The organism is Mesorhizobium sp. M6A.T.Cr.TU.014.01.1.1, assembly GCF_004022765.1.
Taxonomy (GTDB): domain Bacteria; phylum Pseudomonadota; class Alphaproteobacteria; order Rhizobiales; family Rhizobiaceae; genus Mesorhizobium; species Mesorhizobium mediterraneum.
This window is the reverse complement of sequence record NZ_RZPG01000037.1, coordinates 1-57671: the sequence shown is the minus strand read 5'-3', so window position 1 is coordinate 57671 and position 57671 is coordinate 1. Positions and strand designations below refer to the sequence as shown.

Annotated in this window: 44 protein-coding genes, 9 pseudogenes and 1 riboswitch (1 of these 54 running past the window's edge); of the genes and pseudogenes, 31 read left to right on the top strand and 22 right to left on the bottom strand. The window is 60.4% G+C overall.

What is annotated here, in order from left to right; all coding sequences use genetic code 11:
* The coding region annotated (locus EN885_RS30110) for a glutamate synthase subunit beta (protein WP_164897944.1) crosses the window boundary (this coding region is incomplete at its 5' end): on the top strand, window positions 1–1083 show 1083 of its 1409 nt. The annotated region extends 326 nt beyond the left edge of the window.
* A gap of 68 nt (window positions 1084–1151) precedes the next feature.
* Here the strand turns inward: EN885_RS30110 and EN885_RS34430 are convergent.
* From EN885_RS34430 to EN885_RS34900, 3 genes and pseudogenes are all read right to left on the bottom strand, one after another.
* Window positions 1152–1346, bottom strand: a pseudogene (locus EN885_RS34430) (DUF459 domain-containing protein); the annotation flags it as partial.
* A 289-nt stretch (window positions 1347–1635) separates the two neighbouring features.
* On the bottom strand, window positions 1636–1866 hold the full coding sequence (locus EN885_RS30100; RefSeq protein WP_128243896.1) for a hypothetical protein: 231 nt from the start codon (window positions 1864–1866) through the stop codon (window positions 1636–1638).
* Window positions 1867–2407: 541 nt separating this feature from the next.
* Window positions 2408–3163, bottom strand: coding sequence for an RHE_PE00001 family protein (locus EN885_RS34900; protein WP_348627374.1), 756 nt, complete (start codon window positions 3161–3163; stop codon window positions 2408–2410).
* Here EN885_RS34900 and EN885_RS34895 point away from each other — a divergent pair.
* From EN885_RS34895 to EN885_RS30080, 4 genes and pseudogenes are all read left to right on the top strand, one after another.
* Window positions 3141–3746, top strand: a complete 606-nt coding sequence (locus EN885_RS34895; protein WP_348631656.1) for a hypothetical protein — start codon at window positions 3141–3143, stop codon at window positions 3744–3746. The two genes, EN885_RS34900 and EN885_RS34895, sit on opposite strands and share 23 nt — an antisense overlap.
* A gap of 56 nt (window positions 3747–3802) precedes the next feature.
* A pseudogene (locus EN885_RS34425) lies at window positions 3803–4042 on the top strand (transposase); the annotation flags it as partial.
* Between the two features lie 80 nt (window positions 4043–4122).
* Window positions 4123–4824: pseudogene (locus EN885_RS30085) on the top strand (IS6 family transposase).
* A gap of 25 nt (window positions 4825–4849) precedes the next feature.
* Complete coding sequence (locus EN885_RS30080; protein ID WP_126104958.1) at window positions 4850–5056, top strand: hypothetical protein; 207 nt, start codon at window positions 4850–4852, stop codon at window positions 5054–5056.
* Window positions 5057–5081: 25 nt separating this feature from the next.
* Here EN885_RS30080 and EN885_RS30075 read toward each other — a convergent pair whose 3' ends face one another.
* The 3 genes from EN885_RS30075 to EN885_RS30060 form a co-directional block, all read right to left on the bottom strand.
* Window positions 5082–7112 (bottom strand): class I tRNA ligase family protein, encoded by a 2031-nt coding sequence (locus EN885_RS30075; RefSeq protein WP_164547115.1) that lies wholly within the window; start codon window positions 7110–7112, stop codon window positions 5082–5084.
* A complete protein-coding gene (locus tag EN885_RS30070; protein WP_127203781.1) occupies window positions 7076–8434 on the bottom strand; it encodes a SidA/IucD/PvdA family monooxygenase in 1359 nt (452 codons plus the stop codon). The genes EN885_RS30075 and EN885_RS30070 overlap by 37 nt, the downstream gene beginning before the upstream one ends.
* A gap of 1179 nt (window positions 8435–9613) precedes the next feature.
* Window positions 9614–10849, bottom strand: a complete 1236-nt coding sequence (locus EN885_RS30060) for an MFS transporter (RefSeq protein WP_126104954.1) — start codon at window positions 10847–10849, stop codon at window positions 9614–9616.
* Between the two features lie 393 nt (window positions 10850–11242).
* Here EN885_RS30060 and EN885_RS30055 point away from each other — a divergent pair.
* A pseudogene (locus EN885_RS30055) lies at window positions 11243–11473 on the top strand (IS21 family transposase); the annotation flags it as partial.
* 161 nt (window positions 11474–11634) lie between these two features.
* Here the strand turns inward: EN885_RS30055 and EN885_RS34420 are convergent.
* Together EN885_RS34420 and EN885_RS34415 are read right to left on the bottom strand one after the other, a co-directional pair.
* Window positions 11635–11910, bottom strand: coding sequence for a hypothetical protein (locus EN885_RS34420; RefSeq protein WP_348631655.1), 276 nt, complete (start codon window positions 11908–11910; stop codon window positions 11635–11637).
* A 123-nt stretch (window positions 11911–12033) separates the two neighbouring features.
* Complete coding sequence (locus EN885_RS34415) at window positions 12034–12417, bottom strand: hypothetical protein (RefSeq protein ID WP_245493170.1); 384 nt, start codon at window positions 12415–12417, stop codon at window positions 12034–12036.
* A 610-nt stretch (window positions 12418–13027) separates the two neighbouring features.
* Here EN885_RS34415 and EN885_RS30045 point away from each other — a divergent pair.
* Window positions 13028–13224, top strand: a pseudogene (locus EN885_RS30045) (insulinase family protein); the annotation flags it as partial.
* 57 nt (window positions 13225–13281) lie between these two features.
* Window positions 13282–14340 (top strand): class I SAM-dependent methyltransferase, encoded by a 1059-nt coding sequence (locus tag EN885_RS30040; protein WP_095487025.1) that lies wholly within the window; start codon window positions 13282–13284, stop codon window positions 14338–14340.
* Between the two features lie 441 nt (window positions 14341–14781).
* Here EN885_RS30040 and EN885_RS30035 read toward each other — a convergent pair whose 3' ends face one another.
* The 11 genes and pseudogenes from EN885_RS30035 to EN885_RS29985 all read right to left on the bottom strand — a co-directional run bounded on the left by EN885_RS30035 (window position 14782) and on the right by EN885_RS29985 (window position 26665).
* A complete protein-coding gene (locus EN885_RS30035; RefSeq protein ID WP_126104953.1) occupies window positions 14782–16212 on the bottom strand; it encodes an FAD/NAD(P)-binding protein in 1431 nt (476 codons plus the stop codon).
* Complete coding sequence (gene ssuD, locus EN885_RS30030; RefSeq protein ID WP_127294303.1) at window positions 16209–17384, bottom strand: FMNH2-dependent alkanesulfonate monooxygenase; 1176 nt, start codon at window positions 17382–17384, stop codon at window positions 16209–16211. The genes EN885_RS30035 and ssuD overlap by 4 nt, the downstream gene beginning before the upstream one ends.
* A 30-nt stretch (window positions 17385–17414) precedes the next feature.
* Entirely contained in the window at window positions 17415–18662 is a 1248-nt protein-coding gene (locus EN885_RS30025) for an SfnB family sulfur acquisition oxidoreductase (RefSeq protein WP_095487019.1), read from the bottom strand.
* Entirely contained in the window at window positions 18659–19450 is a 792-nt protein-coding gene (locus EN885_RS30020; protein WP_127203777.1) for an ABC transporter ATP-binding protein, read from the bottom strand. Before EN885_RS30020 ends, EN885_RS30025 begins: the two co-directional genes overlap by 4 nt.
* 65 nt (window positions 19451–19515) lie before the next feature.
* A complete protein-coding gene (locus tag EN885_RS30015) occupies window positions 19516–20847 on the bottom strand; it encodes an ABC transporter substrate-binding protein (protein ID WP_127203776.1) in 1332 nt (443 codons plus the stop codon).
* 49 nt (window positions 20848–20896) lie between these two features.
* The gene (locus EN885_RS30010) at window positions 20897–21946 is read right to left on the bottom strand and encodes a branched-chain amino acid ABC transporter permease (RefSeq protein WP_128243895.1); all 1050 of its coding nucleotides are present in this window, start codon (window positions 21944–21946) and stop codon (window positions 20897–20899) included.
* A 3-nt stretch (window positions 21947–21949) separates the two neighbouring features.
* Window positions 21950–22846: a branched-chain amino acid ABC transporter permease gene (locus tag EN885_RS30005; protein WP_095487011.1), complete on the bottom strand. Its 897-nt coding sequence runs from the start codon at window positions 22844–22846 to the stop codon at window positions 21950–21952.
* Window positions 22846–23748, bottom strand: coding sequence for an ABC transporter ATP-binding protein (locus EN885_RS30000; protein ID WP_127203775.1), 903 nt, complete (start codon window positions 23746–23748; stop codon window positions 22846–22848). The genes EN885_RS30005 and EN885_RS30000 overlap by 1 nt, the downstream gene beginning before the upstream one ends.
* A gap of 55 nt (window positions 23749–23803) precedes the next feature.
* Window positions 23804–24904 (bottom strand): dimethylsulfone monooxygenase SfnG, encoded by a 1101-nt coding sequence (sfnG, locus tag EN885_RS29995; RefSeq protein ID WP_095487007.1) that lies wholly within the window; start codon window positions 24902–24904, stop codon window positions 23804–23806.
* A 25-nt stretch (window positions 24905–24929) separates the two neighbouring features.
* The gene (gene msuE, locus EN885_RS29990) at window positions 24930–25499 is read right to left on the bottom strand and encodes an FMN reductase (RefSeq protein ID WP_095487005.1); all 570 of its coding nucleotides are present in this window, start codon (window positions 25497–25499) and stop codon (window positions 24930–24932) included.
* A 561-nt stretch (window positions 25500–26060) separates the two neighbouring features.
* A pseudogene (locus EN885_RS29985) lies at window positions 26061–26665 on the bottom strand (SMC-Scp complex subunit ScpB).
* A 3056-nt stretch (window positions 26666–29721) separates the two neighbouring features.
* Here EN885_RS29985 and EN885_RS29970 point away from each other — a divergent pair.
* The 11 genes and pseudogenes from EN885_RS29970 to EN885_RS29920 all read left to right on the top strand — a co-directional run bounded on the left by EN885_RS29970 (window position 29722) and on the right by EN885_RS29920 (window position 41753).
* Window positions 29722–29922, top strand: coding sequence for a hypothetical protein (locus EN885_RS29970; RefSeq protein WP_245493169.1), 201 nt, complete (start codon window positions 29722–29724; stop codon window positions 29920–29922).
* 190 nt (window positions 29923–30112) lie between these two features.
* Entirely contained in the window at window positions 30113–30322 is a 210-nt protein-coding gene (locus tag EN885_RS29965; protein ID WP_128243894.1) for a hypothetical protein, read from the top strand.
* A 290-nt stretch (window positions 30323–30612) separates the two neighbouring features.
* A pseudogene (locus EN885_RS29960) lies at window positions 30613–30870 on the top strand (aspartate 1-decarboxylase); the annotation flags it as partial.
* Window positions 30871–30987: 117 nt separating this feature from the next.
* Window positions 30988–31104, top strand: a riboswitch (TPP riboswitch).
* Window positions 31105–31207: 103 nt separating this feature from the next.
* On the top strand, window positions 31208–33043 hold the full coding sequence (gene thiC / locus EN885_RS29955) for a phosphomethylpyrimidine synthase ThiC (RefSeq protein WP_128335243.1): 1836 nt from the start codon (window positions 31208–31210) through the stop codon (window positions 33041–33043).
* A complete protein-coding gene (gene thiO / locus EN885_RS29950; RefSeq protein WP_128243892.1) occupies window positions 33040–34041 on the top strand; it encodes a glycine oxidase ThiO in 1002 nt (333 codons plus the stop codon). Before thiC ends, thiO begins: the two co-directional genes overlap by 4 nt.
* Entirely contained in the window at window positions 34010–34207 is a 198-nt protein-coding gene (thiS, locus tag EN885_RS29945; RefSeq protein ID WP_126104944.1) for a sulfur carrier protein ThiS, read from the top strand. The genes thiO and thiS overlap by 32 nt, the downstream gene beginning before the upstream one ends.
* A gap of 1 nt (window position 34208) precedes the next feature.
* Window positions 34209–34982: a thiazole synthase gene (locus EN885_RS29940; RefSeq protein ID WP_128243891.1), complete on the top strand. Its 774-nt coding sequence runs from the start codon at window positions 34209–34211 to the stop codon at window positions 34980–34982.
* A complete protein-coding gene (locus EN885_RS29935; RefSeq protein ID WP_128243890.1) occupies window positions 34979–35584 on the top strand; it encodes a thiamine phosphate synthase in 606 nt (201 codons plus the stop codon). Before EN885_RS29940 ends, EN885_RS29935 begins: the two co-directional genes overlap by 4 nt.
* Window positions 35575–36390, top strand: a complete 816-nt coding sequence (locus EN885_RS29930; RefSeq protein WP_128243898.1) for a hydroxymethylpyrimidine/phosphomethylpyrimidine kinase — start codon at window positions 35575–35577, stop codon at window positions 36388–36390. Before EN885_RS29935 ends, EN885_RS29930 begins: the two co-directional genes overlap by 10 nt.
* 539 nt (window positions 36391–36929) lie before the next feature.
* A complete protein-coding gene (locus EN885_RS29925) occupies window positions 36930–40952 on the top strand; it encodes a hypothetical protein (RefSeq protein ID WP_128243889.1) in 4023 nt (1340 codons plus the stop codon).
* 477 nt (window positions 40953–41429) lie between these two features.
* A complete protein-coding gene (locus EN885_RS29920; protein ID WP_128243888.1) occupies window positions 41430–41753 on the top strand; it encodes an XRE family transcriptional regulator in 324 nt (107 codons plus the stop codon).
* A 23-nt stretch (window positions 41754–41776) separates the two neighbouring features.
* On the opposite strand, the gene EN885_RS29915 is transcribed toward EN885_RS29920, so the two are convergent.
* Window positions 41777–42163, bottom strand: coding sequence for a type II toxin-antitoxin system RelE/ParE family toxin (locus EN885_RS29915; protein WP_128243887.1), 387 nt, complete (start codon window positions 42161–42163; stop codon window positions 41777–41779).
* 146 nt (window positions 42164–42309) lie between these two features.
* Between EN885_RS29915 and EN885_RS33720 the strand changes: the two genes are divergently transcribed.
* The 9 genes from EN885_RS33720 to EN885_RS29870 all read left to right on the top strand — a co-directional run bounded on the left by EN885_RS33720 (window position 42310) and on the right by EN885_RS29870 (window position 50939).
* Window positions 42310–42579 (top strand): hypothetical protein, encoded by a 270-nt coding sequence (locus EN885_RS33720; protein WP_164897943.1) that lies wholly within the window; start codon window positions 42310–42312, stop codon window positions 42577–42579.
* A 165-nt stretch (window positions 42580–42744) separates the two neighbouring features.
* Window positions 42745–43083 (top strand): hypothetical protein, encoded by a 339-nt coding sequence (locus EN885_RS29905; RefSeq protein ID WP_128243886.1) that lies wholly within the window; start codon window positions 42745–42747, stop codon window positions 43081–43083.
* A 182-nt stretch (window positions 43084–43265) separates the two neighbouring features.
* Window positions 43266–44030 carry a sigma-70 family RNA polymerase sigma factor gene (locus EN885_RS29900; RefSeq protein WP_128243885.1) on the top strand — a complete coding sequence of 255 codons (765 nt, stop codon included), beginning with the start codon at window positions 43266–43268 and terminating at the stop codon, window positions 44028–44030.
* Window positions 44031–44034: 4 nt separating this feature from the next.
* Window positions 44035–44634 (top strand): hypothetical protein, encoded by a 600-nt coding sequence (locus EN885_RS29895; protein ID WP_128243884.1) that lies wholly within the window; start codon window positions 44035–44037, stop codon window positions 44632–44634.
* Window positions 44635–47976, top strand: a complete 3342-nt coding sequence (locus tag EN885_RS29890) for an ATP-dependent helicase (RefSeq protein WP_128243883.1) — start codon at window positions 44635–44637, stop codon at window positions 47974–47976.
* A 160-nt stretch (window positions 47977–48136) separates the two neighbouring features.
* Window positions 48137–48607 carry a hypothetical protein gene (locus tag EN885_RS29885; RefSeq protein WP_128243882.1) on the top strand — a complete coding sequence of 157 codons (471 nt, stop codon included), beginning with the start codon at window positions 48137–48139 and terminating at the stop codon, window positions 48605–48607.
* Window positions 48607–49083, top strand: coding sequence for a hypothetical protein (locus tag EN885_RS29880; RefSeq protein WP_128243881.1), 477 nt, complete (start codon window positions 48607–48609; stop codon window positions 49081–49083). The genes EN885_RS29885 and EN885_RS29880 overlap by 1 nt, the downstream gene beginning before the upstream one ends.
* Window positions 49084–49210: 127 nt before the next feature.
* Entirely contained in the window at window positions 49211–49555 is a 345-nt protein-coding gene (locus EN885_RS29875; RefSeq protein WP_128243880.1) for a hypothetical protein, read from the top strand.
* On the top strand, window positions 49548–50939 hold the full coding sequence (locus EN885_RS29870; protein WP_128243879.1) for a thiamine biosynthesis protein ThiF: 1392 nt from the start codon (window positions 49548–49550) through the stop codon (window positions 50937–50939). Before EN885_RS29875 ends, EN885_RS29870 begins: the two co-directional genes overlap by 8 nt.
* Before the next feature lie 525 nt (window positions 50940–51464).
* Here EN885_RS29870 and EN885_RS33715 read toward each other — a convergent pair.
* On the bottom strand, window positions 51465–51788 hold the full coding sequence (locus EN885_RS33715) for a hypothetical protein (protein WP_164897942.1): 324 nt from the start codon (window positions 51786–51788) through the stop codon (window positions 51465–51467).
* Window positions 51789–51971: 183 nt separating this feature from the next.
* Here EN885_RS33715 and EN885_RS29865 point away from each other — a divergent pair, with 183 nt between their 5' ends.
* The 3 genes and pseudogenes from EN885_RS29865 to EN885_RS34410 form a co-directional block, all read left to right on the top strand.
* Window positions 51972–53945 (top strand): PD-(D/E)XK nuclease family protein, encoded by a 1974-nt coding sequence (locus EN885_RS29865; protein WP_164897941.1) that lies wholly within the window; start codon window positions 51972–51974, stop codon window positions 53943–53945.
* Window positions 53942–57253: a UvrD-helicase domain-containing protein gene (locus EN885_RS29860; RefSeq protein ID WP_128243877.1), complete on the top strand. Its 3312-nt coding sequence runs from the start codon at window positions 53942–53944 to the stop codon at window positions 57251–57253. Before EN885_RS29865 ends, EN885_RS29860 begins: the two co-directional genes overlap by 4 nt.
* Before the next feature lie 108 nt (window positions 57254–57361).
* A pseudogene (locus tag EN885_RS34410) lies at window positions 57362–57505 on the top strand (transposase); the annotation flags it as partial.
* A gap of 48 nt (window positions 57506–57553) precedes the next feature.
* Here EN885_RS34410 and EN885_RS29850 read toward each other — a convergent pair.
* Window positions 57554–57671, bottom strand: a pseudogene (locus EN885_RS29850) (IS630 family transposase); the annotation flags it as partial.

Genomic DNA, 57671 nt, shown 5'->3' with positions numbered 1-57671 from the left:
ATCGCCGACAAGGCCTATGAAACCGGTCATATCCGGCCCTATCCGCCGGAAAAAAAGACCGGCAAGCGCGTCGCAATCATCGGCTCGGGGCCGGCCGGCATGGCGGCCGCCCAGCAGCTTGGTCGCGCCGGCCACGACGTCCACGTCTATGAGCGCGAGAGCCGGCCGGGCGGGCTGATGCGCTACGGCATCCCCGACTTCAAGATCGAGAAGCACTATATCGACCGGCGCATCGAGCAGATGCAGGGCGAGGGCGTGAGCTTCCATTGCGGCGTCAATGTCGGCGTCGACAAACCGGTGGCGGAGCTGCTCGCCGAATACGATGCGGTGCTCTATTGCGGCGGTTCCGAAACGCCGCGCCCGGCCAACATTCCCGGCGACGATCTCGACGGCGTGCATGACGCGATGCCCTATCTGGTGCAGCAGAACAAGCGCGTCGGCGGCGAGCCGATCCAGTCGGTGGCGTGGCCCTCCCAGCCGATCGTCGCCGGCGGCCAGCATGTCGTCGTCGTCGGCGGCGGCGACACCGCATCCGACTGCGTCGGCACCGCTTTCCGCCAGGGCGCCGTGCGCGTCACCCAGCTCGACATCCGGCCGCAGCCGCCGGAAAAGGAAGACAAGCTTTCGGTCTGGCCCTACTGGGCGACGAAGATGCGCACCTCATCCTCGCAGGACGAAGGCGCCGAGCGCGAGTTCCAGGTGGCGACGCTCGAATTCATCGGCGAAGACGGCCAGCTGAGCGGCGTCAAATGCTGCGAGGTCGATGAAAAGCGCAAACCGATCGCCGGCACGGAATTCGTCATCCGCGCGGATCTCGCCTTCATCGCCATCGGCTTTGCCGGGCCGGCCGCTCGAGGGCCGGTGTCGGAACTCGACGGGCAGATGACGATCGCCATCGACAGCCGCCGCTCGAACAACGTCGAGGCTAATGACCGCGACTACAAGACCAGCGTCGAAAAGCTCTATGCGGCGGGCGATGTGCGCCGCGGTCAATCGCTGGTCGTCTGGGCGATCCGCGAGGGCCGGCAGGCGGCGCGTTCGATCGACGAGGCGCTGATGGGATCGAGCGTGCTGCCGCGCTGAGTCTGTCTCGAGACCCTACTTGTGCGGCATCTGAAGGCGCTTTCCGCCCTTCCGCTGCCCCGGGCAGCTTACGGACTGATCGCCGTGGTCGTTTCGGTTGTGGCCGCGGCCGCAGGCTGCCGCCTTGGCGGCCAAGAAAAATCGTCGGCGCGGCCGGGCGAAGCAGCGGGCGCCTTGCCCTCGACGACGAATTTTTCACCGGGCCCGTCCGGCTTGGCCGGCGCTGCGGCACCGAGGAGTTCCGAACCGCCGTCGAGTGCCGGTGATTTCGAGTCGGCGTCGGTAGCCGGGGCGGCGGCCTCAGTCTTTTCGTTCGAGGGTGGACTACGCTACTGGCCCAGTACCGGCAAGCATCGAAGGACCTTTACAATCATAAAGGTACGTCACCGGTCTCGCGGCTCACCTATGACGATCTAGACGCGCATTCGAGTGAAGTCTTCTTCAACGCGATCCACAATCCGACTGGCATTTTCGTAAAGGCCTCCTCGGTGCGGGCGGCATCAGGGAGGGTTTTCTCATGACGAGGACTTCTTACGGAAATGGGGGGGCTACTCAAACACATTCAGTGATCAGCGCGGGGGCGGCGTCAGCTATTTCACCGCCGATCTTGGATACAATTTCTTGAACGCGCCGCGCTACCGCATCGGTGCTTTTGTTGGCAACAATTTCCGGCACGAGAGCTACGACGCTTTCGGTTGCACGCAGCAGGCGACCAACTGGAGGACCTGTGTGCCAACCGTCCCGACCTACGTCAACCTCATCAGCCAGGACAACGATTGGCATTCGCTGCGCTCGGCTTGGCCGGGCAGACGCAACTCACCGCGCGACTCAGCCTTTCTGGTGACGTGGCGTTCCTCTTCACGCGGCTCGACGGCAAAGATCAGCACCACATGCGCCCCAAGATCAAGCTAATTCCCGAAGAGCGATGGGCATGGCGTCCAGCTCGAGGCGGTGTTGAACTACAAGGTCACGGATTTGTTCAACATCGGCGTCGGCGCCCGCTACTGGGCCGTGGCGAATAACGGCACCGCTCATTTTCGAAGAGGCAATGGGCGGTCGTGGTTCCCCGCAGGCCGACGATTGGAAGGCAAAGCGCTACGGCGTGTTCGTGCAGGCTAGCATCAAGTTCAACTGAGAGAGCAAGAACCGGGGAGAGCGGCGATGCCACTCCAGCTCATTACGATCATTGGATCAACAGAAGGAAGTTTTCCGAAGAGTTCTGCAGGCGTGCGCAAAGTCGCCAGACAAAGTTCTCTCGGTCCATAGTGTACGTGCCGTCACGCCCGTTCTCGACATGGTTGAATGATACGTCCCGCGCGATCGATCAAAGTCGTTCTTCATTGGTTTTCCGGAAATCGCGGGAGCACAGCGTGCTGTGACCCTCGGCTGCTGGTTTTCTGTCAACGCGCAGATGAGGGAGAATGAGCGTACAGCAAAAATCATCAGTGCTGTCGCTTTCGCCAAAGCCCGCCGCAGCTAAAGGGCCCCACGCCCGGTAGCGCCCCCTGCCGGTCACCTCGCGGATGCCGAGTTCGGCGACCAGCCCGAGCGCAGCGCGCTGGCTGATTTTCAGCTCGGCCGCGACCAGACCTGCCGACACCAGCGGCCGCGCCAGCACCAGCTCGATCAGCGCCGGCAGGCTCGAGTTTTTGCGCCGGTTCCTGAGCCGGCGCTCCATCTGGCTTTTGGCCAGCGCCAGTCGGTCGATCTCCTTGAGCCCGGTCGCGGCGGCTTCGGCGAAGGCATGGAGGACGGCCAGCAGCCGGGTGGTCCGGTCGCGGGCGCGCCGCCGGTCGCGCGAAATGATGCGCAGCCCGGCATTAAGGCAAAACAGATGCGAGCCGACCTTGCCGGTTTGGCGCAGCAGCGCCGCGACGAGCAGATTTCCGAGCCAATGCTGGTGCTGCAGCGGCTCGATTGTCTGCCATGCGTCCCAGGCGATCGCCGCTGCCAGCGCGGCCGGCATGTTTTCGCCGCGCAGCCGGTCGACGATGGCGAGCCAGTCGGCCAGCCGCTGGTCCTCGTCCCAGTCGAGGTCGCGGATCAGCGGCCTGAGATTGTCCGGCAAGACCTGGCGCACTTTCCCCCTGCCCTGCCGTGTCGACCTCCGGGCCGTCTGCCGCGCGCGGCGCCAAATTCTCGCCGGCCAGCAGTCGGCTGGAGCGGGCCAGCACAGCATCGATCTCGGCCAGCTCTTCGCTCAGCGCGTCCTCCTGGTCAGTGTCTTCAGCAAGGTTTTCGCCGGCATCGTCGTCCGCACTGACGGCGGCCGTCGCGGCATCGAGTCCGGAGCCAACTCGGCCGGCGCTCGCCCCGTTGCCGCCCTGCCCTTCGCGGCCACGCAGCGCCAAAAGGCCGGGCGACAGCGCCCAGTCTCGTTTTTGTGTGAAAATGCGGCGGCGGGCGCGCAGCACGGCGTGCGCCCGGGTGAGCTCGTGGGTCGGAGTGCGGATGTCCATGTGGGCGTCGTGCAGCAGGAGGTCTTCGGCATGGACGAGCTCGCCGTCGAGCCACAGCGCGGCGGCGGCGTCGGCAAAGTTTCGCGTTCGAGCCAGCCTTCGCGGACCGGGCTTTTGGCCACGCGCTCGTCGAGGCGGGCGAGGAGGTCTTCGGCTGTCGCTTTTACTTCCCGATTTCAACAGGGAAAGTCAGGTGTTGTTTAGGTTTAGGCGCCACGACAGCCTCGATTTTTCGCTAACGATTTCACTGACTGCTCGATTTGCCACACCGATTGCACAACCGGAAAGCCGCACCCGGCACGTCGCATTCCGACGAAGCATGGTCGGCGGCACGTCGACTCGCTCGCGAGCTCGACAGGATTCTCGACGGTTCGGGGCCAAGACGCGCGGCAATCAACCGGGCCGCGGCCGAGCTGCGCCTCTCGACCCGCCAAGTCTACAATCTGCTGGCGCGCTACCGTAACGATCGGACCGTGACGTCGCTGCTGCCCCAGTTGGATGGCAGCCGCCAGGTTGTGTTGCAAAGCTTTGGTAACTGGTCGCGTGGGAGAACCCTGCATCAATTTTCGCGAGGTTCGAGATGTTCAAAGGCCATCAGTTCGACCAGTCCGTCATCTTGTTATGCGTGCGCTGGTATCTGGCCTACAATCTGAGCCTGCGCGACTGGAAAGAAATGATGGCCGAACGCGGCATTCGGCGTCGATCATTCGACGATCCATCGCTGGGTCATTCATTTCGCGCCGCGGTTGCTGGAGCGCTTCAACCGCCGCAAGCGTGCCATCACCGGCAAAATGGCATGTCGACGAAAGCTACGTCAAGGTTCGCGGTGAGTGGATGTATCTCTACCGCGCCATCGACAGTGTCGGCGACTCGGTCGAATTCTGGTTCAGCGAGCACCGCGACCTGCTGGCTGCCAAGCGCTTCTTCAGGAAAGCCCTGGAGCGCCATAACCGGCCCGATCGCATCGTCATCGACGGCAGCCAGACCAATCATGAAGCCATCACTTCCTGCGATGCGGCAAATCGGTTGCAGGATCGTTCCCGGCGCTTGCTGAACCCGATCACGATCAGGAAAAGTCGATACTTGACAACAGGATCTCGAGCAGGACCACCGGCACATCAAGCGCCGTGTGCGGCCGATGCTGGGTTTCAAGTCGCCGGCCACCGCCAGCATCACCCTGTCGGGGATCGAAATGCTTCACCTGATGCTCAAGCGACAGGCGAGGTACGCGTTCAACCCAAATCCCTTCCTGGCCGAGCAGTTCGCCATACTGGCGGCATGACAGCGGCCTGTCCCGACCAACCTTCATGACACAGAAAAAAACGTTGCAACACAACCAACTCTTGTCGTCGTTTAGCCGCGCTTTTGAAAAGCCATCAACACTTCAGACTTCGCCCGAGCCGGACGACATCGGCGTCGTTTCGGTGACAAGGCTGATCAAAGACGACGTCCACGATGCACTTCCTGGCTTGCCCGCATCCTCCGGGCTGATTCTCGAAAAGTGGCTGCGGTGAACGCCCGAAGTCTTTGATCGGTTATTCAACGGCCTCCGGCGTCATGGCTTGCAGACAGACGGACTGGCTCGGCCATCCAGTCGCGGTCGAACCAGCTGAGCTTGGGAACCCCTAGCCCCAGACTCCTTGCGATGGAGATGGCGAAATCAGGTACGACCGGGTATGTCGCGACACAGAGTCCGACGAGCGCGAAGGTCACCGCGCGGGCCGCAGTCCGGGCAAGCGCCTCCTTCACCTTCGGCGCAGCCGGAACTTGCAGCACTGAACATGAATAGTGGTCAATTGCGTCGACGAACGCCTCGATTGCGCGTGTCAGCTGACGTACGTCCGGGTAATCCGCTTCGAATCGCGCCCGCACTTCCGCGTTGAAGCGTCTGCAGTCCGCGAGGAACGCAATGTCGGTGGCTGACCACTGGCCAGGACACGGGAGCTCGTCTGTCGCGACCCGCCCGATGACCTCGTTAGCCTTCGCGACCGATCTCGACAGCCGTCCGTCCCAGAAGTCCCGTTTCCAGCTCTCGTAGGCACCCATGGAGAAGTCCTCGACAGAACCGTCCGGACGACACCGACACAAGTAGAAGCGAAGCGGCTCGGCAGTTTCTTCCGCAGCGATGTCGTTCACCCAGATTGCGTGTTTTCGTGATGTTGAGAACTTCTTCCCCTCAAGCGTGAGCATCTGGTTGACGAAAATCCGTCGGGGGAGCATCTCATGGAGATCAAGCGCCGAAAGTACCCCGGGAATAACCAACAGACGTCCGAAGGCGTTGTCCGCCCCGAAGAGAATGTCCAGCTCCGGCATCTCGTCCCGTGGGATTTGGTACCAGAAGGCGGGGCATCCGCTCTTTTCTCTTATCGTTTCTAAGGCGAGCAAGTGCCGAGGCACGTGTTCCATGGTGATGGTAAACCGCTGGCATTCAAATCCTGGGATTGGAATCCGAATTCCCTCCCGGTTTGGGTTTGAGATGCAGACCGCCGGAAGCCCCCGGGACAGCCAGGACTCGATATAGAGCTTGGCGTAAATGGGCAGGAAGTTCCGCGAGGCGAAGGATTCGAGTGCGTCATGCAATGGAGCGAGGTTCAGGAAAAGGCGCTTCAGGGGACGACGTTCCAGCGAGCGCCCGTCGAGATCGACCGGATCCTGGAGTTCGGCATCGAGGACCAGCGCGCCGCAATCCTCGCATTCGTGACCGGAGGAATAGCCGCCGCAATATGGACATTTGCCGTGGACGAAGGCGTCCACCTTGAAGCGCCCACTTTGGACGTCATACGGGACCAAATGCTCTCTTTCAGCGATCAGGCCCTTGCTGCAAAGTCGCTTGAAGACCTCGAGAACGACCGCCTTGCCGCGGCGGTCAGGCTTTGTCCCAAGGAAAATATCCGAAACTGCATTGAGCCGATGCAGAGCCTCCTGGAAAGAAGCCGTGTTTTTCTCGGCCAGCTGGTAGTATTCCAGTCCAGCAGCGTCGGCCGCAATTGCAATGTGCTCAAGGTGACCGTGCGTGCCCTGCAGCACGAAAACCTGTCGGCCGCCGGTTTCGGCAATTCGGCGCAACACATCCGCGTAGAGGAACGGTCCTGAGGCATGACCTATATGCATGTTCCCATTCGGGGTAAGCATTGCGGGCACCAGCAGCAGCGGTCTGCTCTTTCCTATCGCTTCGGTCGTGGAAGTCGCCTCTTCGAAGGCTGCGCGGCTGTGCCACCACACTGTCTGCATGACTGCACCGCTGTCCAAAGCCTCAATCCTGTGCCTGCTCAGCGGGTCCATCCTAATGCTCTCTCCGCCAAGCAGCAGGAACGTCTTTTCGTCTAGATGAATTCGAACGCCGCCAGAGATCACCGTCCAAAATTCGACTTCCGTATGGTTGTGACGGCAAGTGGTCGCGCCTGGACTGAGCTTCAGTAGTCGGATGGAAACGTCGCCCCCTTCCGGGAAGGGATCATGCATGACGATGCCCCCTTCGATCGAGATGGGGACCGCGCGTGTTTCATTTTTGAGATCTATTACTTGCGAACACATCATTTCGTTTCCTCTCTCGAATTTCGGGTTGGCCATGCCGCTGGCAAGGTCTCGGGGCGACCTTGAGCAGGTTGAAGCACGTGCCCGTCTTCCAGCGCCCTCGCCACCACCGCAGCCCGTTCGGCCAGACCGCCGAGTGTGTGCTCCGTTGGGCCCCGAAGGCCAAAAGAGTGGTTCACCAAGAAAACGCGAGGTTTCGGACCGGTGAGACACGATTCTGGCATCTGATCGAGTCCCACTTCGAAGGACTCGTCGACAACGACGTCGGCATCTTCCATTCGCGGTTGCAGCAGTTGGAAGAATGATAGATGGCGACGGTTTGAAAAGCCCGTCGCGCATACCAGGAGTTCAATTTCAAGCCTCGTCGAGTCCGGCCTGCCTCCGATTCCGCGAAGGTCAAGACGAAGACCATTCTCGAGACGCTTTGCCGCCGTGATTTCAGTATACGGGAACAGCCTGAGCCTGTCGCGCCCGCACGCCTGGTCCTCGAATCGAAGATCGTAGATGCTTTTGAGGACGTCCTTGGTGACGGTGGAGAAGTTCGTGTTCCTCGTGTCGGAAAGAAACCTCTTGCGATCTTCGAATGGCAACTCCGCGAACTTCAGTGAGTGTGGATAAGTGTAGAAATCATTTACGAACGGGTTGTCATCCGTCTGTTCGAAGAGGTGGCGCCGACCAACGACGATAACTTCCGACACTTCCCGGTGTTGGAGCAGGAATCTGACTATCTCGCCGGCGCTTTGCCCGGACCCGACGACCGCAACGCGAGCATTAGCGTTGATCATTCCCTCGTTCGCATGGGATAGGAAGAAGTTTGAATGCACCACGCGGCCGGAGTCGACGGCCAGTTCTTCGGGGATGTATGGCTCATGCCCAAGGCTGACGACCACGTCGTCTGCCTCGATTTCTGAAACATCTCCGCTCGAGACATCCCTGGTCATGACGACAAGGGTTTGGGTTCCCGACGGCTTCTCGTGCAACCTGACCGCCACCGCCTCCTTGCCGAAAGAAATCTTGTTCGCAAAGAACCGGCTTACCCAGACCAGATAGTCGGAAAACAGCTTCCTTGAAGGATACAGATTGTTCGTATGAATGAAGTGATAGAGAAGCTCCTTCTCACGCAGGAACGAGAAAAAAGTGAATGGGCTTGCCGGATTCCTCAGGAACGCCAGGTCCTTGAACAACGATACTTGGAGCATCGAATCCTCGAAAGCGATGCCCGGGTGCCATTCTGCGCTGTCGCGGCGCTCAAGGACTTCCAGCGAATCCAGAACTGAGGATCCCCGCTCCTTGAGGCAGGTCAGCAGTGCCAGGTTTGCTGGTCCGCTCCCCACGAGTAGTGTCTTTCGTCTTTGCATGCCCGGCTCCCAAAATCGTGCTTGTTTCCAACAGCCCGGTCGCGCGCTCGGCTAAGACAGCGATCCGGCTTCTCCTCAGTTGCTCGAGGGCCATCGCGGCGACATCGGCGAGCGCGGCTTTGCCGGGGTGTATGGGACCCCGCAACTGTTGACGCGTGACGCATTCCACGGCTGCGGCCACCGGAACTGCGGTGGCGATAGCCATGCTTGAGATGCCTCGCTCCTGAAGCTCGGAGCGCAGGATGCACGTCCAGCGGCCAACCCGCCCTTGGCGATCCTCAATTGCGATGTTAAGGACGACCTGGTCGCCATCGTCATTTGGGCTCTGGCGACTTAAAAGCGCCTCCGTGACCTCCTTAACCTGCAGGCGCGCGCTCCCGATTTCGATCTCCTCATCGGACAGCAGCCCGAGGCGATGCAACATCCGAACGCCATCCGCAAAGCCAGGCCACCGCACAGTCAATTGTCGAAGCGTTGGAATGCTAGGATGAGCGCCTTCAGCCGTCGACGAAACCATTGCATCATCGTATGCTTCGAGAAGGCCGACGCCATCCACGAACAGCTGAGATACGCTTTCGAATCGATTTCGCGTTACGGCTTGGCCATCGATTCGAGCCAACGCGAGCCTCTGCTCTATGGGCAGCCGACGCCCAAAAGCAAGAGCATAGTTCAGCGGAGGTTCCGGAATTATGGGAATCCCTCCGCAATGAGTTACTATGCTCTCTATGTCCTTTATTTCAGCCGCAACCAGCGAGACTAAAGATTCAACCAGTCCTGGTTCGAGACCCGCTCCCAAGACTACGGGCGGACCGTTAGGCGGTACCCGGAGAATGTCAGGATCCCCAGGGCTCGGCCTGCCCACGCAAATAATAGGGGTGTGTAGACCTGCCTCGTGCGTTTGGTGCAAAAGCTTGCCGACCAAAACTCGGGAATCTCTCCAAGACGTAGCCATGATCAGCGATCGGGCTTGAACCGAGAGAGCGGATGGACCCAACGACACGTCGAAGCGGACGTTTTCGAGATTGCCCAGAAGCCGTTGCGCCACGGCAAGCGCAGAATGGCTCCTGTCAATCAGGACAACGAACGAGTCCGGCTGGTCCGCAAGTTGCAGCGCCACTGCCCGACCGACCGGCCCGGCTCCGATGACGACGTGTGATCTCCCGTGCATAGTGCCCTGCTTCAGCCTTTTCTGCCAACTACGGTCGGGGTCGGCTTGCGCCGGATCGTGCGATAGCCAAGGAGAGCGATAGCCGTTTGCAGTAGAGCCAAGCCGGCAATCAACAGCGTCAGCGTGTCGTATCCCAGCTGGACTGAGACGAGCCCGGCGGCGAAGGGGAAGAAATACAGGCCAAGAAAATAGGAAAGGCTGAAGATGATCTGCACCAAAGTCCGGGACTGCGGCGCAGTCACGCGGACGGCTTCTGCCTGCATCAGGGGATAGGATAGCCCATAAGTTATGCCGGTCGCCAGCGATGCCATTGCGTAAACGACGGGGTGGCCCGGGGAGTAGTGAAAAACGAGAAGCGAAACGACCATCCCGCCCAGGAGTAGCGGCAACGTGCGGTCGGCCGCACTGCGGGTTACGCGCGGACCAATTGCAAATCTGGAGCCGACTACTCCTATGGCCCAAAAGCCAAAGAATATTTCGTACGGAAGACCTGAATTGTTAGCAAATAGAGCCTGGAAGTTTATCAAAGTAGTGTAAATGCTTCCCGACAACAGTACAAGAACAAAAAACAGAGCAGATTTGCTGAAGAGGAGACCGAAAAGGTCGCGCGCAATCGAGGCGTTATTCGGAATATCGGCTTCGCGGATGTTCGCCGCACGTTGCGCTGCCCACGATGACAACGCTGACCCTGCCGTCGCCGCGAGCATTGCCAGAATGAACATATCCAGCGTGCCCAAGCCGGCGTACCGGGCAAGGAGGCTGCTCAGCAGCGGTCCGCAGGTTAACCCTAAGGTGGAGAATGCAGAGTAGGCCATGAAGCTCGATGGCCGGTCTGCATCGCTTGAGAGGGCGGAAATGCATATCGAGCCCATAGTGAAGTGCAGCGCCCATCCGCTTGATTGCAGCATGTAGCTGAGGAAGTAGGGGAATGTCGCGCGCACCCCCGACAATTCGTTCAAGAGTATGGTCGCGCAGGCTGCTGCATAGAGAAGCCCGCCGATGGGTGCGAGCCTCCGCACACTAAACTGGCGTGTCAGCGTAGGACTGATCAAAACTATGAATATAGCGACCGCCATGCCTGCTGCTGAGATCGAACCAAAAAAGATCTCGTCGCGATCAACCGACAACAGGTAGACTGGAAACAGCGCAAAAACGCCCATCGCGAAGGAAATCAGAGATCGTTCAGCAATGAACATGCGCCTGTACCACAAACGGCGATTAATGATCGAGATGCTGCGAGCGTTCATTTTGTTAGGCCGTGAAATTGTACTTTGCGTCGGGCAGGATGAAGATAAATTATGTATTCAAATATGATTCGCGTTTTTGGTGCGACCATTGTCATGGTCGAAGGAATACGTTTCCTTAGATCGAGAGCCTGAAGCATTGCGGTCCTTCGCCTGTTCATCGTGGCTACCCGTGACACGAGTTATGGCCGGCAGCTGTTGCCCGCCCGGCAACGAAGGCTCTCAAGAGTCATGCCAGTTTGCTTGATTGAGCTGAAGAAGGAACTTTGTGATTGCTTTTCAGTTGATTAGCCCGAGGCAAAGCAAGAGATCGACTGAAAATGGCCATATCGCAAACTCGACAAACCCGACAAAAGATGTCGGATGGCGTTGTTGAAACTGCTCCGCTCTGACCTCGCCGAGGCGACCTGGAGCCAGACCCTGCCGGACTGGATTGGCTCGCATGTGCGCATGTTCCGCTTCTTTGGCGGCGTCCCGCGCCTGATTGTTCCCGACAACCTGAAGTCCGGTGTGAACCGCGCAAGCTTTTACGATCCGGAGATCAACCGCAGCTTCGGCATGATGGCTTCCCACTACGGTGTCGGCGTTCTGCCGGCGCGACCGAAGCGACCGAAGGATAAGGAGCAGGCATCACGATGCACCTTGTTGGAGTTGTTGAGCGACAATTAATCTGGGCGGACGACCACCCCTTGAGCGCCACCTGCTTGGAGGTGGCCCACTGGATGAACAGCCAGGCCGCGCCCTTCTTTTCGGAAGCCGCGTTCATGGCGAGAGCTCAGATCCAGATGTTAGAATCGAAGCTCGTGGCGTTCGGTGCGTGCAGCGGCGGAGCGAAGGCGATCTTCGCCAGATGCCGGCTTCCCCGCAACATCGTTCCAGAAGCCGAACATATTTGAGTCGATCGCCATCGGGGTGCGGCCGGCCATTTCCGGCGGAGACGTCGGAACCGCGATGTTATACTTCTCCAAGGTATCCTTGCGGTAGAACAGCTGGATGTTCTCAAATGCATGCGGGATTGCCCAGATCTGGCCGCCCTCCCCCGTTGCGATCTGACCGGCTTCCATCTTCCAGGTAAGCGCCGCACGCAGGCTCGGGAAGAAGTCGTTGTAGTCGTATCCAGCATCGGTAAGCTTCGGATCGCTCAGGTATTTGTCCAGCGGCTCCAGGGCGCCACTCGGAGCGAGGTCCTACGCGGGCTGAATGCCAGTGCCGAACACATCCCATGCTGGCGACTTCGTCGTCAGTTGGATCGTCATCTTGTTCCAGTAAGAATCGTCTGGGTAGAGTTCCGGCGTGACCTTGATGCCGGTCAGCTTCTCGAACTCCGGAAGTTGCGCAGCGAGAGCATCCGCATAGGGGTGGATGTCGTAGGCCCAAGTTATGCTGGTCCCTTCGAATTGACGCCAGTTCACGGTATCGGCAGCGGCCGAATTAGTGAGCGATGCCGAGACGGCAAAAAACGCCAAGTCAAAAGCATGCTGTTTGCGTAGCGACGCGCACCTGTAACGAGTACGGCGAATGAGCGACCCATGTAATCCTCCCTGGGGCATTTTGCCAATTTTTGGGTCCACTCCTCCATCCCGAGTTCGCCCATAGCCACAATAAGCGGTTTCCAACGACCTCGCTCTGAATGCACCAGGCCAACTGGGTAAAAACGGGTAACCGGCACTTAAAGGCGTTGTAGTATCGCCACCAGAAATACTGCTCCGTGGTGCTGGCCTTTGCCTGGGGGCGCAACACGGCAACTACCCGCTCAAAACGGTTGGTCCTCTACCTCTTATTCACCGTCGCTTTCCTCGCGGCCTAACCCGGCCGGAATATCCGTTGCCAGAAAAAGGCCTCGCGGCCGGTTCGAGGCGCATCCCTCCTCCGAAGCAGCACGCTCAAGTATCGTCACAAGCCCCGAGCGCTTCGCGTTCGGCGATGTCCAAATTCCGACAATGTCGGATACAGTCAGATCTACTGGATTGCGTTTGAATGGTTTTCTCATTTGGCACAGTACATGCGGGTCATCCGCAAAACACGTGACCGACCAACAAGAATTCGCATGATCACCTTACCACAACATACAGCCGCCGCGGAACAATCACTTGGCCCCTGATCGCCCGCCCCGGCACCACAACCGGAGTCATCGATGTTCTGACAGGCTGCCCAAGGATACCTGCTGCAACAGGGCTTGCCCTGGTGACGACCACTCCGGCTCCGCCGGTTACCGACGAGGGCAAAGTGACGGATTTCCTGCTTTTCAACGGCATGGAGGTGGCTGTCATTCCCGACCACCGCGCCGGTCGTCACCCATATGGTCTGGTGCAGGATCGGCAGCGCGGATGAGCCGCCGGGGATATCTGCATGTCTTCGAGCATCTGATGCTCAAGGCGCCTCATGACGAGCACGGCTCCGTCGCCTGGAGAGATTGAACCCAAAGGGAGATTCAGATGTCTGAAGCGAATCAGGAAAAGTTGGACGCATTCTTGGGGAAAATGGTCGGCGATCTCGGTGCGATCGCAACGGGCGCGGGAGTCCTGCTGGGGGACAGACTCGGCCTGTTCAAGGCATTGCGCGAAGGCGGCAAGATGACGGCCGCCGAACTTTCGACACGCACCGGCACCCAGGAACGCCTCGTAAGGGAATGGCTTTCCGGGCAGGCGGCGGCGGGCTACGTCGACTACGACGAAGCGAGCGACAAATTCTATCTCAACGCCGAGCAAGAGCTGGTGTTCGCCGATGAAGACAGCCCGGCCTTCATGGCAGGCGCATTCGAGTTCCTGTCCGCGCTGTGGCTCGATGAAGAAAAGGTGAGGCAGGCATTCCAGTCCGGCAATGGCGTCGGGTGGCACGATCATAGCGCGTGTCTGTTTCGCGGTACGGAGCGGTTCTTCCGTCCAGGCTACAATGCCAATCTGATCGACTCCTGGCTGCCGGCCTTGGAGGGCGTCGTCGAGAAGCTCGAACGCGGCGTGGACGTCGCGGATGTTGGATGCGGTCATGGTGCCTCGACCGTGCTCATGGCACAGGCCTTCCCCAATTCGCGCTTCGTCGGCTTCGACTATCATGCCCCTTCGATTGAGCGCGCCCGCAAGGCGGCCGAGGTAGCCGGCGTCGGCGTCAACACGCGGTTCGACGTCGCGGCCGCCAAGAGCTATCCCGGAACCTACGACCTCGTCACATTCTTCGATTGCCTTCACGACATGGGCGACCCGACGGGCGCCGCCACCCATGTCCACGGATCGCTCAAGCCGGATGGCACGTGGATGATCGTCGAGCCGTTCGCGCATGATCATCTGGCGGCGAACCTCAATCCCGTCGGACGCGTTTACTATGCCGCTTCCACGTTCGTGTGCACGCCCGCGTCCGTGTCGCAGGAAGTCGGGCTCGCGCTTGGAGCCCAGGCCGGTGAGGCGAGGCTGCGCAAGGTGGTGACCGGCGGCGGCTTCAAGCGATTGCGTCGCGCCGCGGAGACACCGTTCAACATGGTGCTGGAGGCCCGCCCTTAGCGTGGCCGTCGCCAGAAATTGCAGCTCATCGCATTTGATGAAGATCACCGCCAAAAATCCGGACGCATCGGGCTTTTCAAGGCGTCTGGGTTCACGCAGAGGTCGCTGCCGAGCCGCCTTCTCTAAACCACTGAAGTCGATGTCCGGCGGCAGATTCTTTCCCTCTCTGCGGCCACAAGGCGAGCAGCCTCGCTGTAGGCGTCTTCCCGCCCAGTGCTTTCTCGACCCGCCGCGGTGGGCTGATCGTCTCGGATCGTCATCAAAGCGGTGGACGCCGGTGCGAAGTCTGGGCATGGAGATCGGCACCTCCGAGGTCGAGCGGATCTGCTAAAAGCGCCAGGAGCGGCACGCGACCAGTGGCCTATTTACGACACGATGGGCTTCCACCTTCGCAATACGCTCGGTGAGTGTCATTTGGATAGCCTCATCGTGTTTGCAGCTTCACGACGCCTTACGACGCAACGCCGTTTGGTATCCAAGCCATTGGTGGATTTCAGCGGCTATACGCTCGGCATGCGCGGTGACTTCGGGAATTCCCATCAATTCGCCAACGCTGCCGCGCGCCAGCGGCCCGCTGACGAAAATGCTGTCGGTCGGTCGGCCGGAAGTGCTGAGCGCACGGCCTTGGCTGTCGGTCGCCAGGCCAAGGCCAATCGGGTCTAGCCGGACCAGTCCCATTCGCCCGAGATCGGCAATTGCTGTGTTGGTCCGGAAAATATCGGCATGCGCCGGCCCGGTCGTGACGACCACCCTGTCGAACGTCTCGGTTGTCTGAGTGGGTTGGCGCCTTGGCCGCATCGTGACGCGAATGCGCCCGTCGACCTGCTCGGCGCCGACGATCGATGCGGCGCGATAGGCGAGCATGCCTTCGGCAACGCGGCGATCGAGCACGTCCGCGACCTGTGGCGCGATGCGGAAGCGATGCACATCCCACAGCGTGCGCAAATGGCGCACGAGGCGGCGTTGCTCGTCGAGCGGCAGGGCCTGCCAGATGATTTGTCCCTGACGTCGGACGGCATCGAGCACCGGGTGCCAGTCTTCGCCCCGACGCTTGGCATCTAGGATCGTGGCCCGGATGCGTCTGAGCATCACTGTTGCGCTGCGTGAAGGCAGACTGATGAAATCACCAATCGGGTCGACCGGGAGCACCGCGTGGCTGCGCGAACGATAACCATGACGTGACAGCGCGACGATGCGGCTACGATGCCCATTGCGGTCCAGCGTGGCAATGATGTCCGCCGACGTCAGTCCAGTGCCGACTACGAGCACATGGTCGTCGCGGCCGATCGCTTGCAGTCCTCCGAGATCATAGGGATTGGCCAACAGCCGGGCTGCAGCAGCCACGGACCGCAGGGCCGATGGCAAGGCGGGTGGCGGATGCGTCGCCGCAATCACTAGGGCGTCGGCTGCGAGCGTCCTTCCATCAGCGAGAATCAGGATGTAGCCCTGGCCACTGAGCTCGACTGACGCGACGGCGGACCTGACATGACGGATCACTTTGCCGAAGAGAAAGGGTTGGAGATAAGATTCCACGTAGCGCCCGAAAACGCGTCGCTGTGGGTAGAGTGCTCCATTTGCGGCAATAGCCTCGGCATCGTCGAGAATCGCGCCGGTCTGCTCCAGCCAATCGGCAAAGTGGCTGTCCTGGCCGGAGATCAGCGTCATTCTCGACGCCGGCACGTTGATGCGGTGTGAAGGATCGGCCGTCGAGTAGGCCAGACCATAGCCGAGCCCGTCTCTGGGCTCGACGACCACGATATCGGCAGCACCGGCGGGCAGCAGCCGCGCAAGATGAAACGCGGTCGCCGCACCGGAAAAGCCGCCACCGATGATGGCTACGACCGGTCCCCTGCCCAAGTCTCTGGCGCTCAAGACTGACTCGCGCGCGGTGCCGAAGGCCGATGGTCGCCGGCCACCGTTTCGCCGAACGGTCCCATGTTGACGGTCGTCGGGCGGGTCGAGATTTCATGATCGAGCGGCAACAACGGCAACACCAGTTCGCCGAACCGATAGGCCTCCTCCAGATGCGGATAGCCGGACAGGATAAAGCTATCGATGCCAATGCGCCGGTATTCGTCGATCCGTTCCGCAACTGTCGCCGCATCGCCGACCAGGGCGGTGCCGGCGCCGCCGCGCACCAGGCCAACGCCAGCCCACAGGTTCGGACTGATTTCGAGCTTGTCGCGGCGGCCGCCATGAAGCCGGCTCATGCGCGACTGGCCGACGGAATCCATGCGCGCGAAAACCTTCTGCGCCTCGGTTATCGTGTTGTCGTCCAGGCGGCTGATCAGGCGGTCGGCATCGGCCCAGGCCTCATCATTGGTCTCGCGGACGATGACATGCAGCCTGATGCCGAAAGTCACCTGGCGCCCGGCTTTCTCGGCAAGACCGCGCACATGGGCAATCTTTGCCGCGACGTCCGCCGGCGGTTCGCCCCAGGTCAGATATTTGTCGATCTGTTCGGCGGCGACCGCGTTACCGGCATCGGACGAGCCGCCGAAATAGAGCGGCGGATGTGGCGTCTGCACGGGCGGAAACAGTAGGCGACCGTCCTCGATACGGAAGTGCTTGCCTGCGAACGCTACGGTCTCGCCGCGAAGCACCGCCTTGTAGATGTCGAGGAATTCCCGCGTCACCTCATAGCGCTCGTCATGGCTGAGGAAGATGCCGTCGCCCTTGTTCTCGACCGGATCCCCGCCGGTGACGACGTTGATGAGCAGGCGTCCGCCGGAAATGCGGTCGAGCGTCGAGGTCATGCGCGCGGCTAGCGTCGGCGATTGCAGGCCCGGCCGGACGGCGACAAGGAAGCGAAGCCGCTGCGTCAGCGGTGCCAGCGCCGACGCCACGACCCAGCTATCTTCGCAACTGCGTCCTGTCGGCAGCAGCGCGCCATAGTAGCCGATGGCATCGGCGGCTTTCGCGACTTGGGTGAGATAGGGCAAGTCGACCGCCCTTCCCCCCTCTGAGGTGCCGAGATAGCGGCTGTCGCCATGAGTCGGCAGAAACCACAGGACCTTGATCCTGTCGGGAGTGGCAATGCTCATGAATGGTCCTCTGTGATTTGGAGGCGCTCACTAGCTCCAGGCATGGAGTGGCGGATTTACGTCGTTGAGGTAGTAGTTGCCGAGGATCGCGTATTTCCAGCGCACCGGATCGTGCAGCGTGTGGGTGCGGGCGTTGCGCCAGTGCCGGTCGAGATTGTGCTCGGCCAGCGTCGAGCGTGTGCCGGCGAGCTCGAACAGCTTGTTCGTGGCAATGATGGCGATCTCTGTGGTGAGAATCTTGGATTCGGCAACCGCGATCTGCGCTTCCGCGACGGTCTTCTCGTTCGGGTCGGCCACGGCGCGATCGACCGCAAGCCCGGCCCTTTCCAGAACCGCCTCTGCCGCGTTGGTCCGCAGGCGAAGGTCGCCAATCGCCTGGATCGTATAAGGATCCTGCCAGGCATGATCGACGCCGCTGTCGATCCAGGCGCGCGACTTGGTGCGCACGAAGCCGACAGTCTCGTCGATCGCCGCCTTGGCGATGCCGAGATCGACCGCGGCCTGGATGATCTGGAAGATGGCGCCGTCGGCCGTCGGCCTGTCGTAGCCCTTATAGCCGGGGACGAGATGCGTTTTGGGCACCTTGACATTGTCGAGCAGGACCGTGCCGGACAAAGTCGTCTTCTGTCCGAAGCTCGACCAGTCGTCGATGACCGTCAGCCCGGGCGCGCCGCGATCGGCGATGGCATACCAGGCACGCCCCTCGTCATCGAGGGCCACGATCGGCACCAGATGGGCAAGCAGAGCACCGCTCGAATAGAATTTCTGGCCGTTGACCACGACATGGTCGCCGGCGTCGACGAACTTTGTCTCGAAGTCGGCCGCGCGCTTGGAGCCGAACTCGGAGAACGCGTTGCCGAAGCGCGTGCCGGACAGCACCTCAGCGAAAAGCAGCTTCTTCTGCGCCTCGTCGGAGACGGTGCGGATAGCGGCGACGACGCCAAGATGGTTCTGCGGAATCTGGCCGAGCGACGGATCGGCCGCCGAGATGATGGTGATCACCTTCGACAGGGTCACATAGGAGAGCTCCGGCCCGCCATAGGCTTTCGGCACGTTGATCGACCACAGGCCGCTCTGCGAAAACGCATCGAGCTCTTCCTTCGGCCAGATGCGTTCACGATCCCGCTTGGAGGCATCCCTGGCGAATTCGGCGGCGAGTTTTTCGGCGACAGCGATTGCCTCGGCATCGGCCTTGATCACATGCGCCTTGGCAGAGGGTCGTTCGACCGGCGGGACGGCACTGCGGCTATCCGACGCCTGCCTGGATTGGATGGTCATGCTGCTGTCTCCTTGGGAAAATGTTGCGGTGGAAGCGGCGCGCCGCCGAGGTAGTAGGTTTTGATATCGGTGCGCTGGCGCAAGTCGGCAGCCGATCCTTCCAGCACGCTGACGCCGTTCTCGAGCACGGTGGCGCGGTCGGCGTATTTCAGCGCGACCGCCGAATTCTGTTCGGCAACGAGGATCGAAAGGCCTTCGTCGCGGTTGAGCCATTTCAGGGCGCTGAAGATCTCGTCGACGATCAGCGGTGCCAGCCCCATCGACGGCTCGTCCAGAACAAAGAGTTTCGGCCGCGACATCAGACCCCGGCCGATAGCCGTCATCTGCTGCTCGCCCCCGGAAGTGAGGCCGGACCGGGTTCGCCGCTTCTCGGCGAGCCTTGGGAAAAGTGAATAGACACGATCGAGGTCGGCCTTGACGCCAGTGCGAGAGGACGAGCGTCCGAGCGCGCCGGTGAAGAGGTTCTCTTCGACCGTCAGCGAGCGGAAGCAATGCCGGCCCTCGAGGACTTGGACAAGGCCGCTGCGGACTAGGTGCGAGGGGCTTGCCCTTGAAACATCCCCGCCACCGAAGGTGATCCGACCGGCGGTAATGGCGCCGCGCTCAGCCTGAAGGAGATTGGATACGGCGCGCAGCAGTGTCGTCTTGCCGGCACCGTTGGAGCCGAGCAGCGCGACGATCTCGCCCCTGCCAACCAACAAGTCGACGCCGTGTAGGGCGGCGATGGCGCCGTTGTAGACAGCTTCCACGCTGCTAACTGACAGTATCGGGTATTCCGGGATGGACATCGATGACTCCGCTCGGGAAGGTGGATGGCGCGGCCGGCCAGATTTGTCGGCCGCGCATACCAAATTCAGTTGCTGACCACCGCGTCGGCGTCCTCGGCCGTGCGGATCTTGATGCCCTTTTCCTTGGCATAGGCCTCGGACGACTTCTCGATGATCGGACGCAGCAGCTTCCAGTCGGGAGCGATCCAGTCGGAGACGACATTCCACTTCTTGCCGTCCCATTGCTGGAAGGTCACGTAGCCGTCACCCTCGTGATTGTCCCAGGAGACGTTGATCGAGTGGAACAGGTCCTTGGCGCCGAGTGCCTCGACGCGCGCCGGATCGAGCTTGAGATGCTCGAAGCCCCAACGCACTTCGTCGCCGGTCAGCGTGCGGTTGCCGAACTTCGCCTGTGCGATGCGGACCGCCTCGACATTAAGGATGCCATTGACGATGCCGAGATTATGGTAGACCGAGCCGATGCGGCTCTTGTCCTCGAGATTGCCCTTGCCGGCGCCGTAGACGGTTTTGACGATCTCCTGGACCACCGGATACTGCTCGCCCGAGGCCTGGGTGGTGATGGCGGTGTAGCCCTTAGCGGCATCGCCGGCGGGGATGACGTCTTCCTCGGAGTTGGACCAGACGTTTCCGACGATATGGTCGGCCGGGAAGCCGGTCTTCTGGGCGGTTTTCAGGGCAACGGGGTTCATCACCCCCCAGCCGCGCAGCACCACGTAATCCGGATGCTCGCGCCGGATCGTCAGCCATTGCGCCTGCTGCTCGTTGCCGGGATGCGGCACCTCGATCTGCGACAGCTCGAAGCCGTATTTCTGCGAAAGCAATTCATAGATCGGGATCGTCTCCTTGCCGTAGGGCGAGCCGTGATAGAGCACCACGATCTTCTTGCCTTTGAGCTTGTCGAGGCCGCCTTTCTTGGAGGCGATGTAGTTCACGATGCCGGAGGTCTCGCTGTAGGGATTGAGCAGCAGCGGGAAGACGTAAGGGAACACGCGCCCATCTGTCGTGTCGGTGCGGCCATGGTTGATGGTTATCAGTGGAACCTTGTCATCGGTGATGCGGTCGATCATGGCGTATGCGATGCCTACGGAAAGCGGGTTCCAGGCGGCGATGCCGGGATTGCTCTTCAATCGTTCGTAGACCTCGACGCCCTTCTCGACCTCATACTGCGTCTCGCCTTCGCTCCAGGTCAGCTTGACGCCGTTGACGCCTCCGTCTCGGATGTTGATCAGGTTGAGATAGTCGATGAAGCCGCCGAAGAAGCCGGTGCCGCCGGCGGCATAGGGGCCGACGCGGTAGCTCTGCAGAGGAAAATACTGTTCGTCGGCGTGAACCGCCGTCGCGCCGAAGACGAAGGCCGTGGCGATCGCCGCCTTTCGTAGGTGACTGAAGAAGGTCATGGGTTGCATCTCCTGAGGTTGTGGTCCGTGAGAGGATGTCGAGCGGCGCTCAGCTGGACCTCGAGCCGATCCGTCGTTTCAGGCGGTCGAAGAGGGCCGACAGCCCGTTCGGTTCCGCGATGAGGAAGATGATGATGAGCGCGCCAAGCACGATGCGCTGGCTCATGTCGAGCACACCTGAATCGAACAGGCCGCCGAACACGAAGGCGCCGAGCCGGGACAGAAAGAGCGGGAAGACGACGATGAACGCCGCGCCCAGAAAGGCGCCGCGTATCGAAGCCAGCCCGCCGATGATGATGATGAACAGGATCTGGAACGAGCGGTCGAGGTTGAACCCGGCCGGCTCGACGGTGCGCAGATAGGTGAAGGCCCACAGCACGCCGGCAACGCCGATGATGAAGGACGACAGCGCGAAGGCGAGCAGCTTGGTCTTGAGCACCGGAACGCCGATGACCCGTGCCGCGGTCTCGTTGTCGCGCACGGCGATGAAGTTGCGGCCGGTGGCGCTGTTGACCAGCCTCGACACGAGCACTGTGATCAGGATCACCGTCGTCACCGAAAGCAAATAGCGGCCGGTCGCGCTGTCGAGCGAAAGACCGGCGACGGCCAGGTGCGGCGCCGAGACCACCCCGGACGGGTTGTCGTTGGAGAACCAGCCGAACTTGGTTAGCGCCCATTGCACGAAGAACTGGGCGGCGAGCGTCGAGACGGCGAGGTAGAAGCCGCGCAGCCTGAGACTGGGCAGGCCGAACACGACGCCGAAGCCGGCGGCGGAAATTCCGGCCAGGATCATGGTCACCGCCAGCGGCAGGCCTTCGACCCTAAGGTTGAAATTGTAGGCGCCGAACGCGCCCACCGCCATGAAGGCGGAAGAGCCAAGCGAGAGCTGGCCGCAATAGCCGGTCAGCAAATTGAGGCCGACCGCCGCCAGGCTGAGCGCCAGGAATGGCAGCAGGATCGCCTCGACCAGATAGCCCGAAGCATAGGCAGGGACCACGCCGTAGGCGACGACGAACAGGGCGGTCGGCAATGCCAGCTTCTGAACGAGTTTCGCCCACTCGACTGGAAGCCTTGCGGTGTCGAGAGCTTGCACGGCCATGGTTCAGACCCTTTCGACGGTTTTCTGGCCAAACAGGCCGGAGGGGCGCACCAAAAGCACCACCAGCGCCAGCGCATAGGCGAACCAGCCCTCGATGCCGCCGCCGACGAACGGGCCGAGATAGACCTCGGCCAGCTTCTCGCTGGCGCCGATGATGAGGCCGCCAACGATGGCGCCGAGGATGGAATCGAAGCCGCCAAGCACCAGCACCGGCAGCGCCTTCAGCACGATCAGCGACAGCGAGAACTGGACGCCGAGACGCGCGCCCCACAACAGCCCGGCGACCAGCGCGACGAAGCCGGCCGCCGTCCACACGGTGCCCCAGATGCGAGGCAGCCGCAGCCCGACGGCGAGGGCCGCGAACTGATCGTCGGCGACGGCGCGAAACGCAAGGCCGATCCGCGTCCAATAGAAGAAGGCGCTGAGGCCTGCGACCATGGCGGCGGCGATCGCCGCCGCCAGCAGGTCGAAGGACGAGATCAGTACGCCGCCGACCTCGAAGGGGGTGTCGTCGATGCCGAGGTCGAGCCCGTGCACCTGCGTGCCCCAGATAAGCTGGGCGGCACCTTCGATGATGTAGGAGAGGCCCAGCGTCGCCATGAACAGCGTCATCGGCGAGCGGTTGACCAGCGGCCTGAGCACGGTCCGCTCGATGGTGAAGCCGAGCGCGACCATGACCGCGAAGGTGATGAGCAGCGAAAGCGCGAAAGGGACGCGGCGTTCGACCAGGCTGACGAAAGTGAGTGCTGCAAACAGCACCATCGAGCCTTGCGCGAAGTTCAGCACGCCCGAGGTCTTGTAGATCAGCACGAATCCGATGGCGACGAGCGAGTACATGACGCCCGACAGCAGGCCTCCGACCAGCACCTCGATGACGAAGAGGAAATCATAGTAGCTCATCAGATGCCCTCGCCGTCTTCGCCCTCGGCGGTGCCGAGATAGGCCCGGATCACCGCAGGATCGGCGCGCACCTCGGCCGGCGTGCCGTCGGCGATCTTGCGGCCGTAGTCGAGCACGGCGACGCGGTCGGAGAGGCCCATGACAACGCCGATGTCGTGCTCGATCAGGATGATGGTGACGCCGTGCCGGTCGCGCGCGGCGCGCACGAAGCCGGCCATCTCGGCCTTCTCGGTCGCCGTCATGCCGGCCATCGGCTCGTCGAGCAGCAGCAGCTTCGGCTCGGCGACCAGCGCGCGCGCCAGCTCGACCCGCTTCTGCAGGCCGTAAGGCAAGGTGGCGACGAGGCGGTCGGCGACGCTTTCGAGATGCAGGAAGGCGACTATCTGATCGGTCTTTTCGGCGATCATGGCATCCTCGCGCCGGGCGCGTGGCAGGCCTGCAATGTGTTCGACAAAACTGGCGTGCCTGGTGTGGACGCGGCCGGACGCGATGTTGTCACGCACCGAAAGCCCGCCGAACAGCGCCAGGTTTTGGAAGGTTCGTGCAACGCCCAGTCGCGCCAGACGGTTCGCCGGCACCCGGGCAAATGGCTGTCCGTCGATCGTGATCGTGCCGTGGTCGGCGTGGTAGAGGCCGCTGATGATGTTGATCAGCGAGGATTTGCCGGCGCCGTTGGGGCCGATCACCGCGCGGATCTCGCCGCTCTTGACCTCAAGGTCGACATCGCTCAATGCCGTGACGCCGCCAAAGGAAATACCGATCCCATTCAGCGTCAGGATCGCATCAGCCTTTGCCGACAGGCGCGCCCGGCGCGTGTCCTCCACGGGGCCAACACCAGCAAGAATGCGGGAAATTTCGGGCGCGCGCTCGTATGCGGCGGCTCCCAGCGAAGCACCAATCATGAAACGTCCCTGTTTTTGAAGGAGAGCTGGCGGCGGCCCGAAGGCCGCGCCTGACCTATTCCGCGGCGACAAGCTCCCTGTCGCGAGCTGCTTCCAGTTCGCGCACCAATGGGATGACGCGCTTGCCGAAGAACTCGACCTCTTCCTGGAAATGCAGGAAGCCGAGCAGGATCAGGTCGGCGCCGGCATCCTTGAGCTTCAGGATGCGTTCGGCGATCTGTTCAGGCGTGCCGATGAGATTGCTGCGGAAGCCGTCATTGTATTGCACGAGATCCTCGAAGGAGGATTTCGCCCAATTGCCTTCGCCTTCCGGCGAGGCCTTGCCGGCATTCTTGACCTGATCGGCAAAGCCCTGCACCGCCTCCGGATTCGCCTTGGCGATGATCTCGTCGAGCACGGCGCGCGCTTCCTGCTCGCTCTCGCGGGCGATGGCGAAAGCGTTGACGCCGATCCTAACCTTGTGGCCGTTGGCTTTCGCCTTGGTGCGGATGTCGTCGACCTGCTTCCGGATCTCCTCCGGGGTATTGCCGTTGGTGAAATACCAATCGGAGACACGAGACGCCATGTCGCGAGCGGCTCGCGACGAGCCGCCTTGGAATATCTCGGGCAAGGGCTCGATCGGCTTCGGCTTCATGGAATAGTTGGTGAAGCGGTAGAAATCGCCCTTCAGCGTGAAACTGTCTTCCGTCCAGATGCCGCGCAACGCTCGGATAAATTCCTCCGACCGGCGATAGCGCTCGTCATGATCGAGCCAGAGTTCGCCAATCGCGGCGAACTCGCCTCGGAACCAGCCGCTGACGACATTGACGGAGACGCGGCCATTGGTCAGGTGGTTGATGGTAGCGATCTGCTTGGCCGCCAGCGCAGGGTTCCACGGGCCGGGCAGGATCGCTGCGATAACCTTCAGCGTTGTGGTCGCGGCAAGCAAGGCATGGCTGAACGAGACTGATTCGTGCTGGTTGTCGGCCCCATAGCCGGCCGTGAAACGGATCTGGCTCAGCGCATAGTCGAACCCGTTGGCCTCGGCAATCTGGGCGAGCTTGCGGTTGTAGTCGATATCCCAACCTGTCCGCTGCTCAATGTTGGAGATCACCAGGCCGCCGGAAACATTCGGGACCCAGTAGGCGAATTTGATGGCGTCGGAATGCGAACTCATGTCGTCGTTTCCCCTGTTGATTGGCTCAGCCGACGCGGGTGGCGACGGCAGCATTTGCGTGACTGGAGTTGAGCAAGGAGACCGCGTCGGTGGCAGCCCTTGCAATGCGCTCGATGATGGCTGCGCCGACGATTTCGCCATCGACGAAATCGTCGGGCGCGCCGTAGACGCCCGTAGGGACGGTGACAGCGCCAAAAAAGCCGAACAATGGCCGGAGCTGATGTTCGAGGACCAGGCCATGGTATGGGCTCCCGCCGGTCGCGGCGAGAAGCACGGTCTTGCCCGTCAACGCGCGATAATCGACCAGGTCGAACAGGTGCTTGAGGGCGCCAGTGTAGGAAGCCCTATAGACAGGCGTTCCGACCACGAGCAAATCGGCCTTCTCGACACGCTGGATAATCGCTTCTCCAGATGCGCCAAGTGCGCCGCGGGATAGTCCGGCGAAAAGTGAGGGTGCCGCCTCCGTGATCTCGATCAGACCGGTGTCTGCAGGCACGCGCAACGCGACCGCCTTGACCAGCGCATTGACCACCGCCGTGGTACGGGACGGGTTGCTTACGCCGCCCGATATTCCGAGAACCGATAATCGTGCCAAGTCATCAATCTCCCACACTTTGCATGCGCGCTAGGCCGCACCAAACCAGATCAAACGATATTCTATTAAATCTGTAGAGCTAAGGTACTTTGTTCCGATGTTTTGACGTCAATGGGAAAAACGGCGCTGTTACCCACATGGCAAAGGGGTGGAATCTTTAACGATCGGCTAAAACCCACAGTTACGACAATCAAGCTGCCGGTACCCATCGCGGTCCGTCTCTCATAAATAACTGCAGATATCGTGGAGCTTGAGACTTTAATCGCAGATCCAAAGTGACGCCGCAGAGGCAGCTCGACCGCAGATGAGACCAAAGAAGTGACTTCGCGCCAAGCCAGAGAGCACCTGAGCACAGTAATAACTGACTGACGTACACGTCTCCTTCGCCTACCGTTTTCCAAGGACGCCAAGCTCGCAACTTGAGGCGCTTGCTACCGAAGGGTGTCGCTTCATTGTTTGATTAGACCCGCTTCTCTTTATGCGTACCGAAGATCCCGACGTTCGGCGGAGATTTGAACAGCATCACGCGCCGGCGGTCGGCTGCTGCGCGGCAGCGAGCAGCTAATCCTCGATCTCGACGTCGGCGTTGTAGTGATGGGAGGAAAAGCCGGGCACTATGGCGCCCTCCAGCAGCTTCCCCTTCGACAGAAGTCCAGCATCCTCGAGCGCCTCGAAATCCGGCAGGTCGCGCAGCGTGTCGAGCCCGAACTCCACCAGGAACTCTTTTGTCGTCACGTCGGTGTAGGGCGCGCCTGGGGTCGGGCTGCGTGGACCGGAGGCGATGAGCTTCGCACCACGCAGATGGCCGACCAGGTCGCGGCTGATCTCCTTGCCGAAGAATGGCGATAGCTCTCCACGGGTGATCGGTTGGAAATAGGCGATGCACATCAACACCAGCACGTCCGACTGGGTCAGGTCTACACCACGCACGCTGTCTCCTACGGCCTTGCCAAATGCACTGCGGATGGCGTCGGCATAGGCCGGGGCGGGTCAGGTGTTTCCAGCCGCCGGCGACGGAGACCAAATCATAGGGGCCGGCCGCGCAACTCTTCGCGGATATCGTCGATTAGCAGATCGATGCTGCAGTTCTTGCCGACGATCCGCGCCAGCGTCGCACGGCCAACGGGCTCGCTGGCTGCAAAGATCGTCGCCTCGACGCGCTGCATCCTTTCGCGCCACCGCGCCTCCGGCGGCAGATGATCCAGCTCCCGATCAAACAGCTGGTCAGCTGATCGACGGTCGTAACCCGACCAAACCCACCACTAACGTGTATGCAGCGTCCTGCGCACATATTTTACTTACGCGTAGTGGCGCGGCGTCGGAGGCCGACTGCTAGGAAGCGGTCGAGCATTGCATTCACCTGGTCAGCCACTTCGATGGTGTTGAAATGGCCAGCTAACAACGTCTTGGCCAGGATGAGCTGCGAACAACGAGCCTTTAGCCAGTCGAGATCCCGGGTAGCGTTCACTAACGGCACAGTATCAATCGGTCCTGAGTCTCGGCAAAATAGGAACCGACTGATGCTGAAACACGATGGTCTGTAAGAGGCACCAAGTGGGGATAAATGTCGACTTGGCCCGGTGCAGAAGCATCGGCGGAATGACGTGGATGCGTAAAGCCAGTCGGCAAGATGCCGACGCGGCCGAAGGTGAACTTGAAGGATCTAAATGTCTGAGCAGGATCGGACCGCCAGTATCAAAGCGGCGATCAGACAACGCGCCTATTTGCCACCATAGCCTCCAATTCGTCAACGAGACCGGAGGCGGCCATTTCATCTTTCATGGCACCGCCCAAGCGTCGGGCCGCATCCCGGGCGCGACCAAAACAAGGGCACGAATTGCGACTCTGGCAATGGCCTGTCTACCTGCAACCCCCGACTTCGGCGCCTTGCGACCGGTAATCAGGAGAATCGAAAAAACAGCCAATACGGCAAACAGGGCGGACGACCGCCCATGGGTTAGTTCCATCAGAAACCCGACTAGTCCTCCTTCGCCGGGGTCGGGACCGAGATGGGCGGCACACATCCCGAAGACAGCCAGGCCCCGAGCGAGGTCGATGCCGACCAGCCGATCTACCACCGACCCATGGCTCGCGCCGGCCATCGGGGAGTTCTCGGCTGGCGGTGCCTGTGCTATGCTGGGCTCCTTCCTTGGTTATGTCGATCGCGGGGTCCGCGACAGGAGAGCCGGTCGGCTGCTGCCGTCGTCTCACCCTCAAGGGTGCAAATCTCGTTCCAATCTGACGGATCGAGCCGGCGACAGAAGTTTATGCTTGCTGTTCAGCTCTTTAGCCGACGGCAAACAACACATCGGCTTACCAAGCCTGTGGCGCGGACCTGACAAACCCCACACAGCGTGTCGCGGGGCCGCCATCTTGAGGCAATGGCGGTGAACCGGCGAGATGCCAATCAGCGTGAGCGTACCTGGTATGTGGCCTGCATACGGGTGCGAGATATTCTGATTGTCCCACACACCCTCAGGCGTCAAAAGACTCCTGGTTCAGCTCTATCGATCTGCGTCAGTATGAAATTCCCGAGCTGGAGCTTCGTCCTTTGCGCGTCGGGAAACGCAGCCGCTGGCCTCCCGGCCGAACGAGCAGTCTTCCGACATGTTTGCCGCCGAACAGCGGTGCATTGAGGAAAGTGCCCCACCGGTCGTCTGGCGCCGGCCCAGTTGGCACGACGCTGATCGGCTGGGCGACCCTCTCGATGGGGTCGTGACCTCAGAGAGCCACGTTGAGCATCCGGAGGTGGTCGGTGCCGGAGCGCGTCGGGGCGTCATCCTTCAGAAGCTGATGGAGGAGCTTGTCACGGGCGAGCTCGCGGGAGAGACTGGACGCAAGCGCGTCCCGCGCGCGCGAACTGCTCGATCAACTGATCTCAGACGACGACGATTCTCGGCCAGATTCCAAAGAGAGGCCGCGGCGGCGCTTCGCGGGCTCGCGTTACCACAGATCGCAGAACTGTGATCTCGCCTTGTGCCCGAGATCGCAATCTGAGCTCGCGACGAAGCATATCGCCGGACGGGCCGATGCCTTCGCGATCATCAAAGGACGGGTCGACGCCGCGATCAATTGGAAATCGGACGTGAATCCCACGCCTACGTCCGCGAGGCGCATGTGCAGCAATTGCGCGATTACCTTTCTGCGACGGGCGCCGAACGCGGAGCGAGCGGCGAGGTCACCTGGATCCAACGGCGGACGCATTGGGCGCTCGCGATCAATAGTATCCTCAGGATCGATTGCAGCGCTTCCGAAGTGAGTACCGCCAATTAAAAGTCGGTTGCCTTTTTCCACCGCCGCCTCACACATCGTGTTGGAGCTGAAGAGCTACCTGCAAATCCTCGCAGCGGGCGCGGCCACATCCCTGATTTTACAAATTAACACGTCTTGATTTTTAGAAAATGCCACGTGCGATGATGGCGCCGCCAAAAAACAATGTCACGCGAGATGATCATGCCTGAGGTAAATGGTCCGCCAAAGTTTGGAACGGTATACCGGTTGAATGATGGATACACCAGGCCGGATAAGGGCTTCGGGTTCCGGACGACGAAACTAATCGACGGATACGCGCTGCGCTTGAGGGAAGCTGCATGCGCGTTACGGTTATCACCATCCAGGGATGCCGGACATGATCTTGAATAGTGACATTGCAGGCCAAAGAGCGGCCGAGGAGCTAGCAGAGGGCCTGAAATCGCAGGGCAAGCAGCAATACGAAGACAGGTCGAGGGAACGCGAACGAGATATGTCTCGTTAGGTCGCACGTTGCAGCAAGGGTGCCGTCGGAAGGCAATCCGCCGTGTCCTGAACGAGGTAACCTGCACTTTTCGAGAATTGCCACGGCGGTACCCTATTTTCGGCTGTGAAGCACACGAGACCCGCGACGTGAGACCCAGTTGCTCAATGCCCAGTTGCTCAATGAGCTTTCTTACGAATAAGGGAGAATTTCCGCGGCCGGACTCTCTCTGAGTGGGCGTGCATGACTGCCAACGGAAGGTCTTGCACGCACCCTTGCGATCTTGAGCAATGGTCGCCATGACTTTCTTCTTGCAGGCTTTTGAGTGGCCCAGCCTGCGATCACCAGACCCCACCGACTCTAAAGAGCGTGGCAGACGGGATAGTCGAGGTTGCCCGGGCACAACCACGCTCAAGGCTTGCGCCGCCCAGAGGACACGCTGAAAAGGCAGCATGGGGGCGCGAGCTCGCCATTCACGAGAGATTCGACATGAAGACCATGCAAGAAAAAGACATTCCGGCATTCGTGCAATCAGTTGTGGACGCCGGCTGCAACATTTGCGCGATTGGCAACTTGGGATACGTCTTTGGCGATGCTGATTTGACGCCGGCGCAACGGAGGGCCGTCGAGCACAGCTGCGTAGGATTGCTGAAATCTACGGCGAACGCGATCATCTCATGGACGAGATAGCTGTATATCTGCGGTCGATCGGACGCCATGTCGAGGTTGAGCCGAAGACAGGTGTTTCCTGATGGCCGCGATCGCGTTCCGTAGTCGCCATTTCTATTGGGTAACGAGAAGCCGTCTTCCAACCTCTGAATCAAAAAGGAGGTGACCCCCAAAGGCCGCTCTCGAGACCGCAAGTCTGAGCCGCTGACGCATGGCGATAACCAGACTGTCCGAACTGGGCGGCGATATTCTTCGCGTCGATGCCTTCCTCGACCAGGCCGCGGTAGGCGGCGATCTCATCTACCGCATGCATAGCCAAGCCAGGGAAGTTTTCGGCAGCGGAATTCTCGGTCGCTTCCTCTTTGATGACTGGAGGGCGCGGCCGATCCGGCCGCCGACGACCCCGCAGGGATTGCCATGAGGCGGACCAATACTCGGATAATGGCGGCCGGATATGTAGCGATCGATCGCCGCACCAACATATCAATGCAATAGCTTAGTTGCTTTCAAAGGCGGTCGTACAAACTGCAAGCAAGCTAAACGATTTCGTCAACTCTTCCTCGCAGAGCGAAAACTCCGCGGCCCATGCGATTTCTCTGCTGGAACAGCGGCACATCCTCAGCGCCAGGACACGGCCGCCGCCGTCGGGTTTTACGAAGCCGGTGATTGCATAAGTTGCCCGCAAGATGTCATTGGTATCGGGAACGCCGCCGATGCTGCATCCTGAATCGAGCGGCCGCCCGCACCTGCCAGCCCGACGACCAGATCATTATCTGCAAGTCCATCTACCTGGACGAGGTGCAAATCACCTCGCTGAAGCCGCGAATCGTCACCTTCGACCAGGATAACCACATCCGTGACCGCCTGAGCTACTCGGTCGATCTCGACGCACATGGCCGATACAGTTTCTCCATCCTTCACGAAGCGAAAGAGGCTTTGGCCATTCCAGCCCTGGTCTCCGGGGCGTGACTTGTCCCCGATGCATGCGCGAGCTCTCCGCCCGGTTTTGACAGGCCGCCGGTCATCGCCACCGGCCGAAGGCGCCCGAATGCGCTTGACAAGATAGCGTCGGCCCGTCCAACCTGACGCATTCACCAGGGGAGTCCCGGCAAGGGGCTGAGATACTGCTTGCTTTCGCGGCGCAGTGACCCGTTGAACCTGATCCAGTTCATACTGGCGTAGGGACGGTGCAAGCGCTTTGCGGGAGTTTATGCCCGAGGTCCTGTTTCGGCAGGTCGACAGAAGCGTCTTTTCATCCTTCCGGCACAGAACTGGGTCTCCAATGCATGAGCAAAGGAGCCTCACGATGAATGCCCTCCCCCCCGCCGTGTCGACGGGACCACTGCCCGCCTCACGCAAGGTCCACAAATCCGGCATCCTCCACCCGCAGATCAAGGTGCCGGTGCGCGAAATCTCCGTCCATCCGACAGCGGGCGAGCCGCCCGTCACCGTCTACGATCCGTCCGGCCCCTATACCGACCCGGCTGTCGAAACCAGCATTGAAAACGGTCTTGCCCGGCTTCGCCACGAATGGATCACCGCGCGCGGCGATGTCGAGGCCTATGACGGGCGCCACGTGCGGCCGGAGGACAACGGATTTGTGACCGGTGAGCGCCTGACGCCGGAATTTCCCATTCGCAGCCGGCCACTCAGGGCCAAGGCAGGCAAGGCGGTGACCCAACTTGCCTATGCGCGCGCCGGCATCATCACCCCCGAAATGGAGTTCGTCGCCATCCGCGAGAACCTCGGCCGTCAGATGTCGCGCGGCAAGCTGCAGCGCGACGGCGAAGCCTTAGGCGCGGCCATCCCCGATTTCGTCACGCCGGAGTTCGTGCGCGATGAGGTGGCACGCGGACGCGCGATCATTCCCGCCAACATCAATCATCCCGAGAGCGAACCGATGATAATCGGCCGCAATTTCCTGGTGAAGATCAACGCCAATATCGGTAACTCGGCGGTCACCTCCTCGATGGCCGAAGAGGTCGAAAAGATGGTCTGGGCGATCCGCTGGGGCGCCGATACGGTGATGGACCTGTCGACCGGCCGCAACATCCACAACATCCGCGACTGGATCGTGCGCAATGCGCCGGTGCCGATCGGCACGGTGCCGCTCTATCAGGCGCTGGAGAAGGTGGGCGGCATCGCCGAGGATCTGAGCTGGGAGGTCTATCGAGACACGCTGATCGAGCAGGCCGAACAAGGCGTCGACTACTTCACCATCCATGCCGGTGTGCGGCTGCATTACATCCCGCTGACCGTCGACCGGGTCACGGGCATTGTCTCGCGCGGCGGCTCAATCATGGCCAAATGGTGCCTGCACCATCACCGCGAAAGCTTCCTTTACGAGCACTTCGCCGAAATCTGCGACATCTGCCGGGCCTATGACGTGTCCTTTTCGCTCGGCGACGGTCTTCGTCCCGGCTCGATCGCCGACGCCAATGACGCAGCACAATTCGCCGAGCTGGAAACGCTTGGCGAGCTGACGCAGATCGCCTGGGCGAAGGATTGCCAGGTAATGATCGAAGGCCCCGGCCACGTGCCGATGCACAAGATCAAGGAGAACATGGAAAAGCAGCTCGCCGTCTGCGGCGAGGCGCCCTTCTACACGCTTGGACCGCTGACGACCGACATCGCCCCGGGCTATGACCACATCACCTCGGGCATCGGCGCCGCCATGATCGGCTGGTTTGGCACCGCCATGCTCTGCTACGTCACGCCGAAGGAGCATCTCGGCCTTCCCGATCGCAACGACGTCAAGATTGGCGTGATCACCTACAAGATCGCCGCCCATGCAGCCGACCTGGCGAAGGGCCATCCGGCCGCGAAAGTCAGGGATGATGCCCTTTCCCGCGCGCGCTTCGAGTTCCGCTGGGAGGACCAGTTCAACCTGTCGCTCGACCCCGAAACCGCGCGCTCCTTCCACGACCAGACCTTGCCCAAGCAGGCGCACAAGATGGCACATTTCTGCTCGATGTGCGGGCCGAAATTCTGCTCCATGCGTATTTCTCACGACATCCGCGCCGAGGCACAGAAAGAGGGCATGGCGGCAATGGCGGCGAAATATCGCGATGGCGGCGATCTCTACCTGCCGGTAGACGAGACCGGCGTACGGGTCATGCCAGAGGCGCCGGAAGCGTCATGAGGGTGCTGGTCAAAGGGGCCGGCGTCGCCGGCCTCACCGCGGCCTTCGAACTCACCGCCCGCGGCGCGACGGTCACAGTCGCCGAGATCCGGCATGGCCTTGGCGGCAATGCATCGTGGTTCGCGGGCGGCATGCTGGCGCCATGGTGCGAGTGTGAAAGCGCCGAGCAGCCAGTGCTGGATCTCGGACGCGATGCCGCCGGCTGGTGGGATGCAGTTCTGTCCGGCCAGTTGACACAGGCCGGAACGCTGGTTGTTGCTGCACCGCGGAATGCGGGCGAGCTTGACCGGTTCGCCAGCCGCACGTCCGGCCATCGGCGTGTCGATGAAGACGAGATTGCACTCCTGGAACCCGATCTCGCCGGCCGCTTCCGGCGCGGACTGTTCTTCCCCGATGAGGCTCATCTCGACCCGCGCCAGGCGATGGCGGCACTTCATGACAAGCTTGCAGCCATGGGTGTCGAATTCCACTTCGGCACCGACGCCCGGCATGTTTCCGGCTTCGATCGTCAGATCGATTGCACGGGGATGGCGGCAGAAGACGACGGGCTGCGCGGCGTTCGCGGCGAGATGCTGATCCTGCGCACGCCGGACATTTCGCTCTCACGCCCGGTCCGGCTGCTTCATCCGCGCTTTCCGCTCTACGTGGTGCCGCGTACCGATCACCGTTTCATGGTTGGCGGGACGATGATCGAAAGCCAGTCCACAGGACCGGTCACGGCGCGATCGATGATGGAGCTGCTGGGTGCCGCCTATGCCCTCTATCCGGCCTTGAGCGAGGCCGAGATCGTTGAAACCGGTGTCGGCGTCCGTCCGGCCTTTCCCGACAACCTGCCGCGCGTCGAAACGAACGGCGAGATCATAGCAATCAACGGGCTCTATCGTCACGGCTTTCTCCTCGCCCCCGCCATGGCGCGCCAGGCTGCCGACCTGGTTTTCAGTCAAAACAGAACCAAGGAGCTTGCCCATGAAACTAATGGTCAACGGCGAAGCGCATGAGGTTGCCGCCACCACGCTGGCGGAGCTACTTGCCGCGCTCGACTATGAGGGCGATTGGCTGGCAACGGCCGTCAACAGCGACCTCGTGCACAAGGCCAACCGGGCGGAGTTCCGATTGAGCGACGGTGACCGGATCGAAATCCTCTCGCCCATGCAGGGAGGCTAGCATGTTCGATCTTCTCGGGACGACACTTCCCTCCCGCCTGCTTCTCGGCACGGCTCAGTATCCTTCGCCGGCCATCCTTGCCGACGCGATCACGGCGTCAGGCACGTCGGCAGTGACCGTCTCCTTGCGACGTGAGATGGCAGGCGGTAGGGCCGGCGAAAAATTCTGGTCGCTGATCCGCTCGCTTGGCACGAGAGTCCTTCCCAACACGGCAGGCTGCCACTCCGTCAAGGAAGCGGTCACAACCGCGAAAATGGCGCGCGAAGTGTTTGGGACGAGCTGGATCAAGCTCGAAGTGATCGGCAACCACGACACTCTACAACCGGACGTGTTCGGCCTGGTTGAAGCCGCCCGCATTCTTTCCGAGGACGGCTTTTCGGTATTCCCCTATACCACCGACGACCTTGTTGCCGCCGAGCGGCTGCTTGCGGCGGGCTGCAAGGTCTTGATGCCGTGGTGCGCACCAATCGGTTCCGCCATCGGGCCGATCAACATCATGGCGCTACGCTCGATGCGCAGACATTTCCCTGGCGTCCCGCTGATCGTGGATGCCGGGCTCGGACGGCCGTCGCACGCGGCGACCGTCATGGAACTGGGCTTTGACGCCGTGCTCCTGAACACGGCGGTCGCCAAGGCGGCCGATCCGGTCGGCATGGCGCGTGCTTTCGGCAAGGCGGTCGAGGCCGGTCGTGCGGCTTTCGGCTCGGGAATGCTCGAACCGCGCGACGTCGCCGAGCCATCGACGCCGACATTGGGGAGTGCGGCTTTTTCATGAAGCTCGATCCCTTCTACCTGATCGTCGACAGCGCTGCCTGGATCGAGCGGTTGGCGCCGCTCGGCGTCAAGCTGGTTCAGCTTCGCATCAAAACCATGGATGAAACCGGGCTGCGCGCGGAGATCCGCAAGTCGAAGGCCTTGTGTGTCCAATACAAAAGCCAGCTCATCGTCAACGATCATTGGCGCCTGGCAATCGAGGAGGGCTGCGATTTCGTGCATCTCGGCCAGGAGGATCTGCAAACCGCCGACCTCTCGAGGATACGGTCAGCCGGTGTCAGGCTCGGGTTGAGCACGCATGATCATGTCGAGCTGGAAACGGCCATGTTTGCTGAGCCCGACTATGTCGCGCTCGGTCCGATCTATCCCACCGTCTTGAAGAAGATGAAGTGGGCGCCACAAGGGCTAGAGCGGATCAGCGAGTGGAACCGGCGAGTGACGCCGATCCCATTGGTCGCCATCGGCGGCCTCAACCCCGACCGCCTCGACGGCGTCTTTGAGGCCGGAGCCAACAGCGCGGCAGTGGTCACCGACATCACGTTGAGCTCCGACCCCGAAGCGCGCACGCGAGAATGGATCGAAAAGACGGACCGATGGCGATGAGACGAGAACCGCATGTGCTTGTCGTTGGCGGATCAGATTCCAGCGGGGGTGCTGGAATAGCACGCGACATCGAGACGATCTCTGGCATTGGCGTGCGCACCTGTCTGGCCGTCACAGCGCTAACGGTGCAAACGCACGACGCCGTGATCGAAATCCATCATTCGCCACCCGGCCTGGTGGCCAATCAGATGTGCGCCGCGCTGCAGGCCAACGACGTGGCCACAATCAAGATCGGCATGCTGGCGACTGCCAAGATCATTGTTGCCGTTGCCGCAGTGCTGCGCAAATACCCGCATGTCTCCGCAGTACTCGACCCTGTGCTGGCCTCCACCTCAGGCCGCGCACTTCTGGAAGCAGGCGCTATCGCTGCCATGAAGCGCGATCTGATGCCGCTTTGCTGCATTGTCACGCCCAACCTCCCTGAACTGGCGCTCCTTATTGGTTCCGAACTGGCATCGGATGAGGACGGAGCGCTCCAACAAGGAAAAAGACTGCTGGCCGCCGGCGCTCAAGCCCTGCTGATCAAGGGTGGGCATGCGTCGGGACCTCAATCGACCGATATTCTGTTGCGCTCCGATCACCAACCAATGCGCTTCGACACACCGCGCCTTGCAACATCGATGCGCGGCACAGGTTGCATGCTGGCCAGCGCGATTGCGGCGCATCTGGCGAAGGCGAAGCCGCTCGAAGACAGCGTGCGCGAAGGCAAGCTGTTCGTGTTCGAGAAGCTTCAGAAATGCCGGCTGAATAAGCACAACGTTCTGCGTCCAGCCAAGCAGACCCATTTTCCAGAATTTTTCCCGTAGCGAGACTAAAGAAGGGGCTACTACTTCTCTATGCCATCCTTACAACGCTGTGTTCCACACTGCCCTTTTATGCGACTTTCGAAGCACAAAGCATGAACGTTGTTGCGCAGTAGCATCTATTTCCTACTCTCCATCTAGCCAGCTTTACGCCAATGCACGCCTTCGAAACTACGCCTCTTGACCCAATAAGCGCTGGTGATCGCCCTCGCGAAAGGATACCGCGTTCCTTGTGGTCGCTAAATGTGAAAACAGGTTCGTAGAACCCTTGCGAAAGCAGTCGATACGTTGCACCTGAAAACTGGGTCGGCTAACACATCGCTGCGCACCTTGCGCTGCATCGGCTGTTCAGAGCACGCAAGTTTGTTCCGGAAAACTGGTACGCTGATCTATGGTGGAGTAGGGGCGACGCGCGGTCACTCAGCCACTTTACCGGGCACTTCAATCCGCCATATAGCGGCGGGCTCGATCAACCAGCTTCCAGCAAACCGGCTTGGTTCAGTGCGATCATGTCGTGATGCGTACATACAGGCGATCGTAGGATGAAACAGGAGACCGGAGGCACGCCACTCCCTGCGCAGCGTTCTTCATCGGGCGCCAGGGCTGCCCTTGCTGGCTTCGACTATCAGTTGGACGTCTCAATCCTCGTTGCACTCGATTTGCTTCTCATTCGGAAGTCGGCATCCCAAATCATCCTTGAACCCGAGAATGACGAGGATATCGAAGCCGTTCTAAACTCAGAACGTACAGATACTACTGAAACTCATAGCCGGATGTGCGGCTACTCCCTAATCGTTCAAGTAAAACGGAGGACCGGCGAGCCTTGGAGCGTCGCTGATTTTCAGGCGCTGCTTAAACATGGCAAGGCGCGTAAAGCGGCGCGGGAACAACTGGAGAACCCACTCAATCGCTACCTCCTCGTCACAACGGCCGCAGTCCGCGGCGCTCTTCTCAATTTGCGGGTAGAAGACTTCGAGGAGTGGCCGGAGCAGGGACGTATGTCTCAGGACCTTCGGCAGAATCTTCCAAACGGGGCGGACGGCCGCGTCGCCATCTGGGCAGGCGCTACGGACTATGTGATTGGACAAAAGATCCAGACACTACTGGGCTTCCTCCATGTTCCTCACGATCGATTGCCAGAATGTCGGGCAAGGCTCAGGCAAGAAGCCGGCAGGCGTATGCGCGGCCTTGGCCCATGCGCATGGTCACGCGATGACATTGAGGTACTCATCCGTTCTTGTGGAGGATTTCTAGCAAGCTCTGCCCGGCTGGAGCACTATGTGCGCCCGGCAAATTGGGGCGAGTTGTACGCTAAGCTCCAGTCGGCTAACGCGCTCCTGATCAAGGGACCTTCGGGTGCGGGAAAGACGCTGGCCGCACTCGCACTCTGCGAGGAGGCGCGCAAGGATCAACCGCACCTTGCCATTGTGTCCCTTTCCGACAATCCCGCGCAGTTGAGACCGCAGCAGAGTGGTCCTACGCTGTTCTATGTCGATGATCCATGGGGTCAATCCAGGCTCAAACAGGGACATGAGCCTTGGACTGTCCAACTGCCGCGCATTTTCCGAGAGGCTCGGCCAGATTGCCGCTATATCGTCACCAGTCGCACCGATATGCTTGCATTGGGCAAGGCTGAAGACGAGTTGGAGCATTGGTCTGTCACACTCGACGCGGCTAGCTACGAGGACGGACAACTCGCGAAAATTTACGACCGACGGATTGATTTTTTGCCCGCTCAACTTCAGGCACAAGGCTTATCCTTTCGCTCGCATGTTCTGAAGAACCTCACGACCCCGCTTGAGATCGATCGCTTCTTCGGCGAACTTTCCAAGGGGCCTGAGCCGGATGAGAATGATGGCGCGCTCCTGCATCGGGCGATCGCCCTCGCACATCGGGAAGCCATTCAAGGGGTCGTGGTGCAGGACTTGGTCCAGGACACGATCGGTTGGGCTGCTGTGCTATGGGCATTGTTGCGGGCGCGATCAAAGGTCGATCACTCCACGTTGACAATTCTGCAGCGCAAGATGCGCCAGCAGGACGAACGATACAGTGCAGGTCTGACACCGCTGGCCAACTTCCTGGTAGCCGCACGCCATCTCCGGCAACCTCAAGACAGTATTAGTTTTTCCCATCCGTCTGTGCGCGACGGATTCGAGGCGTTTCTGCAAAACGATCCAGCGTGTTCCGCAGCAACCATTGAGGCTCTTATCGACGGCTTAACCCGCATCCAAGGCGATCGGAAAGACTGGGCCATTGAAACCGCTGCGCAGGTTGCCAGGTTGGGACTGGAAGAATTCTCTGATCATTTCGAATGTCCACCAGCTGCCCAAGCTATCCTGGACCAGTGGTTGACTGCAGGTCTTCTCGACCCGGCATCGCAGTTTTCGGAGCTGCTATCGCTCGCCTCAACCGTGGCCAGCGTGGACTGCCAACCTGGCAACCTAGCGCGTTGGTTTACGACAGGTTTTCAAGTCGGGGGGCAGGTGTTTAATGACGAATGGGCTTCGCCGTCCTTCGACGAGAAATGGAAAGCCGCTGTCCGCGACAATCCGTACAGCCATGCCATATGCGCCCGGTTCGTACGAACGGTTCTGGCACAGACAAATGACAATTATGGTGCGGACTTTGCGACCCGAATTTCTGAACTTGGCGGAAACCTGACGGACGCCTTTCTCGATGCTGCGATGCAAGTGGCAAGCGGAGGCTACTATCACAATGCTTCGACAATCGTGGCGGCCTCCTTGGTTGACCGTCCCCGATATGAAAAAGTACTTGCAGCGGCTTTAGGAACTCTAAGGGTCGGGCCCGAACAGCGAGCTGAACTCGATGCCCTTTCGGAAAGAATTCAAAACGGCGAGCTCGATGCAGCGGCCGAAGATTGGTACTCTGATCCGGGAGATGGTCATCTTGGTCCCGAAGAGATGGTCACGGCATATGTCGATACGATCCGTGCCGATGGCGATTGGGAAGCGCTTTCCCATCACGCTCTGCTAAAGGATCTGCTTCCCTATTGGTGTAATGCGATCCACGCTTCGCCTGGTTCGGCCTCGCTAGATGAAGTCGAAGCAGTGGTCCAACGCGGGACTCACCTTGGCTGCGAAGCTCGAGCTTGGCGACTGGCGGCAACGCGATGGGACAATCGATTCTTACGGCAACTCACCGAGCGAATCCTTGCCCAAGACGACGATGCTGAGGTGCGAAGCGCCCTTGGCTTTTGCCTTGCAAATGCCGCATCCGAATCGATTTCGGAGATCCTGTCGATTCCAAGTTTGACGACGCAACAGCGCGTCGTCATCACTTTCGACCTTTGGAGCGTTGCGAAAGACAGTACCATCGCCGATCACGTGAAGGCGCAACTGCCTTTCGCCGAGCGGAAAATTTTCGGATTGCTGAAGAGAGAGGGCGAACTATGGGAACCCGCGACTGGTGCGGCGCTGACGCTTTTGTCCGATACTATCCCGTCAGCCTCGCCGGCCCTGCTCAACCAAATTGCGCGTATAGAGTTAGCAAGCGGCGAACCACCCGATATAGCTCTCAAGAGAGCCCTTGAGCTATCAATTACGCCGGTTGACGCCGTTGATGCTGTTTCGCTGGCAGTCCATGCTGAGAAGGGGGACCTCGTCCGATTTGCCCTGGACCAGCGTGTTGCTGATGCGCGCCAACTCGCCCTAGAGACACTCGGTGCGCGTGAGTCAACGCCTTTCGGCCCGTCTCTTCTCGCGTTAGTCGATGACAAGGGAAGCCGCGTCAGGCGTGCCTTGGTAGGGCTTCTCTCAGAACGCCAACATCCCAGACATTACGATGTTCTACTCAAGATTTGTCGCGACAGCTGGTCCAACACGGAACCATTTCATGATGAACCGCCATCTTATCCGATCGCAAGAGAGGCAATCGATGCGATCGGAAGTTACGATCAGCTCGACGATGAAACTTGCACCCAACTGATCGATATTGGCTCAACGAGCACCGACCGTCTTTTGAGAGTCCGAGCGTTTACAGTCGTTTCAAACAAAGGGACTGCTGGGGCGCGGCGAGCACTTTGGGCAGTTTCGGAGTCACGTCCGTTTGACTGGCGGAATGTGGACGCCATTGATGCCTTGGCTGGTTCCCCCTTTGTTGAGCCAGATATCGTTTCGTCCGTCGGGCTAGCCGACCTTCTACGCCAACCAGCGCCTATCGCAGCGTCAAAGTCCGTGCTGGTTGCTGCACACGCAGATATTGAGGTAGCGGGCGCCACGTTCGATAAGATCGCGCATTCCGATAGCAGCTTGCCACTCTTGTTACTAGGTTGCGTGTTGCTTGCCCGTCGTGACCGTTTCCTGGCCAACCGATTGCTCGACCTCCTACCAGAAGGCCATGTTGCGAGGGGTATTCTCGATATCTCACATCAAAATTTGCTTCCGTCTGGTTGCATCGACGATCTCGGCCATATCCTGGTTCGTCAAGAAGTCCTTCATTGGCTTGGCCGCGGTATCACTACCGAGAACCGAAAAACGCGCCGAAGCTCGGTGGCGCGGCGGCGTTTCGCAGCATGGTGGGAAGTGGGGAGCGGCGCTGTCGTTTAACGACTGTTCACCCCGAGGCAAACTTCTAAGTGAATCCACGCTGCCGAACGACATGCCTTCATTGGATTCCAGCGAGCACGCCGTGCTGATCGGCGCCAATATCCCACCCAGTCGCTTAGGTAGCTTGGAAGGCGCAAAGATCGAAGCCGTAGCGAGGATAGAACCGCTCGACTTTTCGTCTGCACTTCCCCCCGTGTCGCGTCTGAAGATGAACCGTTTCTATCTCATACCACGCGCAATGCGCCGCTCGCCTTTATATGATTATGCAGCCAAAGGTAGTGCGCAGATTCGAACCGTCAGATCGGGCGACGACTTGGCCCTGACAGGGCGAAGACGCCGGCGTCACGCCAGTTGATGGTGGACGGGGAGCTTCCCGCGTCCTTCACCAGGCCGGGCGGCCTGGGGGTGGAACTTGACGGCTTCCCCATTTTGACCTATTTACAGAATTCTGTAATTTTAAAATTTGGAATTATCGCTATGACACAGCTCGAATACGACAACATTTTCGACGCTATCGCGGACGATCCGATGGAAGCTGCGGATTTGACGTTGCGGTCGGATCTCGTCAACACGCTCGTCGCTATCTTCAAGGAGCGCGGATGGAAGAACTCCCATATCGGCGCAGCGCTTAACATCCCCCAGTCACGAGTTAGCGAACTTGTGCGTGGTAAGATCGCCGTGCTCTCGGTCCAGAAGCTTTTTGGATATCTGGCAGTGCTCGGGTATCGCTTCAGGCCGGCGCTGGACGGTAGCCATCATGTGGTCTGCCGCGTCGAAGAAAGACAAAGAGAGGCCGCGTAACGGCCTCTCTTTGGTCTCGTCTCCTATTTCTTGGTAGACGTTTTGTCTTTCGCCGCCTTGGCTTCGGCTTGGATTATATCCCGAACCTGGGCCATCATCTCCTTATAGCGGGAGAGTGCGGTATCCATTTCCTTTCGATCAGCCTTTTCGCTGGTCTTCGTAAAGGAATGGAGGATGTAAACCGTGTCGAGGTGCTTTGCGCAGTAGAGGGCTCGGTACGCCGGCGAGCCGTTTTCTCGTAGTTCGATAACGCCCTTCCATTCACCCTTGAGAACCTTGAAGTCGTCGAGTGGGTCGTCGCCCTCTTGAACTCTCCGGATTTCGCCTGAAAAATTGATTCTAATATCTTTTGGAAGGTCCATGAAAGCGCGCTTGGCGCCTTCGTTTACAAACTTAAATTTCTTGGACATCTAATTTCGGATTCCTCATTGCTTGTATCTCTCTCTTTCTCCCACTCACCGGTGGGGCTGGGTCACAGCCTGTCGCAAAACGCAAACAGAGCTACGAGCAATAATATATATTATTGCTCGCCAAGAGTCAATACAACAATAGAGGAATGTCCTATTATTCGACCATACACGCGACGAAAAAAGGTGTCAAGCAAAATTTTAAAATAATTCGGGTCGCCGAAAATCCGCTTAAAGCTTGTTTGCAGACTCCGGTGACGGTCGGCTTCGGCACGTACCACCAAGTGCCGCCCATCAGTCGGTTGAGATTGGTCAGCGAATCCGTCCTCGTCCAACAGAACGAATTTTTGGATGCCGACATGCGCCAGCTGCTGAGCAACGTGCGAGTTACCTCCGCCGAGGCCACCAGGCCGAAGTAACCATCATGCGAATGCCTCGGGGCTAAAACACTTCTCCTGATAGTCGTAACAGGATCGTGCCCGACCGCATCGCTAGGAGTTGATGCTTGTCCGCATAATATTGCGATCTTGTGCAAGTATCGAAGACGACAAGCGGGGGGCATACAGACTCTTGGGGCGCCAAAATTGGGCCTTGATACACTGGCAGCGGATCGCGGGGTAGCCGTGTCGTTCAGCGGGCCGCGCCAGTCGAAAAATAGCGCCAAGATTTCACCGGCCAGTGTGAGGACGCGCGTCGACATCGACGCATCTCCTGGCAGCCTCGTCGGCGTCTACCCTCACAGAGCGCAGGTCCGGTCTGCGCCATCAGAATTCGTGGTGCTCATCCTGACCCATAGCAAGCAGCTGACCGGACCGTGGCCCTATTTTTGGTTCAAAAACAATCTCCGCCTGTTATTCGGCGCTATAGTTTTGAAATATTCCGTGGAAAATATTGATCCGGCGAAACGAGTGCATTTTGAATAACTTCATTTCGTGAAAATTGGCTGCAAGGTCGAATCGTTTCAGACAGCCTGTTTCTGGGCCTGCATCACCGAAGATGGCAGGCCTTGGCGGAACTCAAGTTGGCCGGGGCGGAAACGTGGGTTTGAAAAAGTGAAAATTCCTCTTTCCGCTTTTTCATTCGTCGTTAGATCAAAGAGTACCAGATGACTGGATTGCCAAGGGAGAGCCCGGTGAAGCCACTGGCGGGATCGAACAAACAAGGCGAGCGCTACGTCCGGCCGGACGCGGTGGCCGCCGAGATAGAGGCGGTCCTTGAATGGCCGCTGCCAAAGGCGTTCGCTTTGGCTGCGGCGGGCAAGCTGCGGCCTCAGACGCTTGTCTACCTGATGCGAAACTGCAAGCCGAACCGACCTACTGCGCAATATGATGCCCTGATCGTTGCGTTCTTCTCAAGGCTGCAGCGGGCCGGCGCTCCAATGACAAGGGAAATGTCGAACCTGGACAGGGAGCGCGTGGACGATCTGGTCAAGGACAAGGCATTGAAGTTGATAGAAACCGACCGCCTCGACATCTTCGAGATGAGTTTCAAGCTCGGTGCGGAGCGGCTTTATCTGACTGCAAAGGCCGCCGTTCGGCTTCGCACGAATACCGAGGTCTCGCGCGAGGACCTGATCGAACCGGGCTCCGACCTGACCGGCGAGGAGGCTGCGGATTCGCTGAGCCTGGCCAAAGGTGGGTCGATGCCTTTGGCGGAAGCCAAGGCTATGTTGAACCAGATCTACCAGTTGCTCACCGAAAAAGAGCGCTTGGCCATATTCTACGTTCATCAGGCTGGCCTGACCGAGAAGGAAGCAGGCGAGCAGATGGGCTGCACGGACCGCAACGTCCGATACTTGATCAAGAGCGCGAGCCGGAAGGCCCGGGCGAGCGAGGAGAGCGCGCCACGCCAAAGGCGCGGGAAAGAGTGAGGCCATGAACAGCAACCCAATCCCTATGGATCAGCTTGACGACATACTGGCCGGCGTGCACCTCGAGCTCGAGGACGGCGCTACCGCTGACCGCATCAATCAGATCGCAAACGAGAACCCGCAACTGCGCGCCGAGATTCTGGCCTTTGCCGCCGAATGGTTCGCTTCGGATGGAAGTGATTTGTCGGACGACATCCTTACCGTTCAGCAGACAGTTTCGGAGCATACAATATTGTTGGAGCGGTTTTGGCAGCTGACGATGCCTGCTGCCATCGACCCGTTCGAGAAACTGTCAACTGATGACCTACAAGCATTGGCTGAACGATGCCGCGTCGACCTGATTATCCTGCGTCAGCTTGTCAGGGGCCGCATCGACGAGACCACCATTCCGGGAAAGTTGATTGCCTGGCTCGCAGACGCCACCGGCGCAAGTATGGCGGACATCTGGTCACATCTGTCATCGGGTCAGATCAACGCCGCGGCCGATTATTTCGCGCCTTCCGGCAGGCGCACGGGTGCGAAGGTAAGCTTCGCCGAAGCGATCCTACGTTCCGACCTCAGTCCAGATGACAAACAGTTTTGGCTCGCGCACCTGGAAGCTTGATTGGACCAGTTTGCAGCAATTCGCGCACTTGCTCGGGCGCTCAGGAATGAAGCCGCACTGTCGGATTCTCTGACTGCGATCGAGGTTGCTCGCGGGGCGGCAAAACATCTCGGGCTCACCATCCGACCACATGATCCGGACTACCATGAGCTGGACGGTGCGCATGGCGCGCTCGACCGCCAGTTCAGATTTATCTTCGTGCGCAATGACTTGGCCGATGACGAACTGGCCGAGGTGCTCGCCCATGAGATTGGTCACTTCAAAGTCCATGATGGCGTGGAGAAGGGCTACTATCCCCGCTCGGAAGCCAATGGCGGGGATCCCAACCAGCGCATTGAGACTTATGGCATCAAGGAGCGCCGGGAGGCCCAGGCCAACAGTTTTGGACGAGAGCTGGTTTTGCCGCGGCCGCTTGCCAAGCAACTATTTCTGCAAGGAATGAACGCCAGCCGCATCTCTGAAGACCTCAAGGTGCGCTATGACACCACGCTGCAGCAACTTGCCGACGGCCTGCTTCTGCCTGACCTACAGCCTACGGTCGAGACGTCCAGTCCCGCAAACGACAATTGCAATGAGTCACAGGCCCGCGCGGTCGAACATCGCGGGTCGCCATTCCTGCTTGGGGCCGGGCCTGGAACCGGAAAGACCAAGACCCTCACCGCCAGGATCGTCTCCCTGATTAAGGACAAGGTCCCGCCAGAGAAGATCCTGGCTCTCACGTTCTCGAACAGAGCGGCACTGGAACTGGCCGAACGGGTCCAGCGCGTAGCGGGCTCAAGTGCCGTCAATGTCTGGACCGGAACATTTCATGCTTTCGGATTGGACACGATCCGCAAGCACCATTCGCTCTTCGGCGTCTCGGACGATCCAAAGATCGTCGACGCCAGTGAAGGCGTGGCAATGCTTGAGGAGGTCCTGCCAGCGCTTGATCTGAAGCACTACCTCAATCTCTTCGAGCCGGCGCTGGTGCTTCGCGACATATTGCGAGCGATCGCACGCGCCAAGGATGAATTGTGGAGCTGGGAAGACTACGCGCGGGCTGCCGAACAGATGCACGCGAGGGCACACTCGGATGACGAGGTGGTGGCTGCCGAGAAGGCGCGCGAAGTAGCGCTGGTCTACGAGCACTATCAGAACCAGCTCATCAAGGACCGGGCTGTCGACTACGGCGATCTGATCATGCGACCGACATTGTTGATGCGCTCGGACCAGGATTTTCGGGAGGGAATGCGCAAGCGCTTCACCCACGTCCATATAGACGAATACCAGGACGTGAACCGCGCAAGCGCGATGCTTGTCAAGGAAATCGTTGCAGAAGGCAGCAATCTGTGGGTCGTAGGCGACGCCCGTCAGTCCATCTACCGGTTCCGTGGCGCATCCGCGGCAAACATAGCCAGGTTTGAAGCTGACTACTCCGTGGGAACAAGGGACGGCCTGGAAGAGAACTACCGCTCAAGCGAAGAAATCGTCGAGGCCTACACGGCCTTTGGCGCCACCATGAAAGTCAGCGCCTTCGCAGGCACCAGCACGCTGCATGCCGCAATCGGTTCGATCGGTGAGAGCCCATCCATTTTTCCATGCGCCGACACCCAGGCCGAGATGGACGTCCTTGCCGGGTCAATCCGCGAGCTCGAGGCAAGAGGCGTTTCGCTTCGCTCCCAGACCGTACTTGCCAGAAGCAACGGCTCGCTTGCCACTGTTGCGGAGGAGCTCGAGGCACGGGGAATACCCGTTCTTTATCTCGGGCCGCTTTTTGAGCGCGCAGAGGTTCGCGATCTGCTTTCCCTGCTTTCGATCATTTCCGACAGCGCGGGCACCGGCCTAGTGCGTATCGCTGGTCTTCCCGAATATCGCATCCCCCTGGAGGACGTGCTGAATGTCATTGGGGCCGCACGCACTACCGAGCAGCGGGTTCTCGATCTTCTCAGAAAAATAGAGAGCTTGAAGGAAATTTCAGCGGCCGGGCTTGCCGGACTGATGATGTTGGCCCGCCACCTGCAAGGGACCACCCAAGGCACGACACCCTGGCTAGCGCTTAGCCGGTTTCTTTTTGACACAAGCGACTATGTAAGGACGGTTCTGTCGGGTCAGTCGCCGTCCGATGACCTGCGTCGAGTCGCTGTGCGCCAACTCCTCGATGCGCTGCGCGCCATGCCCCTCCACGGTAAGGGAACACCGATCCGCCGCGCCCTTGATCGCATCCGCCACATGATCATGCTTGCCGACGAGCGCGACCTCAGACAGCTCCCGCCTGAACTGAGCGGGCTGGACGGGGTGCGCCTTATGACCGTTCACGCATCCAAGGGCCTGGAGTTCGAGGCCGTCCACCTGCCGGGGCTTTACGCTGGAGCGGTTCCCGCACCAAACCGACCGCCGGCCTGCCCCGCGCCGGTGGGAATGCTAGGCCCGGAGGAGGAGGACGCTCACGAGGCGGAGGAGGAGTGCGTCCTCTTTGTTGCCATGTCGAGGGCAAAGAGGCACCTCAGACTCTATCGGCCGACCATGCGAAACGGCCGGAAGGCCAACCCATCAAAATTTCTCGAGCGGGTTCCCGTCGGCCCGGGTCATTCCCTCGCCGGTGTGATCCGCAAATTGCCCCCGCCGAGCTACCACCCTATTCGTCTTCCGGCTGCCCCTGATGAGCTGACAGCAGATGATGTGGAGCGCTACTTCCAATGTCCGCGCCGCTTCTTCTACGCGCGCGTCCTGGGCCTGTCACAGCGATCCAAGGCGAGCGCATATCTTGCCGCGCATGGCTGCGTGCAAAAGGTGATAGCCTTCGTTCGTCAACTCGGCGAAGGCGTCGAATATGATCGCGCCGAAGCCGCTGCGATTTTTCACCAGGCGTGGCGTGAAAGCGAGCTCGAAGAGCACATGTTTGGCGCTGCATATCGCAAGCTGACCATGTCGATGCTCGATCGGTTGCACGCTTCGGCGGCTGGAGCGGCCGCCACCAATGGCCGCCTCTCCACGGCCATCGGTGGCGAGATCGTCGGCCTGGAGGTGGACCGCGTCGTTCGCGACGGCGACAACCACGTTGTCAAGACAATCCGTTCGGGGCGGCAATCGACCGGTGATGCGGATCGGCTGTCAGCGACCCTTCTTCTCAAAGCCGTCGAAGAGACGCTCGGCCCACAGACCCGTGTCGAGAACCATTACCTGCTCCTAGGCTCCGTCCTTGAGATTGGCCAGACAAAGGCGAAGTTCGACAAGCGTCTGGACGACTGCGAGGCGGCGATCGCAAACATTCGGGACGGGCTCTACGAGCCAAGGAAGGACGATTTCCGCTGCCCGCGCTGTCCTTACCTCTTCATTTGCGCCGCGCCGAACGCCGAAGCCTGACCGGGACCTTTCCTCGCCAGCACCGTTTGGCGGCCGAAGCACCGGCGGCGAAATCAATCCTCTAAAAATCTTGGCAGCGGCCTTTCCGCTTTCACTGAGCTCAGCCGATCCAATGTTCAAGGGCGGCCTGTTGCCGTGCCGGAACAGAGGAAACTGATAGATGAAGACTGTAATCTTTTTCGCGGCCGGAGCCGAGCCTCCCGATCGCCTCGAACTGGAAGGGGCTGCCGTCGTCGGGGATCTCCTTGCCTTGATGAAGGAGCGCGGTATCGATGTCGCCGAGCTCCTGATTTTCAAAGAGGACGACGACGAGCCCCTGGAGAACCACCACCCGCTCCATGGCCATGACCACCCGGTGTTCCATGCCCACCGCTGCCGCAAGGTCGACGTCACGGTCCACTACAAGATGGAAGCCTTCAAGCACAAGTTCGCGCCCTCGGCGACGATCGCCAAGGTGACGCGCTGGGCCGTGGAAAAGGCTGGCCTTGGCAAGGAGGAGGCCGAGGAGCACGTCCTCCAGATCCATGGTAGCCGCGTGCAGCCGCCGCAGAATGCACATCTGGGCAGCTTCACCGGCGAAAACTGCGCCGTTATGTTCGACCTGGTCCGCAAGAAGTTGGTGCAGGGCTGATGGCGGCCTTGGCGACAGCCGAGGAAAGGGCGTTCCAGGAACACCTGGAGCGCCCTGATTTCCAGCTCGGCACGATCAAACAACAATGGCGCTTGCTGCGCGTGGCATGGCCGACTGCCGACTTCGCGATAAGAGCGCGCGACGGCACCGAGTGGGGGTTCCGTTTTCTTCTGGACGGCTATCCAGCGCAACTGCCGAACGCCAGGCCTTGCGACATGGAGACCGGCGTGCCGCTTGCCGCAGAATATTGGCCGAAGGGTTCGGGCCGGGTGGCGGCGGCGTTCAATTCAAACTGGAACGCTGCTGCCCTTTATTTGCCGTGTGACCGAATGGCGTTGCCTGGGCACGAGCAATGGATCGTGGAGCATCCCGAACTGCTCTGGAGGCCCGCCCGCGGAATTGTTCATTATGTGGAGATCATCCATGACCTTTTGGCTTCGTTCGCTTATTTCGCGCCTGTTCGGCCAGCGGCCTGATCTCTCGATCCCGGTCGACCTGTGGCTCGAACTTCATCACGGACTGCGAGCGCGTGGCGGCAACCACCGGGAAAGCGGAGCTTTCCTTCTGGGACCGAATACTGCGCACCGCAGGATCACCTCTATCGTGTTCTACGACGAGATCGATCCTCACGCGTTCGATACCGGCATCATCGAGATCGACGGCGGCTCGATGGCCGATTTGTGGAACATCTGCCGTGAACGTGGCGAGGTTGTCGCGGCCGACGTTCACACCCACCCCGGCAGTGCCGGGCAAAGCGAATCTGATCGGCTGCACCCAATGATCGCCGAGCCGGGTCACATCGCGATGATCCTGCCCCGCTTTGCCGCCGAGCCGATCAGGTTCGAGGAGATCGGGCTCTATCGCTACCTGGGCCGTTTTCGCTGGACCGCACTCAAACGGTCGCTTCTGCGGCCCACACTGCGCATTGAAGGAACAATCCATGGCTGAAGATATCATTGACACCCTGAACAGGTCCGCAAAGCTGTTCATGGACCGCGGCACGGCCGCTACCGCGGAGGAAGCCGAGCAGCGGTTGCATTCTTTCCGGATGCATCTTTTCATCGGCGAGAGCGCAGCCTCGAGTCCGACCCATCAGGCGGCGCTGCTCACCGCTCTCAATTGCGCTCGCCGCACCTTCCTAGGCGGCGTTACGGTGTCGGGCGTCCTGGACGCGCCTTTGACGTTTCCGGTCGTTGCCGGTGCGACCCTGGCTGACGCGGTAGGACACCTTCAGGGCATCGTCGTCGAGGACATCCCGCAAGGCGTTCCGCTTGTCAGCATCGGAACTCCGCCGGCGAGCGATCGCACGGGTTTTGCTATCAGAACAACATTCGAAGGCTGGCGAGCCGGCCTGGTGCCGTTCGACGCCCCCGCCCTTCCCGACTCTGCCGAGTTTGCTCCCGCTGGCGTGCTTGCCGGAGCGCTGGCCGTGTCGGAAGTCTTCGCCCATTTCGATGGCGAGCCGATGGCAGGCTACAGATCGATCGGAATGTCGCTATGGGATCTCAAACGGTCCGCCGATTGGAGATCGCCGGCGTCTGATGGGCCTGTCGCGGTACAGTTCCCATCGGATTTCTGGGTGATTGGGCTTGGCCATCTCGGCCAGGCTTTCCTATGGACGATCGGGCTCCTGCCTTTTGCCGATCCGTCAAATGTCCGCATGTTCCTTCAGGACGTCGACCGGGTCGGGCCGTCGACCGAGAGCACATCCGTTCTCACTTTCGCTACAGACGCCGGGCGGCTGAAGACCCGCATCTGCGCTGACTGGGCTGAGGCCCGCGGTTTCCAGTCCAGGATGGTCGAGCGGAGGTTCGCTTCCGATCTGCGTGTTGGCCACGGCGAACCCCTGCTGGCGCTTTGCGGCGTGGACAACCCCCAGGCGCGAGCCATCCTCGAAGGCGCGGGCTTTACGACGGTTTTCGAGGCCGGCCTCGGTAGCGGCGTGGAAGATTTCCGCCTGATCAGGACTCATAGTTTCCCAGCGCCAAACAAGGCGATCGGCATCTGGGCCGACGGCCCGGAAGTGGACGAGGAGGGGCCTCAAGGAAATGCGCCCGTTGCCCTAGCTGAGCGCCCGCCTGCTTATAAAAATCTCCATGATCGCGGCGACCTCGACGAATGCGGCCTGACGCGGTTGGGACAAGTGGCGGTAGGCGCTCCCTTTGTCGGTATGATTGCTGCTGCCGTCCTGATTTCGCAAACGATCCGTATGGTCGCCGATGGTGTTCGCCCCACCGTTGCCAATTTGGATCTCAGGGCACTACAGCATCGCAGCCTCGTGCTGCGCGAAGCTCATGACATCGTTCTGTTTGGCACCGCCGGATCGGCCTGAACAGGATGTCCGCCCAGTCGAGATACAAGTTCCCCTGCCGTTTCTCAAAACCTTTGAATTTTCGAAGATCAGCCAGGCGATATCTGGCTGTCTCGTCGACCCCCTCGAGCAAGAACGTTGCCGCGCTCCTGGCAATCTCGAAATCCCTGACCGAAATCATCCATTGTCGTACGCGATTGTAGATTTTTTTCGGGGATGCTCATGAACGCGCCTCGTTGGAACGATTTTGGAGCTTGGCACGGCGTCAGAGTCTGGTGATCATGGCAAGGGCATTGTTTGCAAACTGAACCCATCGTCTTTCTGCATCTTGATTTGGACCCGGCGGCAGGGTCAAGCGAAGACCAAAGCTGAGGTTCCGGAGAAGACATGACCGAAGGCCCGTCTCTTAAGAGCGTGCTCGTGCAAGGATCGCTGGCTTATGCGATGCGCCGCGCTTCGGCGGCACGCGATAGCGAGCATGGGCTGCAGATCATGACGGCCGCGTCTCTGGCGGCGCGCCTTGCAGGTGGCCTGCTGCGGCCTGCTTCACGCGAAAGTATCGAGGTCGGCGTGCGCACGGCACTGGCTGGTGCGGATCTGCTCGACGAGATCTATCCAATACGCGATCTTCCAGGCGCGGCAAGAGCTGTCCTGCGCACACTTGGGGATGTCTGGCGCGCCGGTTATGACCTCCGAAGCGCAGACGCAGCGTCTAAACCACGTCTGCGGGATCTGGCGCGGATCGAAGATGAAATGCGTCTTCATCTGCAGCCGGGAGAGTTGCTCTTGCCCGATCTTTGCCGGTTGGCGCGCCAGGCCGTGCCATTTGGCCCGCGCGTGATTGGATCGCTTTGTCTTGAAGGGGTCCATGCTGTCGATCCAATCTGGCGCCCGCTGATCAACGATTTGTGCGACACCATCGATGTCGAGTGGATAGCGCCGCCTTGTTGCGATGCGGCTTGGTTTGAAGGCAGGCTCCGGCAGGCTTCTAGGGGCCAGGGAACTCGACGCGACATCAGTTGCGCCGATCCCTACCACGAGGCCCTGAAAGCCATGCGCTGGGCTCGCGCGCTACTTTCCTCCGGCAAGGCCAAAGCAGGCGAAATCGCGATCGCAACGACGGCTCCCTTCGCATGTGATGACTATATGCTGGCGCTGGCGAGCGGCTCCAGCCTGCCGCTCTGTTTCGTGCATGGCCGGCCCGCGCTTGCAACCAGGGACGGGCAGCGATGCGCGGCACTTGCCGACGCTCTGCAAGGTGGCCTTGGCCAGGCGCGCATTCGCAGGCTGCTGGCGCTCGCCGTCAACCAGGGAACCGTCCTCGATGGCCTGCCCGATGGCCGTTTGCCGGTCTCAAGCGAAGCGTCGCTGTCGAGCGCCGCAGAGTGGGAGCGGGCGCTGGCCGCCAACGCGTCAGTTTCATCGATCCTGATGCCTGTCATCAGGCTGCTGGAAATGGGAACAAGCCAGGCCGAAGCAGCCGGCAAGCTGCTGCTTCGGGGACGGGCCCGCAATCTTTGGGACGATGCGCTACGCGCCGCGCCGGCGTCAGCGCTGATGTTTTCACTTCAGGCGCTGCGTGTGGCCGACGACCGCGATCCAGCCGATTCAATAGCGTGGTGCTCTGTTGACCAGCTGGCCGCCGCGCCACGCCGCTTTGCCTGGCTGATGGGGCTCAATACCAAGTCATGGCCGCGCAACAGCGGCCGTGACCCTATGCTTCCAGGTTACATCGTGCCGCGGGCGCTGATCGATCCAGATCCGCTGGAAACTTCTGACCGGCGCTGCTTTGAAAACGTCGTGGCGACTGCGCAGCTGGCGGTGCTGTCTAGCGCCAGGCTTTCCGGGGACGGCAAGCGTATCGGGCAAAGCACGCTGCAAGCATCGACCGAGACTTTGGAAATTGTGCCGCGCGAGCAGCCGGCGCTTCACGCGCTTACTGAAGCCGATCGGCTGCTGGCCCGGCCGCAAGATCACGCCGACAATCGCATGGTGAGCTCCGCAATGGCGGCCTGGAACGACTGGCGGTCCGCAAGGCTGACGCCCCATGACGGTATGGTCGGCGGCTCACACCCTGCTCTGTCGTCGCTGCTTGGAAAGCCCCAGTCCCCGACATCTCTGTCGCGGCTGTTGCGCGACCCGCTGGCCTATGTCTGGTACTACGCGTTTGGCTGGCGCGACCTGGTTCACAAGGAACGTGGGCTTATCCTTCCAGCCGACGACATGGGGCGGCTCGTCCACGAGCTGTTGCGAAGGACAGTCGACCACCTTGAGCCGGAGCCTGGCTTCAAGGCGGCCGCGCGCCACGACGTCGAGGACGCATTGGCAACCGCGGCCGCTCATGTGCTTGCGACTTGGCCGCTTGAGACCAATGTTCCGCCGCCAGTTTTGTGGGAAAGCACAGTCCGGCAAGCGGTCAAACTCAGCCTCGCCGGCCTTACCTTTGAAACGTTGACGGAGGCCGACACCCGCTCCTGGACGGAAGTCCCCTTCGGCGGCGGCGCCCGCGAGGCCGCATTAAGAACACCTCTGCCCTGGGATCCCGAGCAGCCGGTCGTCCTGCCGGGTACCGACATCCGCATTCAGGGTGCGATCGACCGCCTTGATCTTCGTACCGTCGCCCAGGCTGTTCGGGTTACCGACTACAAGACGGGCCAGAGGCCCAAGGCGCCGGACAAGATAAATATTGGCGGCGGCGCCGAACTGCAGCGGGTGCTCTATTCGCTTGCCTGCCGGCAATTGCTTCCAGACATCACCAGGGTTGCTGCCCGGCTGATCTATTTGCGGCCACCGGTGAAAGCTTATGCGCTTGAGAACGGACAGCAGCTTGGGGATCTTGTCGCGAACTGGGTAAGGCAGGCGCGCATCGTGCTTGAAAATGGCGTCATCTATCCAGGCGTTGCGGTGATGCCCGAACGCTTCGGCAAGATCGCTTTGCCGGCGTCGGCCAGTTACGTCGACCGGAAGTCGAGCGCCATAAGAGAGGCTGCCGGTCGCGACCTTGCCGCATTCTGGGGGTCGAAATGACAAGCAGGCCGGACGACCGGGAGCGCTGGCGCGCGCTGACAGACTTGGACGCCACGCTCCTTGTCGAGGCATCTGCCGGAACGGGCAAGACGTCGTTATTGGCAGGGCGCGTCGTGATGTTGCTGGCAGCCGGGCGCCTGCCTTCAAGCATCGCAGCCATTACCTTTACCGAGCGAGCCGCCGGCGAATTGCGGGAGCGAGTGGATAAGTTCGCCAGCATGCTGATCAACGGCATGGTGCCGAAGGACCTTGCACCGGCATTTAGCGAGCAGCCGCTGCGTGACGATCAAATCGAAGCCCTGCGCAATGCAAGACCACAGCTTGGCGATCTGACAGCCTCAACGATCCATAGCTTTTGCCTCGAGATATTGCAGAGCTACGCCGTGGAGGCACGCGTCGACCCGGGCGCCGTCGTCATGGACGCCGAGCAGACCGATCTTGCCTTCAAAAGCATTTTCGATAACTGGCTTGGCACAAGGCTCGGGCAGGCATCACGGCCTGGCGACCCAATCGTCGTGATGGCCGCCGACGATCCGAAGCTGGCGGTCAAGACACTGACGGCGCTTGCTAGGTTTCGCCGCTCTCATCCTGAAGCAAGGCCACTCACGCCCGCTGCCTATGGCGGCTTGGTGCATGAGCTGTTCGACGCCATCGCTGAATTCCGGCGCTGGATCAGCCGGGTGCCGGCCCCCGATGAGGCATTTGAGGATGTCACGGCTTTCGAGGCGCTTGCCAACGCAATCTCGGATGCGCGCTCGGATGGGCTGCCGTTCTCGCAACTGTGGTCACTGGTTCAGGTCAAGAGTCCGACCCTTTCGCGACGCGATGGCCACAAGCTCGCGCGCTACAGGCTGCGGCAAAACCATTGGGACCATTCAGCCGGCAAGAGCCAGGGTCCGTTGCTGACGGAAGAAGGAAGGCAGCACTACGAGCGTTGCGCGCGATTGTTCGGCGATTGCATGGCAACGATTGCCGATACGCTGCTTGCGGGTTTCTTCGGTGAGACAGACGGGCTTCTCAAGGCCTTCGAGACGTTCAAGCGCGATGCGGCGGTTTTGGATTTTGACGACATCTTGATGCGCACGCGCGATCTTTTGCGTTCGAACGAAAAAGTCCGTGAAGATGTCGCCAAGCGTTACCGGCACATCCTGGTCGACGAATACCAGGACACAGACCCGGTCCAGACAGAAATCTTGTTCCTGATCACGAGCGAGACAGGCAGCGCGGTCGCATGGGAAGAGCGCATCATGCGGCCGGGCGCATTGTTCATGGTGGGCGATTCGAAACAGGCGATCTATCGCTTCCGTGGTGCGGACCTCAAGACGTATCTGGGCGCACGAGCGGCGGTAGAGACCCAGTTTCAAGGCAATGTCCTTCAGATCAAGGCAAACTTCCGATCGGGAAAGAGCATCCTCGAGCATGTCGACCAGGTTTTTGCGGAACGCTTGACCATGCAACAGGGCGGCTACGTCACGCTGGCGGCGACAGTCGCGGAAGACCTGGACCGGATCCAGAGCGTCGCGCGATTGAGCTACGACGTTGCCCCCAACGCCTATGCCGACACCATCCGCGATGTCGAGGCAAAGGCCGTCGCCGAGCTTTGCGGCAGGCTGATTGGAAATGTGATGGTGCGACGATCGAGCGGCAAAATTGCCTTGGCCGAGCCCGGCGACATTGCGCTTCTGGCACCTCGCCGCACGGGGCTCTGGCGATATGAGCGCGCCCTGGAGGAACTGGCGATCCCGGTCGCTTCCCAAGCGGGCAAGAACCTTTACCGGCGTCAGGAGACGCAGGACTTCGTTGCCTTGGTCAGGGCGCTGGCCGACAGCCGAGACACGTTGGCGCTGGGAGCGGTTTTGCGAGGCCCTCTTATCGGACTGACAGAAAAGGACCTTCTCGACATCGCCACCGCTCTCAAACAGCACGACGAAAAGGCCTTCCTTGACCTCAACACCGATCTGTCGCTTGTCCATCACCCGGTGGCCAGAGAGGTTCTTACGATCCTGCAGGATCTGTGGCGAAAGCGCCGCTCAACGACGCCCCACGCAATCCTTTCAGAAGCGATCGAGCGGCTGCGCGTAATGCCCAGCATTGCTAGCCGAAGCGATGAGGAACGGGCACGCTCCCTTGGCAATATCGGCGCCTTGCTGGAGCAAACACGCAGCTACCATGTGCGCGGCCTCAAACAGCTGGCGATCGATCTGGCCGTCGACTGGGACGCCGGCGCGCCGACGGATGAGGCCCCATCCGACGCCCAGCGCAACAGCATTGATATCGTCACGGTGCACAAGGCGAAAGGATTGGAATGGCCCGTGGTCATCCCGATCAATTTCGTCACCATGCCGGACGATGCAAACGACTTCTTTCACCGCTCAGCCGACAACAGCGTCCACTGGACGCTGGGCGATATCATTTCGAGCACGCTTGATGAGACAGTTGCGGCCGATCGAGCGGAGGCGGCGCAGGAACATGAGAGGCTGTTGTATGTCGCATGCACCCGCGCCCTCGACCTGCTCGTTCTTCCCGCGCCCGGCTGGTCACCTCTTGGCGGCTGGGCAAAATTCCTCGATCTGGGCCAGGCATCGCTTGCCGAGATAAGACATCCTGCCTCAAAGCCCCGCAACATGCGGTCACCACTGACCACCAGCAGTCAGACCTCGCAGCTGTTTGCCGAGGAAAGCGAGCGCATCGAGGTCTCCAACCCGCGCATCAGATGGCACCGACCGAGTATCGACGATGTCGACCGCGAGCTCATCGACCGGGCAGGAATCGACACGTCAGAAAGTGGCATTCAATCCATACCGGACGCCCTTGTTGAAGGTGCAGGGGCGCTCCGCGGCATTATCTTACACAAATTGACAGAAGAGCTCCTCACGCAAGTCGTTGAGCCAGACACCAACCATTTGGAACGCCGTGCCCAAGTCCTCGCGGGCCAGCTGATTACCGCAGATGCAGCAAGACCAGATCCGGCCGAAATGGCCGCGACCGCGATGCGCACTTTCAAGCTCCCTGGCTTGAAGCCCTATATAGCCAACATGGTGCCCGAAATCCCCCTTTACGGCGTCCGATCTGAAACATTGCTCGTATCTGCCCGTGCCGATGCGATAGCCTTCGACGCTGGCGTCGCTGTCGCTGCATTCGACTGGAAGAGCGACATTGCGCCATCGCCGGCCGACCGCCAGGCCTATGCGGTCCAGTTGCTGGAATATCTCGAGCTTCTGGCGCTTGATCGGGGCGCAATTGTCTTCATGACTTCAGGTGAAATCCAGTGGGTCAACCGCAAACGCACAACCAGCGACAGCGAATAGGCAGCTGGCATCGCGGCCAGATTCGCCGATCTGCGCCAGTTGGAGCAGCGCATCAACGACGTGACGAGGGAGATAGCAGCGATCGCAGACCGAGAAGATGTTGCCCGCCGGCTCATGACGATCCCCGGAATCGGAGCATTGGGAGCCACCGCGCTACTGGCGGCCGTCGGCACCGGATGCCAGTTCCAGAAGGCTCGCGACCTCGCCGCATGGCTGGGGCTGGTCCCTCGAGAATACTCGACCGGAACCGAACACCCCATCTCTTCACTGAAACGGCTGCGCTTCATTCTCTAGAGTCTTTCACGTTTTGACGGAAGCGTACCCGGCGTTTGCGAAGTAGTTCTTGCATTCGCCGGGTTCGATCGTTGCGACGAGATGGCCGATGTGTCGCCAAGTGTCCTCGATGGTGCGTTTCTGA

Bases quoted from the DNA above. Each gene is read 5' to 3' on its own strand.
- EN885_RS29930 (WP_128243898.1), top strand. From the start codon at position 35,575: ATGGCGATGAGACGAGAACCGCATGTGCTTGTCGTTGGCGGATCAGAT.
- EN885_RS30015 (WP_127203776.1), bottom strand. From the start codon at position 20,847: ATGACCTTCTTCAGTCACCTACGAAAGGCGGCGATCGCCACGGCCTTC.
- EN885_RS34420 (WP_348631655.1), bottom strand. From the start codon at position 11,910: ATGGAAGCCGGTCAGATCGCAACGGGGGAGGGCGGCCAGATCTGGGCA.
- EN885_RS30005 (WP_095487011.1), bottom strand. From the start codon at position 22,846: ATGAGCTACTATGATTTCCTCTTCGTCATCGAGGTGCTGGTCGGAGGC.
- thiO (WP_128243892.1), top strand. From the start codon at position 33,040: ATGAGGGTGCTGGTCAAAGGGGCCGGCGTCGCCGGCCTCACCGCGGCC.
- EN885_RS30000 (WP_127203775.1), bottom strand. From the start codon at position 23,748: ATGATTGGTGCTTCGCTGGGAGCCGCCGCATACGAGCGCGCGCCCGAA.
- EN885_RS29870 (WP_128243879.1), top strand. From the start codon at position 49,548: ATGGCTGAAGATATCATTGACACCCTGAACAGGTCCGCAAAGCTGTTC.
- thiS (WP_126104944.1), top strand. From the start codon at position 34,010: ATGAAACTAATGGTCAACGGCGAAGCGCATGAGGTTGCCGCCACCACG.
- EN885_RS29965 (WP_128243894.1), top strand. From the start codon at position 30,113: ATGGCGATAACCAGACTGTCCGAACTGGGCGGCGATATTCTTCGCGTC.
- EN885_RS30025 (WP_095487019.1), bottom strand. From the start codon at position 18,662: ATGACCATCCAATCCAGGCAGGCGTCGGATAGCCGCAGTGCCGTCCCG.
- EN885_RS29865 (WP_164897941.1), top strand. From the start codon at position 51,972: ATGCGCTGGGCTCGCGCGCTACTTTCCTCCGGCAAGGCCAAAGCAGGC.
- EN885_RS29940 (WP_128243891.1), top strand. From the start codon at position 34,209: ATGTTCGATCTTCTCGGGACGACACTTCCCTCCCGCCTGCTTCTCGGC.
- EN885_RS29920 (WP_128243888.1), top strand. From the start codon at position 41,430: ATGACACAGCTCGAATACGACAACATTTTCGACGCTATCGCGGACGAT.
- EN885_RS29885 (WP_128243882.1), top strand. From the start codon at position 48,137: ATGAAGACTGTAATCTTTTTCGCGGCCGGAGCCGAGCCTCCCGATCGC.
- EN885_RS33715 (WP_164897942.1), bottom strand. From the start codon at position 51,788: ATGGACCCCTTCAAGACAAAGCGATCCAATCACGCGCGGGCCAAATGG.
- EN885_RS33720 (WP_164897943.1), top strand. From the start codon at position 42,310: ATGTCCTATTATTCGACCATACACGCGACGAAAAAAGGTGTCAAGCAA.
- thiC (WP_128335243.1), top strand. From the start codon at position 31,208: ATGAATGCCCTCCCCCCCGCCGTGTCGACGGGACCACTGCCCGCCTCA.
- EN885_RS30075 (WP_164547115.1), bottom strand. From the start codon at position 7,112: ATGGCCAACCCGAAATTCGAGAGAGGAAACGAAATGATGTGTTCGCAA.
- EN885_RS30010 (WP_128243895.1), bottom strand. From the start codon at position 21,946: ATGGCCGTGCAAGCTCTCGACACCGCAAGGCTTCCAGTCGAGTGGGCG.
- EN885_RS30020 (WP_127203777.1), bottom strand. From the start codon at position 19,450: ATGTCCATCCCGGAATACCCGATACTGTCAGTTAGCAGCGTGGAAGCT.
- ssuD (WP_127294303.1), bottom strand. From the start codon at position 17,384: ATGAGCATTGCCACTCCCGACAGGATCAAGGTCCTGTGGTTTCTGCCG.
- EN885_RS30080 (WP_126104958.1), top strand. From the start codon at position 4,850: ATGACACAGAAAAAAACGTTGCAACACAACCAACTCTTGTCGTCGTTT.
- EN885_RS30040 (WP_095487025.1), top strand. From the start codon at position 13,282: ATGTCTGAAGCGAATCAGGAAAAGTTGGACGCATTCTTGGGGAAAATG.
- EN885_RS29970 (WP_245493169.1), top strand. From the start codon at position 29,722: ATGAAGACCATGCAAGAAAAAGACATTCCGGCATTCGTGCAATCAGTT.
- EN885_RS29860 (WP_128243877.1), top strand. From the start codon at position 53,942: ATGACAAGCAGGCCGGACGACCGGGAGCGCTGGCGCGCGCTGACAGAC.
- EN885_RS29880 (WP_128243881.1), top strand. From the start codon at position 48,607: ATGGCGGCCTTGGCGACAGCCGAGGAAAGGGCGTTCCAGGAACACCTG.
- EN885_RS30070 (WP_127203781.1), bottom strand. From the start codon at position 8,434: ATGCAAAGACGAAAGACACTACTCGTGGGGAGCGGACCAGCAAACCTG.
- sfnG (WP_095487007.1), bottom strand. From the start codon at position 24,904: ATGAGTTCGCATTCCGACGCCATCAAATTCGCCTACTGGGTCCCGAAT.
- EN885_RS29895 (WP_128243884.1), top strand. From the start codon at position 44,035: ATGAACAGCAACCCAATCCCTATGGATCAGCTTGACGACATACTGGCC.
- EN885_RS29935 (WP_128243890.1), top strand. From the start codon at position 34,979: ATGAAGCTCGATCCCTTCTACCTGATCGTCGACAGCGCTGCCTGGATC.
- EN885_RS30100 (WP_128243896.1), bottom strand. From the start codon at position 1,866: ATGCCAATCGTTGTCCTGGCTGATGAGGTTGACGTAGGTCGGGACGGT.
- EN885_RS29925 (WP_128243889.1), top strand. From the start codon at position 36,930: ATGAAACAGGAGACCGGAGGCACGCCACTCCCTGCGCAGCGTTCTTCA.
- EN885_RS29900 (WP_128243885.1), top strand. From the start codon at position 43,266: ATGACTGGATTGCCAAGGGAGAGCCCGGTGAAGCCACTGGCGGGATCG.
- EN885_RS30060 (WP_126104954.1), bottom strand. From the start codon at position 10,849: ATGAACGCTCGCAGCATCTCGATCATTAATCGCCGTTTGTGGTACAGG.
- EN885_RS29915 (WP_128243887.1), bottom strand. From the start codon at position 42,163: ATGTCCAAGAAATTTAAGTTTGTAAACGAAGGCGCCAAGCGCGCTTTC.